A 55,441-nucleotide genomic window follows, 5' to 3' on the forward strand; every position below is an offset into this window, starting at 1 on the left:
TCAATTGATCATCGGGCATCCTGAATATTTCGAACAATCGCTTTGATGGCGCCGCGTATGGAACGTGGCGTTTTTTGCATGTCTAGCTAAGCGAAGCGTTCGCCTTGAAAGGGTGCATCAGGTATAATTAGTGAGAATCCTCACAAAGAAAAGTTTCCTTACTAATAGAAAGGATGAACGCAGTGAAACGACTGCAAGCTCTCGCTTTAGCAGAAAAACGCCATATCGTCGGACTCGTCATCGCGGCCGTGATGATTGGGTTATCGATTTTGGCTCAAGCTTATTTGATTGTCGACATTGTCGATCAAGTCTTTTTAAAAGATGCATCGTTTGAAAGCATCGTTCCAACGCTCGGCTGGCTTATCCTCGCGCTCATCACACGAGCGGGTTTCGGCTATATGTCGGGGCGGATCGGAGCGAGTCTGTCGGAGAAAGCGAAGCGGTCGCTCCGATTGCAATTGCTCGACCGCTATACGTCGAACCCGATTGAGACGTCACTATCCGGTCAATCCGGTAAAAAGGTGAGCGTGTTCATGGACGCGGTCGACGAGGTCGATGCCTACTTCAGTCAATATTGGCCACAAGTCATTCAAACGTCGATTATTCCGCTACTCATTCTCGTCGTCGTCTTCAGCCAACATTGGATTTCGGGCGTCATCATGATGGTGACGGCTCCGTTCATCCCGATTTTCTTCATCATCATCGGGATTGCGACCCAGAAGAAGTCAGAACAGCAGATGGAGAAAATGAATCAGTTTTCCGGAAAATTCTTGGACGTGTTGCAAGGATTGACGACGCTTAAACTATACGGTCGGACCGAGCGCGAGGCGCAAGCGATTGAAAAGAGCAGTCTCGACTTCCGCGACGCGACGATGGTCGTCTTGAAGACGGCGTTCCTGTCGGGTCTCATGCTCGAGTTCATTTCGATGCTCAGCACGGGCGTCGTCGCCCTCGAAGTGGCGCTCCAAATGGTCGTCTGGGAGAACTTGACGTTCTTCTCTGGCTTTTTGATTCTCGTCTTGGCCCCGGAATACTATTTGGCGATTAAAGACCTCGGAGGTGCGTTCCACACCGGACGCGGCAGCATGGGGGCGGCCGATCGTATTTTCGAAGCGCTCGACGCACCGGATGAACGTTTGACTTGGGGCGACCGGACGTTGACGAGCCGGACACCCGACCTCGAGCTCGACGCCGTCTCGTTCGCCTATGAAGGTGGACGCTTCACGCTGGACCCATTGAACGGTGTGATTCCCGCCGGCGCCCACGTGGCGCTCGTCGGGGCGAGTGGATCCGGCAAGACGACCGTTTTGAACGTGTTGTCCGGACTCGTCAAACCGGATAGTGGACGTGTCCTCGTCGACGGAGAACCACTCGAGACATACACCGATTCGTCATGGTATGACACAATCGGGTACATCTCACAAAATCCGTATTTGTTCGCCGGTACCGTCGCTGATAATATCGCCCTCGGGGAAACAGCCGACGAGATAAAAATCCTTGAAGCCGCGAATGCAGCCGGACTGAACGATGTCATCGCGCAATTGCCGAACGGCATTCATACCGAGCTCGGTGAAGGTGGTTATGGCTTGTCCGGAGGCGAACGGCAACGGCTCGCCTTGGCCCGCGCCTTCTTGAAACGTCCCGGCATCATCTTGTTCGATGAGCCGACGACAGGGCTCGATTTAGTGACCGAGCAAATCGTTCGACGCTCGATTGAGGAGTTGTCACGCGAGGCGACACTCGTCACGGTCGCGCATCGCTTGCATACGATTAAGCAGGCGGACGCGATTTGGTTCATGGACGATGGGAAGCTCCTCGCTCAAGGCACGCATGACGAATTGCTCAGCGTTCCGCAATACGCTGACTTGTTCACGCTACAGAAAGGGGTGAGAGGATGAACTCACTTTGGACGATCACGAAATGGATGATGCGCGAGAAGAAGGATATCATCCTCTCGATTTTCTTTGGGTACGTGGCCGGTATCGCGGCCGTCGCCTTGTTCGCGGCGAGCGGTTACCTCGTCTCACGTGCCGGCCTCGTGCCGCCGCTCTACGCGCTCATGGTGCCTGTCGTCTTGATTAAGTTGTTCGGTGTGATTCGGGCGAGCGCGCGTTATCAAGAGCGTCTCGCCTCGCACCGGGCGACGTTCACGATTTTAAGCGAGTTGCGGGTCCGGTTTTATCGCCAGCTCGAACCGCTCGTACCGAGCATCTTTGCCAAGTATCGGAGCGGAGATTTGCTTGCTCGCGTCGTCGGTGACGTCGAGAGCTTGCAAAACTACTTTTTACGCGTATTCTATCCGCCGATCATCTTGGTGCTCGTCTTCTTGAGCACGATTTTCTTCGTCACATACTTCTCGATGTGGGTCAGTCTCTGGATTTTGTTCGGTGTGTTCGTGACCGGCTTTTTGTTTCCGGCGTTTTTCGCCCGAATCCGTGCCAAGCACGACCGCGAGCTGCGTGCTTTACGGGGTGACCTGTCGAGCGGGATGACGGAGATGATGTACGGCTATCGCGATTTGTTGCTCCATCATCAACTCGGACGGACGCGCGGCGAGTTGCTTGAACAGAGTGACCGTTACGCCGAAGCCCAGAAGCGGGATGTGACGAACCAGTTCTTCAACTCGTCACTCGTCGTGGCGGCGTCTTTGCTCGTCTCGTGGGGCGTCCTTGCCATCGGGGCGTATCTCGTCGTCGACGGCGAGTTGAACGGCCTGTTTTTGGCCATGCTCGTCATGATGTCGCTCACCGCGTTTGAGAACGTGACACCGATGGCGGTCTTCCCAGGCCACTTTGCCGACAGCAAACAAGCGGCCGACCGATTGCTCGAAGTCGTCGAGCCGAGTGAAGCGATCGTCGCGGCCGAGACCGCCCGCACGGACATGGTACTTGAATCCGCTCCGGACGTATCGTTCGAGCGCGTGACCTATCGCTACCCGGATACGTACCGCGACATCCTGAGCGACGTGGATGTGACGTTACGAAGCGGGACGAAGACGGTCATCGTCGGGCCGAGCGGCTCGGGGAAATCGACGCTCCTGCAACTATTGCTCGCGTTCGTCAGACCCGATGCCGGTGAGATCCGATTGAATGGACAGCGGTTGGACGATGTGACCCAAGCATCGGTCTGGCGTGAAGCCAGCGTCGTCCTTCAAGAGAATCATTTCTTCTTCGGGACGATACGGGAGAACTTGGCGCTCGCCGGAGAGTTCACCGACGCTGACATGGAAGCGGCGCTCGCGAGCGTCCGGCTCGGCTTCTCGCTCGACGAACCTGTCCTCGAGAAAGGGGCGAACTTGTCGGGCGGGGAACGGCAACGGCTCGCCATCGCCCGGGCGCTCTTGAAGAATGGGGTGCTCTGGATTCTCGATGAAGCGACGTCGGCCCTCGATGCACGGACCGAGGCGGACGTGTTCGCCGAAGTCTTCCGCCGTGCCGAGTCATCGACACTCGTCATGGTCAGCCATCGCCTGATTGGGCTCGAGCGCTTCGATCACATCATTGTCATGGAAAACGGTCGCGTCGTGGAGACGGGGACGTATGATGAACTGATGCGGTCCCGCGGTGTCTTCTATGGATTGAAACAAATCGAGCAAGATATTTTCGCATGAAAAAACGAGCGGCTCCGTCGGAGAGCCGCTCGTTTTCTTAATGGCAAATTTGGGTGCAACAAATGGGGGTTGTCGCATTGCTTTCAAAAAGAGTGTCGTGGAGGGGAATCCACGTGACGTAATGGTTTGGGGAACGCTTACGTCAAGCTTTTGGGAGCTACATCTTGAGTATAGATGATAACGATTCTCATTGTCAATTAGAAAATGATATAAAAAACCCGCAACCGGTTCGGGCTGCGGTCAATCGTCAGCTTGACGTCACACCTTTACGAAGCGTGAAGCGAAGCAAGCTGAACAAGTAGCGGATATAGAAGAGCGCGAACGCATAAAAGACAGCGATGGCTACTGCGCCGAGTTCAACACCTGGAATGTTCATCAAGAACTCAAGGATGAGAATCGACAGCAAGAAGATGTAGAGGCCGGCGTCGAGATAGAGCGGCATCAATTTGCCACGCTGATGCCAAAACGTCCGCACGAGCGGTGCGACGATCATCCCGATGATGCGTTCCGCGAAACCGATACTGAGCACGGAAATCATGAACGCAGCGACGGTCTCGAACGAGACGAGCTCCGAGAAGGCAAACATGGAGATGAGCAAGAGCGGGCCGATGAAAATCGTCATCGAGAGTGACGTGCGTAAAAAGATTAACAAGTTCCGTTTCATCGTGTCGACTCCCCCGAAGAGCGACTGGCGGAACGTCTTGCCACGTTGATAGTCGAGGATGAACGATCCCACGAACATCAAACCGAATAGTGATAACAATACTGTCATGAAATGTGTTTCCCCTTTTTCTGTCCAAATCTATGATCAACTGTAAGAATCATCGAATCAAAGTCTAGCCTAGTGTACCGATTCACTAGTTGAAAGTAAAGCGGGAAAACTGTGGAAAACCGCAATCTTTTGCGAACGTTACGCCGATTACGATGCTAAGATGAAGCGATTTCGACCAGATTCCTTAGCGTGGTATAACGCTTCGTCAGCATGCTTCAACACGCTGTCGACTTCGATGTCGTTCGAATGGCAGGCGCCGAGCGAGACCGTGATATGTAACGTCCCGGCGCTCGTCTCGAACGGGAACGTCGAGACTTTTTCTCGTATAGATTCGGCCAGACAGCTCACTTCTTCTTTCTTGGCGTTCGGCATGATGATTAAAAATTCTTCTCCACCGAAGCGGCCGACGAGATGACGCTCTTCGCTCTCGGCGACGAGCAACATACCGAGCTCACGTAGGACGTCGTCGCCGACGTCATGGCCGTACGTGTCATTCACGCGCTTGAAGTGATCGATATCGACGAGAATGAGTGCGTACTCTTTCGCCTCGACGTTCAAGTTGGCCATCGCCTCGTTCAACAAGCGCCGGTTGGCGATCCCGGTCAATGCGTCCGTTCGAGCGAGCTGTTGCTGGTGCTGGACGTTCTCAAAGTGACGACGCAACTCATGCAACAGGCGATAAGACGCACAGCCGCCACCGTATGCCATGACGGTATACGTTAAGAAAACAGGATAGAACACTGTGAGCGGCAAAGCGTAATACGTCACGATGCCAAAGTCGATGACACTGACTGTCATAAAGACGAGCAGTGTCGTCCGGGTGTTATCCAGTTTGAGGCGCAACAGGCTGATGGGAAGAACGAGTCCAATCATCGAGAGGACAGCCAAATAGAAGCCGATGTACACGCCGTCGGTCACCATAAAGAAACGGCCAATCAAGAAAATGACGGCGGCGACCGTACCACTCACCCAGCCGCCGAACAGGACGGCGAGGGAGATGGGGATGGCACGTAAATCAATCAAGAAACTTTCAAGGTGAAGGGCGTTGGCCAATAAAACTAAGGCGACAATACCGGTTTGGACTCCGAGCAAAACTCTGGCCTTCAGCGGAGACCGGGGCGTCAGACGTGGACGGTTTCGGAACGGGAGAAATGAGATTGTGAATAGGGTGAATAAAATGCAGAGATCGAGAAAGAACGAGTTGATGATGGTAAGCATGGATGTTTCCCCCTACGAGATGGAAATAATTAGTTTCAGTTTAGCACATTCAAACCATATTGACGCCAGAGGAATGGGAGGAATGTGTTCACCATTCGCGCCATTCTTCCGTCACGTCTTCTGTCGTCTCATAACCGGCTAGAACGGCACCGGCTTGAATGAAGTCGTACAAGTCCTCACGCTCGACCGTCTCGATGAAATGGTCGTGCTCTTCGTCAATCTCGTTCAAGCGTAACACGACGTCGCGGACGGCCGCTAACACGGTTGCTTCCGTCCCGTCTGCCCGTGTCAGGGCTGTCACGTACCGTCGGAGTGCGGCATCGACGGCAAAGATAATCTCGACGGTATACACGTCATCACCCTCGTTCATTCGGTCTTCCCACATCAGTGTCGGGCGATTGGCCCATAATTGTTCAACTTCCATATGAGGTGCCTCCTTATAAATTGGAACATCATCTTCCACTCTATATTAGCAAATAAGTTTGGTATGATAGAGAAAAAGGGGGACTGTCCGTGCGGTATTGGGATCATTTCAAACGAGCCTTCATTCCGATCGCGCTCATCTTGATCGGATTAGCCATCTTTTATACATTATCGGCTCGAGGCAACCTGGCGTTGACTGTTCTCGGGGCGGCCATCGTCGGTGTGATCTTATTTTTAGTGATGCGCCACATGAATCGAGTCGAAGAAGACTAACGAGAACACGTTTGCGGTTCTCGTTTTTTGTTGTCGGTGAGAATTTTTGGGTACACTACATAGTAAGGAGGGATTTATTATGGCAAAAGCTACATTCGCGGGAGGCTGTTTTTGGTGCATGGTCAAACCGTTTCATAAATACGAGGGGGTCGAGCGTGTCATTTCCGGCTATACGGGCGGACATGTCGACAACCCGACGTACCAACAAGTCTGTTCGGAGACGACCGGTCACCTAGAGGCGATCGAGGTCACGTTCGACCCGGACGTGATCTCATACGAGGAATTGTTGCGCATCTACTGGCGTCAAATCGACCCGACCGATGGCGGCGGACAGTTCAACGACCGGGGTGAGTCGTATCGACCGGCCATCTTCTATCATTCAGAAGAACAGCGCGTCGCGGCCGAACGGTCGAAACAAGAAATCGAGGACTCAGGTCGCTTCGATCGACCGATCGAAGTCGAGATCCGTCCGGCCAAGACGTTCTGGGAAGCGGAAGATTACCATCAAGACTATTACAAGAAGAACCCGTTCCGCTACGAGATGTACCGTGTCGGTTCTGGCCGAGCCAAATTCGTGAAAGAGGCGTGGAGTGACAAGAAGCTCCAGAAAGAATTGAAAGATCGGCTGACGCCGATGCAATATAAAGTCACGCAAGAGAACGGTACCGAGCCTCCGTTCCAGAACGAATATTGGGATGAGGAACGGGAAGGGTTGTACGTCGATGTCATCGATGGCACGCCGCTCTTCACGTCTCGTGATAAATTCCAATCCAACTGCGGATGGCCGAGTTTCGCCCGTCCGATCGAGGAGAAGCGCATCGACATGAACATGGACACGACGCACCATATGGTCCGTACCGAGGTCCGCTCGAAACGAGCCGACAGCCACCTCGGCCACTTGTTCGATGACGGTCCGAAAGAACTCGGCGGCTTGCGCTACTGCATCAACTCGGCAGCGCTCCGTTTCATTCCAAAAGAAGAACTTGAGTCTGCAGGATATGGAGAGTACAAGCACTTATTTGATGCGTGAAGGGGAGAAGGCCATGTTCACATCCGTCAAACAACAAATCCGTCGTGAGACGCTCGCGACCGTCTTGGATTATTACGACAAATCGATTCGGAATCTATCGGAAGCCGCCAGAGATGAGAAGTATAACAAGATGAGCGCGACGCCGTTCTCGTTCTTCCGCGGGAGTTCGCACTTGTTCTATTATGATTTCGCGAAAGTGCCACTCGCGTTCGATACGGATGCGTCCCATCCGACGTTCATTCAAGGCGATCTCCATTTTGAGAATTTTGGTGTGTTCGAGGATGGCGCCGGGACGATCATTTACGATGTGAACGATTTTGATGAGGCGTATCTCGGCTCGTATTTGTTTGATGTGCTGCGCATGGCCATCTCGGTCGACTTGTTTGCCGCTGAGTCAGGTTTTGACGCGACCGGGGCCATCGAGACGTATGCCGACACGTATGCACGCGCAATCGAGCGCTACGCGAACGGGAAAGACGAGGACGTCCAGTTCACGAAAGCGAACACGTGCAAAGCCATCAAGAAAGTGATTAAGAAGGCAGAGAAGAAGAAAGACGCGTTCATGGCCGAGCGGACGGAAGTGCGGGACGAGGAGCGCTATTTTGCAACGAGCGACGACCTCGTTCCGGTCAGTCCGAAGACGGCGAAACAAATCAAGCAGGCGTGGCCGGATTATCTGTCGTCGTTATCGGAGAAGCATCACCACCACGCCGACCATTACGAGATTAAAGATATCGCCATCAAGCGCGAGAGCGGCACCGCCTCAATCGGACTCGAACGCTATTATATTTTGATTGAAGGCGCGGACGCCGAGCACGATGAGGACCTCATCCTCGAGATGAAACAAGCCCAATCGGCCGTCCCGTCGCTCTTCCTACCGACGCACCCATTGTTCGAGGACGGATTGTCCCATCAAGGGGCCCGCGTCATCGCGGCCCAACGCGCCATGGTCCATAGTCGTGACCCGTATCTCGGCTATTTGACGATTGACGGGAATGAGTATTACGTCCGCCAACGGTCACCGTACAAGCGGAAAGTGAAGGCGAAGCACATCAAGAATGAGGAATCGCTCATCGAGACGTTGAAAGTGCAGGCGGAAATTACCGCCAAAATCCATGCCCGGGCGGACGCCGATGCGAACGTGCTCGATTATGAGGCGAGTGAACGCATCGCGGCAGCCATCGGCGTGTCGCGACCGCTATTCATCCGTCAAATCACGAGGTGGTCTCAATTTTACGCCAATCAAGTCCGGTTTGATTTTGAAGCGTTCCAGACATGGCTCACGACGCGCTCGGAGACTCACGTCTAAAACGAGCATCGGACTTGCGGCCAGCCCCTCGTTTGCCTCAGAATGGAACGGTAAAGGATGTGTGCGAGATATGATTACGGAACAACAGGTCATCCTGCAGATGAAGCAAGTGATGACGCAAATCGAACAGTCGAGCGGAGAGACCCAGAAGCGCCATTTGGCCAAACTGATGGGGTATTGCGAGCTACTGCTCGCCGATTCGGCACCGATACAGCCTGCCATGGCTCCCGTTGCCCAACCGACCGAGTCGAAGCCGCCGCTCGATCGTCAAATGGCGGCGTTCCTCGGAATCCCACTTGAAGAAGAGGACAAACCCAAAACCGATTCATTGCTCGACTTTTAAGCTGTGCCCCCGAGGCACAGCTTTTTTTTGTGAGACGTCCGCGTTGACTTATATACCATAGGGGGTATAATGAGGTTAGTTAAACTAAAGCTAACGGAGGCGTGATTATGCTTGATTTCTTGTTTGTCGCAGTCGTGATCGGATTGATTTATTTTTGGTGGACGAAGCGGAACGGCACGAAAACAGTCTCGACGGATGAGTTGAAACGAAAGATTGCCGAAGAGCGGAACATTCAATTGCTCGACGTGCGGGAACCGCATGAATACAAGGGCGGACATATCAAACAAGCGAAGAACGTGCCTTTGTCAGGATTCGGCAATGCGAGCGCGCAGTATCCGAAAGATAAACAACGTCCGGTCTATGTCATCTGTCAGAGCGGGATGCGAAGCCAACGAGCCGCTGCCATGTTGAAGAGTGCAGGTTATACGGACGTCTATTCGGTCAAAGGCGGTATGAATTTCTGGCGTGAATCATGAGAACAGCTCTAGCTGAACAATGTGTTCAACTAGAGCTGTTTTTTTGGTACGCATCTACATCATTTCAGTTTAAGAGCCTGCATAATTTGCTTCGGCACGTCCGTGTTATCCAGAACGCCAGTGAAGCGATCGTGCTGAGGACCATAGGCATACAGTGGGACGTCCACACCCGTGTGTTGTGATGTCGTCCAACCAACGTAAGCGCGTTTGCTAATGATTTCATTCAGTACGAGCGCACGTTTCGACGGTTCGGCCGCTTGGATTGCTTTCACTTCTGCTTCCGTCAGCGTGAGTGACGTATATCGTTCGACGACGTCCCGAACATTCGTCAGCGACTCATCAAACGAATCGACCATGAAATCGCCCGTCGCCGTGACCGAACGAAGCACTTCTGGTTTGGCCACGTACTCATTATAGCCGCCGACCGACATGCCTCCCGTATCGTGATCGCCTGCGACGACGACAAGTGTCTGTTTGTCCTTCATGGCGAATTGGATGGCTTCTTGGAAAGCGTCATGGAACGCTTCAGAATCTTTCATCGCCCAAGCGGCATCGTGGGCATGACCGGCCCAGTCGATTTGACTGCCTTCGACCATTAGGAAGAAGCCATCTTTGTCTTGGTTGAGTGAGGTTAAAGCGGCCGTGGTCATCTCGGCAAGGCTCGGCTCCTCGGTCATCTCACGGTCAAGTTCTGGTGCCATCGCCTCTGGTGCGAACAGACCGAGCAACTTCGAAGCGTTCGCGGTTTCAAGCTCGTCTGCATTCGTTGCATACGTATACCCAGCTGCCTTCGCTCGAGCAATCAAATCTTCTTTTTGCAAGCCGCCGTCTTGTTCAGTAGTGAAATAGTTTTGACCGCCACCGAGCAAGACGTCCACCTCGAGCTCATCCATATATTGTTTGGCAATTTCGGCCTCGCTCGCGCGCGACGCGACGTGTGAGGCGAAAACGGCCGGTGTCGCATGGGTGATGGTTGACGTAGCGACGAGTCCGGTCGCTTTTCCGGTCTGATTCGCTTTTTCGAGCACTGATGTCAGCTCCTTGCCGTTCGGGTCCATGCTGATTGTGCCGTTGTTCGTCTTCACGCCGGTCGCCATCGCCGTCCCGGCTGCCGCCGAATCGGTCACTTTCGAGTTCGCGGAATACGTCCGCATCATCCCGGTCAAATGTTGATCGAGTGTGGTCTCTTCTTCGTCTGCATACCATCGATAGTTGGTGGCGTACGATGCGGAGTATCCGTCCGGAATCATAAAAATCACATTTTTCACTTGCTTCTGGTTATGTTTGGCGTTCGCGCCAGCCTCTTGTTGAATCCCACTTCCACTGACGACCGCGCCTGCCATCAAGCCTAGAGCGAGCGTCCCAATCATCCATTTTTGGTTGTTCATTTGTCTTCCTCCTGCATATGTAATCACTACAGTCCTCACTATAAAAAACAAATGTAATTGTTCCATTTCCCTTTTTTTTAGAATACGTAAAAAAAGATAGGACCACTTGTAAGCACCAGACTTTATGCCTAGTGACGTTTCCGCTTTCGGTTTTCAGGGGATTCTGCTACGGTAGGGACATAGGAAAGAGAGAGGGGACCAGACAATGGCAGTCATTTTATTTGATATCGATGGGACGCTCGTCGACACGACCGGGCCGATGACGCAAGCGATTCACGAGGCGTTGGAGCAACTTCCACATTTACCGAAACCGAGTGAGGATGCGGTCCGTTCCGGTTACGGGTTGGCCGGCAACGCGTTCTGGGAACATGTCATCCCGGAAGCGACGATTGAAGAGATTCGCCAAATCCGCAAGCTGCGCCATGAGACGCTCGAGCGGGCGATGGAAGGGCAGCACGTCTTGTTCGATGGCATCTACGAGATGCTCGAGACACTCCATACAAAAGGACATACATTGACGACGGCGAGCAACTGCGGCGTCCATTACTTGAACTTGATGCTCGATTCACAAAACATTCGCCAGTTCATGACGGCGCCGGAATGCCTCGAATCCGTGAGCGGCGAGAAGAAAGCCGACATTTTGACGGCACATCGTCTCCGTCACGGAGAGAACGACTACGTCATGGTCGGGGACCGGAAATCGGACGTCGAAGCGGCGCGGGCCCATGACTTCCCGGTCGTCTTGACCGGTTTTGGCTTCGGCAACGACGACGAGTGGGCGCTCGCGGATCATGTGATTGCGACGCCGAACGACTTGATCACGTATATCGAATCATGAAAAATCCCGGTGAACCTTTATGGTTCAACCGGGATTTTTTTAGAGCCCGAGCGAGATGTATTTTACTTCTAAAAACTCTTCGATGCCGTGGTGGCCGCCTTCGCGACCGAGACCGCTCTGCTTCCATCCGCCGAACGGGGCTTGCGGTGTTGACGGGAGACCGTCATTGACGCCGACGATGCCATATTCGAGCGCTTCGGCCAAATAGAGGGCCTCATTGATGTCTTGCGTGAACACATAGGCGGCGAGACCGAACGGGGTCGCGTTCGCCCGCTCAATCACTTCCTCAAGCGTATCGAACGACGCAATCGGGGCGACTGGGCCGAACGTCTCCTCGTTCATACATAGCATATCCTCATTCGCATAGCGGACGACGGCCGGTCGGACGAACAATCCGTCGAGCTGTTCGCCACCCGTGATTTCCCCGCCGCGGATTTGGGCGTCTTCTAAGTGTTTCATCACTTTCTCGACCGCGGCCTCGTCGATGAGCGGGCCGATATCCGTCCCTTCATCGAGTCCGTTCCCGACCTCGAGCGCCGTGACAGCTTCAATGAATTTCTCAGAGAACGCATCGACGATGGATTGCTCGACATATATCCGGTTGGCGCAGACGCACGTCTGTCCCCCGTTACGGAATTTCGTGGCGACAGCCTGAGGCACAGCCTTGTCGAGGTCTGCCTGTGCCGTGACGATGAGCGGGGCGTGACCGCCGAGCTCGAGTGAGATTTTCTTCATCGTATCGGCGGCACCGCGCATGAGCGTCTTGCCGACCTCGGTCGAACCGGTGAACGTCAGCTTGCGGACACGAGGATCGTGTTGCCACGCATTCACGATGTCAGACGCTTTCCCGGTGACGAGATTGATGACACCGGGTGGGAAACCGGCTTTCTCCGCCAGCTTGACGAGTTCGATGGCCGTCAGTGGTGTCGCCGATGCCGGTTTCAGGACGACGGTGCAGCCCGCGGCCAGAGCCGGTGCGAGCTTCCGGGTGATCATCGCGGCCGGAAAATTCCATGGGGTGATGGCAGCGACGACGCCGACCGGTTGTTTAATGGCGAAGATGCGTTTCTTGCTTGACGAGGCCGGGATGGTCTCGCCATACACGCGTCTTCCCTCGGCGGCATACCATTCGATGAAGCCGTTCGCATAGCGGACCTCGCCGATGGCTTCTTGTAGCGGCTTGCCTTGCTCTTCGACCATCGTCCGGGCGATGGCTTCCGTATGTTCATCGATCAGGCGGTTCCATTCGAGCAGGAGGGAGCCGCGCTCTTCGGCCGTCTTCTCTTGCCAATCCTTCAAGGCGTCGTGCGCGGCATCGACAGCCTGCTTTGCTTCGGCCGTGTCGCTCTTTGTCACCGTGGCCATGATGTTTCCGGTGGCAGGGTTGCGCACCTCAATCGTGTCCGATGTATCAATCCATTCTCCATTGATGAAATTGTTCTCCACTCGCATCTTGATTTCCCCTTTCGTCTAGGTGCACATTAAGAAGGTACCCGTTTTCAAAAATCATACACAATTTTACAAAGGGAGGGGTCGCTATGTGGGTCATCATCTTGGGCTATGTCGTCGGTAGCATTCTGGGCGGGCGCTTATACGGCATGTGGAGTGGACAACACTTGGCAACGACCGGATCGGGAAACACCGGTGCCCGCAATGCGCTGCGGATGGGCGGGAAGCAAGCTTTCTTGTTCGTTTACGGATTCGATGTCTTGAAGACGGTACTCGTGTTGTCGATGGGCGGTCCATACTTTTTTGAGACTGGGCTCGCCTTGACACTCGGTCACATTTATCCGATTTGGCATATTCGCTCCGGGGGGAAGGGGTATGCCGTGTTTTCTGGAATTATATTAGCGTACAGCCCGCTCTGGTTTATCGGGGGACTGCTGCTGTTGCTGCTTCTCATCAAACTGACGGGTAACTCGCGCGAGACGGGGCTCGTCATGCTCGTGCTCCTGCCGCTTGCGGCGTGGGGGGACGCAACAGATGTCGGATTGGCCAGTTTGACGATGCTACTTATCGTGTATCACCACATAAGGGGGAACCAACGTGCTTGAATTTCGAAGAGCGACGCCGGGAGATGCCCTGGCGATTCACCGACTGAACTATGAGACGTTCGTCGAAGAGATCCCGCAACACCATCCGAACGCGGAACGGCTTCTCGTCGACCGCTTTCATGACACGAATACATATTGGGTTGGATTGGCGGATCGGCAGCTCGTCGCCATGTGTGCCATCCGGAACGAGCATCCGTTCTCGCTCGAACAAAAAGGCGTGACGCTGCCGCCGGGAGAATGGATTGAAGTCCGGCTCTTGGCCGTGACGCCCGCTTACCGGAATACGAGAACATTTGCCGGACTCATGCGAGCGATGCTCCTGGAAGCAACAGAGCGGGGCGTCGAAGGGGTTGTCATCAGTGGCACCGTGCGTGAACAGAAGTTGTATCGGCGGTTCGGGTTCATCCCGTTCGCACAACCGGTCGGGACGGCGGAGGCATTATACGTGCCGATGCAGTTGACCCGCTCCGCATTTATGCAGTCGGAGACCGCGCGGACGTTACATCCGAAACTCCTATTGGCCGGCCCCGTCGAACTGTCACCACAAGTGCGCGCTGCTTTGGGCAGTCAACCGGTATCGCATCGGTCGGCCGAAGCCAGTCGTTTGTTGCATTCCGTTCAGTCGAGACTGAGTGACCTTGTCAAGTTACCTCATGTTTACACACTGCTCGGGAGCGGCACGATTGCGAACGATGCTATCGCCGCACAGTTGACCGGACGGGGCGTGATCATCGACACAGGAGAGTTCGGACGGCGGCTGATTGACCATGCCAATCGAGCCGGGCTTAAATTTGATGTCGTCCCACTGTCGAGCGGGCGTCTTGACTTAAAGCAAATTGAACAGCATGCACCCGCTTGGATTTGGACGGTTCATTGCGAGACGTCGACAGGCAAGCTGGTCGATGTTGACCAGTTGCGTCAGTACGCGCAAACATATCCAACGAAGATTGCGATTGATGCCATCAGTGCAGTCGGGACAACGACGACCGATTATTCGTTCGCACATTTCGTGACGTTCGTCTCGGGGAAGGCGCTTCGAAATGCGCCGGGTCTAGCTTTCGTCGCGATGCGAGAGCGAGCCGTACCGAATCCGTCGATTCCACGTTATTTGGATTTGGCAGGGTACGACCCAATCGCGTTCACCCAATCGGTCCCGCTCATTCAAGCGATGGACGTCGCATTGCGCGAGCTGACAGACGAGGAGATTGCAACCCATCAATCAAAACTGGATGTGTTTGTGCGAGAACTTGTACGCCACGGTGTACCGGTTGAACTGAGGGACGACCAATCCCCGGGCATTTTTTCATTCACGTTACCAGCTATCTTATCTTCGGTGGAGCTTGGTCGTCAGCTAGGATTCTATGGCTATCAAGTTCAGTATGAGAGCGTTTATTTGCGGCGCGCGAACTGTCTCCAAGTCTCGACGATGGGATGGACGACCGACCGAGATTTACAGCAAGTCGCTGCTTATATCGGGACGTGGCTCCAGAAAAAAACCGCCGCTCCAGAGAGTGACGGGTTCAGACGCGGAAATCTTGGCGGGCCAAATGACGAATCTTTCGACCGAGGCGTCTTGAGTTGAAATATGCCAATACGGAGACGACGCCACCCGACCAGAACAACCATTCATCCGGTCGGAGATAGCCGAGCAATCCGACAATCAAGCCGAGGATAATCAGGCCGGCGTTGAACGTCTGCCGATGGAGCAGTTCTTTCGATTCGAGTTCACGTTGGAACATCGCCTGTTCGGACAGACGTTTACGGGTCGGTTCTTTCAAATAGTTGTCGAGGAGCGGCGGGACGTTCAGCAACTTCTTGCCGTAATTGAGCGCTGTCATGACGTAACGGTTTTGAATCGTCGTGCCATCGGCCTCGAGCCATTGGATGACAATCGGTTTGCCGAGCGTGAATAAATCGATTTTCGAGTCGAGGATTTGTAAAATCCCGAGCAACGTCGAGGCGGCCCGACCGAAGAACGCGAACTCGGCCGGTAATTGAATCGGCTCGTTCTTGACGAGCAACTGGATGTCTTGCAACACTTTTTCAATCAACTTCGTGTCGACCGTATCGATGTCGGTCTCTAAATAGAACGTGACCGCTTTCTCGAGCGCCTGACGGATGTTGTGTTTGTTCGCCGTCGGCAACAAGAAGCGCAAGTCTTCGAGGCCGTCGACGACCCCGTCATAGTCGAGTGAGATGAACGCCTGCAGGATTTTACGGATGGTCGCCATGTCTTGCGGTGTCGTCGAGCCGACCATCCCGAAGTCGAGCAGGATGATGGTGCCATCGGCCCGGATTTGTACGTTCCCCGGGTGCGGATCGGCGTGGAACTTCCCTCCGAACAGTAGCTGTTCGGCTGCCATCGTGAACAGGCGTTCCGCGAGGGCAGAGCGATCGATGTTATTCTCTTTTAAGAACGCGAGGTCGGTGATGCGGCGGGCATCGACCCAATCCATCGTCAACACCCGGTTCGAACAAAGATGGTCGTAATAGTCCGGTATGTAGACGTCCGGATTTTCGGCATACTTCGCTTTGAAATAGAGGGCGTTCTTCAATTCGGTTTGGAAATTCAATTCATCCCCGATGACAAAAATCATTTGGCGATATAAGCTATCTAAGTCGGTCGATTTTGCCAGTGAGGTCCGCTTGAGCATCGTCGTCACGATTCGCATCGCTTTGAAGTCGGTCCGAATGATTTTTTCGATATCCGGACGCTGGATTTTCAGAGCGACGCGCTTCCCGTTTTCAAGCAGGGTTGCACCGTATACTTCGCCGATTGAGGCGGAGGCGACGGCATCGATGCCGACATCTTTTACGATTTGTGTGTACGGGACGCCCCATTCCGCCTCCAAGATGGCACGAGATTTGTCCCATCCCGAAGTCGGGACGCGGTCGACAAGCTCTGACAACTCGTTCAAGACGGAAGTCGGCAACAAGTCGGCTCGAATCGATAGGAATTGACCGAGCTTGATTAACAGTCCTTCGAGTCGGAGCGCGTTCCGCTTATACTCGCGGGCGAGATTCAACATGAGCGTCTCGTATTCCTCGGTCGAGGCGAGACCTTGCTGCTGTTTGCGTGAGAAGGCGTAAATTTTAATGATGAATCGGGCGAACATTGTGACGATAATCCATATGCGGAACAAGGCGATTCGTTTCATAAAGTACCGACATCCTTTACAAGCAGTCGCTCGACTGGTCTGATTTTTTGTACCTTAACTTTACCACAGAATGCTTTCAAGAAAGGGCAAGGGATGTTTATGGAGTGGGAATTACTTAACGTCGTCGGGACAATCGCGTTCGCGGCGAGCGGCGCCATCATCGCGATGGACGAGAAATACGATATTTTTGGGGTATGGCTGCTCGCCTTTACGACAGCCTTCGGCGGCGGAGCAATCCGAAACGTCTTGCTCGGCAACCCCGTCAGCTTGATTTGGCAACAAAACGATCTCTTCATCCTTTGTTTTCTTGTCGCGTTGCTCATCTTCCTGCTGCCGAGCGTCGTCTTGCCCCATTGGGAACGCTGGGGCGTCATCGTCGATGCCATCGGGCTCGTCGCCTTCGCATTTCAAGGCGCACAAGTCGCCATCAAGCTCGATTTACCATTATCGGCAGCGATTGCGGCTGCCGTCTTGACGGGTGTCGGTGGCGGGGTCGTCCGTGATTTGTTGGCCGGTCGCAAGCCGCTCGTCTTACAATCGGAAGTGTATGCGATTTGGGCCATCATCATCGCGGTCGTCACGTATTATTTCCGGCTCGAAGGTGGGCTTGCGGTGTATGCGCTATTAATTGTCGTGGCGACGCTTCGAGTGATATCCTACTATCGAAAGTGGAATTTACCTGCACGCAAAGTGCGATAAGGGGGAAACTAGTATGAAAGTATTGCTCATCATCGGCGCTGCCTTGATGGCACTCGGCGTCGCGTTCGGTGCGTTCGGGGCCCACGCCTTGAAAGAACGTCTGACACCGAACATGCTCGCGAACTGGCAGACAGGCGTGCTCTACCATATGATTCATGCCATCGGGATTATCGCTTTGGCGAGCATCTTGATGAAAGTGAGCATCAGCCAGTTCAGCACGGCAGGTTGGCTCATGTTCGCCGGCATCCTCTTCTTCTCGGGCAGCCTGTACGTGATGGCGCTGACCGGAATCACGAAGCTCGGAGCGGTCACACCGATTGGTGGCGTCTTGTTTATCGCAGCCTGGGTGTTCGTCATCCTCGGGGCGCTCAAACTGTAATCAAACGTTAACGCCTGATTAACAGTCCTTATGTATCATTCAAAGTGTGAGACCCCTTGTCTCCACACCAACGAACAATTGGCCCGTTTAGCCTTCTCGCCCAAAGCTGGAGACTAAACAGGCCCTTTTTACGTTTTTTGGGAATGGGTAGACTTAGAAAAATAACTGGATTATACTTTTTTAATATAAGGTCAATAATTTCCTATTTTCATCTATTGTTACAACAATGTTTCGAGAAAAGAAAAGTGAAAAAATGTTGAAATATAAAGGGGTGGGAAGCCATATAAGGTTTCCCACCCCTTCGTCGTAATAAAAGTGAAATATAACTTTAACAGGAAAACATTCGACTCTTCGATATAATTAGTCGTGTTGAAACTAAAAAAATAATCGTTCTTGTTACATAGCAAAACGACTGACCTTTAAATAGTATGTAACCCCGACCCCCGTCAATAGAAAGGATGTCCCCATTGATTAATTGGAAACGCACCGTCTCGACACTCACGCTTAGCGCGCTTCTTCTTGGGACGCACTCGGTGGCTGATGCCTCGACGTCAATCAAGGAGAAACAAGAACAGCAGAAGAAAGTGCAAGAGCAACGGAATAACGTCAAACAGAACCAATCGAATACGTCTTCGAAAATTAAGCAAAATAAGAACGAGATCTCGAAAGTTCAAGCAGAAGTCAACAAGATGGATGCTCAACTTCAAGACATCATTAACGATGTCGCGGCGAAACGCCAAGAAATCAAGCGCACCGAGTTGAAAATCGAAGACCTCGAGAAAGATATTAAAGGCTATGAGAAGAAGATGAAGGCTCAAGAAGCGATGATGAAAGAGCGTATGGCCACGATGCAAACAAATGGCGGCGGCTCAATCAACTGGGCTGAGTTCATCTTCGGTTCGAAAAACTTCTCGGACTTGATCACACGGATGATCACAGCCGGAACGATTCAACGAAGCGACCAAGAATTGTTTGAAGATTACGAAGCGACGCGTCAATCGTTACAAGAAGCACAAGCGTCATTGAAAGAAGAGCGCACATCGCTCTTGAAGCAACAAAAAGCGCTAGAAGTGCGTCAAGCTCAACTCGAGAAGACGATGAAACAGCGTGAAGCTCGCATTAAACAGCTCAAAGACAAAAACATCGAATTCGAATCGCAAATCTTTGACCTCCAAGAAATCGAAGCAACGTTAATCGCGCAAGAAGAAGCGATTGCGGCTGAGATTGAAGCGCAACGTCGTGAGGAAGAAGAAGCGCGTCGTCGTGCTGAAGAGGCGGCTCGTCAAGAAGCGGCCCGTAAGGCTGAAGAAGCTCGTCAAGCAGAAGCGGCGCAAGCAGCTGCAGCGGCACGTCAAGCAGAAGAAGCAAGAGCGGCAGCAGCTAAAGCCGAAGCAGAACGAGCGGCAGCTCAAAAACAGCAGAACAATAACAATAATACCCAGTCATCTGCATCTTCAAACCAGACGACACAAAATAGTACACCGGCACCGAAACCGGCTGCGCCAGCACCAAAACCGGCACCAGCCCCGGCGCCTAAGCCAGCACCGACGGCACCGACGACGTCAGCTCCGGCACCTTCAGGCGCGATGTTCATTCAACCGACAACAGGACGTTTCTCACAAGGTTGGGGACCGGCAAGCGGTCAATTCGGCTACACGTTCCATAACGGTGTCGATATCGCCGGACCTGTCGGGACGCCAATCCGTGCCTCGGCAACGGGAACGGTCATCCGTGCAGGCTGGGGTGGCGCATACGGGAATCACGTCATGATCGCCCACGTCATCAATGGTCAAGTTTGGACGACGGTCTATGCGCACTTGAACTCGGTCTCAGTGAGCGCCGGTCAACGTGTGACCCAAGGTTCGAACATTGGCGGACTCGGGAATACGGGCAACTCGTCAGGCCCACACCTTCACTTCGAGATTCACCAAGGTAGCTATTCATACTCAGGAACGAGCGCGGGCAGCACAGTCAACCCACGTCAGTTCTTCTGATGTTCAACGAGGACCCGTCAATCGTGACAGGTCCTCGTTTTGTGTCCCACCAAAACCAAAAATAAGCGCCTATCCGTTGCGGACAGGCGCTTGTTTCAGTTGGCTTGTTCGATGTCGTCTGATTGATCCTTTGCTTTGCGGAACCGCTCACGAACGAGATAGATAACGGTCAGTCCGACCAACCATGGAATCCCGAACTTGAGCAAAATATTGAAGTCGGTGAACCATGTCGTGATCATCAGGCTGAGCAACAGTCCGGCACCGAGTAACGGTAGGAACGGATACCCGATCATGCGGACCGGTAACTTGCGTCCTGTCCATTTCTTGCGGAAGAACAGATGCGAGACGAATACCATGAACCATGTGAAGATGGCTCCGAACATCGAGATGCCCATCAAGAACGGATACGATGTTTCCATGAACACTTGAAGCAGTGCCGCGAGAATGATCCCGCCTGTTGAGACGAGCAAGGCAGGCATTGGAATCCCGCTAGCGCTGACTTTCTTAAAGAGTCGTGGAGCATCACCGGCCTCAGCGAGTGAATACATCATTCGCGTCGACGCGTAGAGCTGGGCGTTCATCGCCGACAAGGCAGCAATCAAGATGACGAAGTTCAAAATGCCAGCAGCGCCAGGCACGTCAAACTGTTGCATGACGAGAACGAACGGGCTTTGATCGATGCCCGCTTGCTGCCATGGGATGAGCATGAGCATGATGGCGATTGTGACGAGATAAAAGAATGTCAACCGGAACACCGTCGCTCGCAACGCTTTCGGTACGGCGCGGTCCGGGTCTTTCGCTTCGCCGGCTGTGACGGCGACAAGCTCGGTCCCGAGGAAACTGAAGAGCGAGATGAAAATCGTCACCCACATCCCGTAGAATCCGAAGGCGAAGAAGCCTTCATTCCCGGTCGTAATCGATTCAATTGGTGAACCGGGTTCGCCGAACAAAGTGGCGGCCCCGAGGACGATGAAGAGAATGATTGCCGTCACTTTGATGAACGATAACCAGTACTCGGTCGTCCCGAACGTATGGACGTGACGGGCGTTGACGTAGATGAGCAACCCGCCGAATACGGCGACCCAGACGAATCCGTTCACGTCGGGGAACCAGTACCGCATATAGATGGCGATCGCGCTCACTTCGACGCCGATGGCGAGGACGTTGGCGACCCAGTACGAGTAGCGGACCAAAAATCCAGCGAGCGGATGGACATAGCGTTCGGCGATCGTGCCGAACGAGCCAGAGGTCGGATGGGCGACGGTCATCTCAGCGAGACAGCCCATCAATAACAGGACGATGAACGCCCCGATGGCGTAACTGACGAGCACACTCGGTCCTGCCGTTTGGATGGCGAGCCCGCTTCCGAGGAAGAGGCCCGTCCCGATGGCGCTACCGAGCGAAATCATCGTCAACTGCCGTGTGGACAGTTCACGTTTTAATTTGCTAGTTTCCAAAGTTAATTCTCCTTTAGTTGAGTGAAGTGTTGTTGGGGACGACTATAGCAGACAAAAAAATCAAGTGTCAACTCACGAAATCGTAAAAGACGGCATCGATTCGGTCGCACCTATAGAAGCAAAGTTTTTTTTGCACGCTTTTGTTTGACAGGAGGGAATCTGCCCTGTATAGTACGAGTTAACTTAATTGAAACGAATAAAGGCGTCGACGAAGAGAAGTAACGACGGTCCCCGCATGACAGAGAGCTGATGGTTGGTGCGAATCAGTATGTGGGACGTCGCGAATGGACTTCCGAGCTCTAAACCGAAACTTCTAGTAGGCTTTAGCGGGTCACCCACCGTTACCATGGGAAAGCGGATGTTTGTCCGTGAAGTGGGTTCTACGGAACCAACGAAGGTGGCACCACGGGGTTACTCGTCCTTCTCATAGCGCAAGCTATGAGTCGGGCGGGTAACCCTTTTTCGTTTCAACACATCAAAAATCAGTGATTGAGAAGAGTAGCGTGAACAAGTCTCGTTCAGAGAGCCGGGGGTGGTGGGATCCCGGCCGAGGCCGTCACGTGAATGGGCTCATGAGAGCATGGCTGAATCAAGTAGGCTGTGACGGTTTCCTCCGTTATCGGGATACGATGTGATAGCATCGGAAAGTGGGATCAATCGATCCAACGAGAGGTGGCACCGCGGTCCAAACCGTCCTCCATACGACAGACGTCGTATGGAGTTTTTTTATACCCAAAATGCTTGAGGAGGAACGGACATGTTAACACGACTATTGACGAACCCATTGACGACGAACGAAATGAAACTGGCGGCGGCCGAGCTGTTCCAAGCCGACGAAGCACAAATCACCGAGGTGTTACTCGCCATGAAAGCGCGCGGTGAGACGGCCGAGGAGATGGCCGGACTCGCTGACTACATCCGTGAGGCGGCGACGTTCCCTGAGACGACGCTCCCTGTGCTCGACGTCTGTGGCACGGGCGGGGACGGGGCGAACACGTTCAATATCAGCTCGACGGTCGCGTTCGTCTTAGCGGGATTAGAGATCCCGGTCGCCAAACATGGGAATCGCAGCGTGTCGAGCCGGTCAGGCAGTGCCGACGTCCTCGAGTCGTTGAATATCCCCATCGTCCAAAGTCAGGAGGCGATGCTCGCCGACCTCGAGCGGACGAACTTGAGCTTCTTGTTCGCCCAACATATCCATCCGGTCATGAAACACGTCATGCCGGTCCGGAAACGACTGGCGACGGCGACCATCTTCAATCAAATCGGTCCGTTGACGAACCCGCTCAAGCCGAAGCGTCAATTGATTGGCGTGTACCACCCATCGCTCATTGAGAAGATGGCGACGGCGATGCGCCACCTCGGTGTCGAGCGTGGCATGGTCGTCCATGGGGCAGGCGGGCTGGACGAAGCGAGCCTCGCCGGACGAAACGACGTCTTGTTCTTCAACGGTGACAAAGTGGCCCGTTACACGGTCGACCCGCGCGACGTCGGATTGATGCGAGCACCACTCTCGGCGCTGCAAGGCGGAACACCAGCTGAGAACGCTGCGACGCTCCTCGCCGTCTTGAACGGAGAGAAGGGACCGGCACGGGATGTCGTCTTATTGAACGCCGCGCTCGCCCTTTGCACGTACGGAAGCGTCCAGACGCTTCGCGAAGGTGTCGCCGTGGCAACGGCAAGCATTGATGAAGGACACGCCATCCGCGTGCTTAAACAACTACAACGAACGGAGGTCGGCGCATGAGCTACTTGACGAAAATCATCGGAACGAAAATCGAAGAGGTCAATCAACTAGAAGATATCGAGGTGACGCGGTCGACAGCCATTTCTTTACCGGATTTAATGAAGGACGGCTTCCATGTTATCGCCGAAATTAAGCGGGCATCCCCGTCAAAAGGGGTGATACGCGAGGAAGTAGATGTCGTGAGTCGGGCCCGCACGTATGAACAAGCAGGGGCGACGATGATTTCGGTTTTGACGGATGCAACGTATTTCAAAGGGTCATTCGATGATTTGCGTGATGTCGCGGCCGCTGTCGAGATCCCGGTCCTCTGCAAAGACTTCATCATCGACGAACGACAGCTTGACCGGGCCAAAGCGGCCGGGGCGAGTGCGGCACTGTTGATCGTCGCGGCGCTCCATCCGAGCAGGCTCCATACGTTAAAACAGTATGCGCGGTCCATCGGCCTCGACGTGCTCGTCGAAGTGCACGATGAGGCCGAGCTCCAGACGGCGCTCGAACTCGGCGATGTGTTGATTGGCATCAACAATCGAAACTTGAAGACGTTCGAGGTCTCGCTCGATACGTCGGTCGATTTGATGACGAAGTATCCCGATGTCGCTTTCGTCAGCGAGAGCGGCGTCAGCACGGGCGAGGCGGCCCGTCGGCTACAGACAGCCGGGGCCCGAGCGATTCTCGTTGGGGAGGCGCTCATGCGACAGGACGACCCGACAGCCTTAATCGAGGAGTTGACGTCATGTTCGTTAAAATATGTGGATTGACGACGGAGGCAAGTGTCACGACGGCGGTCGAGGCCGGAGCGGACGCCATCGGCTTCGTCTTCGCGGACAGCCCGCGCCAAATCGATTGCGTGACGGCGCAGCGGTTGCGTCAATTGATTCCTGACGAGGTCCGGGTCGTCGGTGTGTTTCTCGACCCGGACGTCGAGACGGTTCGTGCCGCCGTCGCTTGTGGATTGACCGACATTCAGTTGCACCGCCGGACACGGCCGCTTGATACGTTCCGGCAATTCGGTCTCCCGATTATTGAAGCGAGTCACCAGTCAGAGGCCGACGTCATTTTACTCGACGCGCCGACACCGGGCAGCGGGAAGACGCTCGATTGGGCGACGCTCGAACGGCCGCAGCAGACGTTTTGGCTCGCCGGTGGATTGAACGTCGACAATGTCGGTGCGGCGATTCGCGCCATGCGACCGGACGGTGTCGATGTCTCGAGCGGTGTGGAGACGAACGGACAGAAAGATCACGATAAGATTCGCGCGTTCATCCGACGCGCCAAGGAGGAAGCATCATGTATACACAACCAGTGAACGGAAAGTTTGGCCCATACGGTGGAAAATATATCCCGGAGACGCTCATGCAAGCGGTCGAAGAGCTCGAGGTGGCTTACGAGGAAGCAAAACAAGACCCTGAATTCCAGGAACGCTTCAACGATCTCCTCAGCGAGTACGTCGGTCGCGAGACGCCGCTCTATTATGCGGAGAACATGAGCCGTCGCCTCGGGACGAACGTCTATTTGAAACGAGAAGACTTGAACCATACCGGTGCCCATAAAATTAACAACACGATTGGCCAGGCGCTCCTCGCCAAACGAATGGGCAAACGAAAAGTCGTCGCCGAAACAGGGGCCGGACAGCACGGGGTTGCCACGGCGACGGTATGTGCATTGCTCAATCTCGAATGTACGATTTTCATGGGTGAGGTCGACGTCGAACGTCAAGAATTGAACGTGTTTCGGATGGAACTGCTCGGTGCGACCGTCGTCCCCGTCAAATCGGGAAGTCGGACATTGAAAGATGCCGTCAACGAGGCGCTCCGGTACTGGGTCAAACATGTCGATGACACGCACTACGTGATGGGATCGGTGCTCGGCCCGCACCCGTTCCCGACGATGGTACGTGATTTCCAAAGTGTCATCGGGACGGAGACACGCCGCCAAGTGCTCGAGAAGACCGGTCGTCTCCCTGACGCGGTCGTCGCCTGCGTCGGTGGCGGCAGCAACGCGATGGGGATGTTCTATCCGTTCTTGAATGACGAAACGGTCGCCTTATATGGTGTCGAGGCGGCAGGGAGCGGTGTCGATACGGATAAGCATGCGGCGACGCTCACGAAAGGCGAGGTCGGGGTGCTTCACGGCTCGCTCATGTACGTGCTCCAGGACGCGGCCGGGCAAATCCAGGAAGCCCACTCGATTTCGGCCGGACTCGATTATCCGGGTGTCGGGCCGGAACACAGCTTCTTGAAAGATATCGAACGGGTCCGCTACGCGGCGGTCACGGATGAGGACGCACTCGCAGCCTGCATGTCGCTCAGTCGCCAAGAAGGCATTATTCCGGCGCTTGAATCATCTCACGCGCTCGCCTATGCGGAGACGCTCGCACAAACCATGGACAAAGACGACGTGCTCGTCATCTGTCTATCTGGTCGCGGGGATAAGGATGTCCATACGATTCGAGAAAGGGTGACCCAATGATGAGATTAGATGAAGCGATTCGACAGCGTAGCGAGGGGACGGCGTTCGTCCCCTACATCATGGCCGGGGACGGCGGGCTCGATCAGTTGATTCCGACGATTGAACGGCTAGAGGCGATGGGGGCGACGGCCATCGAACTCGGTATCCCGTTCTCCGACCCGGTCGCAGACGGTCCCATCATCGAGGCGGCTGGAATGCGTGCCCTCGAACAAGGGGTGACGTTGACGGACGTGTTGAACCGTTTAATAGAAGGAACGGGTCGTTTTTCGGTACCGATTGTCCTCATGACGTACTTGAATCCGGTGTTCCGGTTCGGGGTCGAGCGCTTCTTCGAACGAGCGGCAGCTTCTGGGGTCAGCGGTGTCATCATTCCCGATTTGCCGTTTGAAGAGAGCCTCGATTTGTTCGCCGGTATCAATCGTCACGAAGTCGCGGTCGTACCGCTCGTCACGTTGACGAGCAGTCAGACTCGCATCGACACGATTCTGGCTCAGGCGGAAGGATTCGTCTATGCGGTGACGCTCAAAGGCACGACCGGGAAGACGGATGTGTTCCCGGAAGAGTTACTCGACCATTTGCGTTCGTTGTCTGAGCGGTCACCGGTGCCGGTGCTCGCCGGATTCGGGGTCCATCGCACCGATCAGGTTCGGACGCTCGGGGCGGCCTGTGACGGGGTCGTCGTCGGCAGTTTTATCGTCGAGGCGCTTCATGCGGGGCGTGAGCAGGACGTGGCCACGTTGATTGCATCAGCGCGGACGGTCAGTGCAAAAAAATAAGGATCGTGCCTCGGCACGATCCTTATTCATTCCTCGATTTCGACGGTGCGGGTACTCGACCCGTCATCGGCTTTCGGAACGGTCAAGTGGAGCACGCCGTCCGAGAGTTTTGCTTTGATGGCATCTTCTTTCACGTTCGGCAGATAAAGTGAACGTTGCATCGATGTGACGCGGCGTTCCCGATAGACATAGTCCTTGTCTTCTGCTTTCTCTTCACGTTGGTCGACCGAGAGGACGAGGTAGTCTTTATCGTAGCGGATGTGGATGTTGTCTTTTTTGATGCCGGGCATCTCCGCCTCGATGACGTATTGGCCGTCCTGGTCCCGGACGTCGAGCTTGAACGAGTCGAGGAACGACGTCGCGCCGTCTTTCGGATCGAACAGTTGATTCATCCGATCAAAGACGTCGCCGAACAAATCTTTGCGCAATCGATCGAGCTCGTTCTTCCGGAATGGCGTCAAATCAAACATACGAATCCCTCCTTACAAAAACGGACACAGTAGAAGTGTTGTCACTTCTACTGTGTCCGTTTTTCAAAGGAATTAAACTCGGAAATCGTGACAGTTCGATGAAGAAAAGAGGATTACAACTCGACGCGTTCTAACCCGTCCTCCCCGAACTTGCGGTCGAGTTGGTCATGACGATACGTCGAGGCAAGGACGTATAACAAGTCGCCCGGCTCAATTTTCGTCTGGCCCGTTGGTGGGATGAGGTAGTCTTGCCGGACAATCGCATTCACGACCGTGTTCGGTGGCAAGGTGATATCGGCGAGCGTCTTGCCAACCATCGACGAATCTTCCGTCGCCATATATGGCACGAGCTGATGTTGTGATTGTTTGCTCGAGACGAGCGCAATCGTGTAAGGCGAACGGATTTTATCCGGTCCGAGCAAATTGAGTTTCGCTGCGAGCGGTGTCAGTGTCGTTCCTTGAATCAAGGCGCTCGTCACGACGACGAAGAAGACGGCGTTGAAAATCAATTGGGCGTTGTCGATGCCCGCGATGAGCGGGAACGTGGCGAGGACGATTGGCACGGCGCCTTTCAGTCCGGCCCATGAGATGAACAGTTTCTCTTTATTGGTGAACTGCATGTTGATCGTCGATAGATAGACGGCGATCGGACGGGCGATGAACATGAGGATGAATGAAATCAACAACCCTTTCCAGATGAGCTCCGGGTCGAGCAACTGTCTCGGGAAGACGAGCAGTCCGAGGATGACGAACATGATGATTTGCATAATCCAAGCGAGTGCCTCTGAGAATTGGACGATGGTCACTTCGTGAGCCGTGTGCGCATTCCCGACGATCATCGCGGCGAGATAGACGGCAAGTAGTCCGCTGCCGGCGAAGTAGGCGGCGACACCGTACGTCATGAAGGCCATTGAGATCATGAGGACGGCGTGCAGACCGCTCGACTCGAGTCGCAAGTGATTCAACATGAGTCGGGACAAGTTTCCGAGGAAATAACCGACGAACGCACCGACGATGATTTGCAGGATGAACATCCAAACACCGTCCCAAATCGTCGTGTCGGGTTTTAACATGAAATCGAGGGCGAGAATCGTCAAGAACATCGCCATCGGGTCATTCGTGCCGGACTCGGCTTCGAGTGTCGAACCAACTTTCGGTGAGATATTCTTTCCTTTGAAGGCGGCGAAGACGGCAGCCGCGTCAGTAGAGCCGATGATGGCGCCAAATAGGAAAGATTCCACCCAGTCGAAGCCAAATACGAAACGAACGGCCACAGCGATGAGCCCGGTCGTCAACAGCACGCCAATCGTGGCGAGTGAAGCGGACGGGGCAAGTACGCTCCGGATCGACGACCATTTCGTCTGTAAACCACCTTCGAACAAGATGACGACGAGGGCCGCGACCCCAATCATTTGAGCGAGATTGGTGTCATCGAAGAAAATCAGCCCGGTAATATCGCTGCCCATCAGCATGCCGATGCCCATAAACAAAATCAAGGCAGGCAAACCGAAACGCGTCGATACGCGTGTGGCCAATACACCGGCGACGAGGAGCAACCCGAACAACAAAATTAAGACATCCGTACTTAAAATCGAACCATTCAAACACATCACTTCCTTTTAGAATTTAATCATATTCCGCTGTAATATTAAGTTCATTATACCATGAAACCGTTATGAATTAAGAAATAACGCATCGTGAATTATGCACATTGGAATAATCGGATATACTTATGGTACAGTAGGGGCATCAAAAAGGGGGATTCACATGGCTAAAATTCACGTGCTTCATGAAAACACTGAGTGGACCAATCACCTCGTGAAGCGACTCGAGGAATTATCACTGCCGTATGAGCTGTGGCATCTTGATCAAGGGACGATTGATCTCATGGCAGAGCCGCCGGAAGGTGTGTTTTATAACCGGATGAGCGCGTCGTCGCATACGCGCGGTCACCGCTACGCACCGGAATTGACGGAAGGGGTGCTCGCATGGCTCGAAGCGAACGGACGGATCGTCTTCAACGGGACGCGGGCGATTCGGCTTGAAGTGAGCAAGGTCAATCAGTACACGGCGCTTCAACGAGAAGGCATTCGTGTACCGAAGACGGTGGCAGCCGTCGGGAAGACACAAATCATCGAGGCGGCCGATAAGCTCGGGATGACACCGTTCATCACGAAACATAACCGGGCCGGCAAAGGACTCGGGGTCCAACTGTTTCATTCAATCGATGCATTGAAGGCGTACGTGGACGGGCCGACGTTCGAGGAGTCGATTGACGGGATTACGCTCATCCAACAATATATCGAGGCGCCGAAGCCGTACATCACGCGCTGTGAGTTCATCGGTGGCAAGTTCGTTTATGCGGTGCGTGTCGATACGTCAGACGGGTTCGAGCTCTGTCCGGCCGACGCCTGCTCGATTGAAGACCAGTTCTGCCCGGTCGGCGAGACACCGCCGGCGAAATTTGAGATCGTCGAAGGCTTCAATGACCCAATCATCGGACAGTTAGAGACGTTCCTTCAAAACAATGAGATTGCGGTCGCCGGGATTGAAATTATCGAAGACGCGGACGGGAACGTCTACGCGTATGACGTCAACACGAACACGAACTATAATTCAGACGCCGAAGCGAAAGCAGGGCAGTACGGCATGCTCGAACTAGCGACGTTCCTTGGGGACGCCTTGGCGGTCACAATCAAATAAAGACAGATGAAAGGGTCAGGCTTTTGCCTGACCCTTTCGCTGTGTATGTTGTAATTGTTGTTCAAATCGAAGTTGGACTAGTTCTGCCGTCGGTGCCATTCGTTCGATGAACGAATCTAAACGTTTCGCCGTGTCTCGATCTGATTCCTTGAACACGCGCATCGTTGTTCACCTCATTGATCATTGTTATGTTGCTTCTACAACAATGATTCCCGAGGGCATGATGACGTAAACCTCGTTTACCCGAGGAATGTGCCGAGTTCTTCTTTTGGCAGGATGTTCCCGACATAAAAGTCGCCGAACTCGCCATATTTGGCACTGACTTCGTCAAAGCGCATTTCATAAACGATTTTTTTGAATTGGAGCGAGTCTTCAGCGAACAACGTGACGCCCCATTCCCAACCGTCGAAACCGGTCGAGCCGCCGATGAACTGTTGAATCTTGCCGGCGTAGCTGCGGCCGATCATACTGTGGCGATACATGAGGTCTTTGCGCTCATCCATCGACAACGAGTACCAGTTGTCCCCATCGCGACGAGCCTTGCTCATCGGATAGAAGCAAATGTGGGCCGCTTTCGGGAGTGTCGGATAGAGGCGGGCCCGGATGTGCGGGTTCTCGTATGGGTCACCGTCTCCTGAACCGCGGTACATGCCGAGTTCGATGACAGACACGTATGAATAGCTTGGAATCATATAATCGTACAGTCTCGTCTTCCGAAGAGCGAGTTCAACTTGCTCGAGCTCTTTGAACGTCGGACGAAGGACCATCAAGACGATGTCCGCCTTTTGGCCAAGGATGGAATAGAAAGCATGGCTTCCTTCACCGCGTGTCTCGACCTCTTCGAGCGATCCGAGGAAGGCGACGAACTCGTCAATCATCTCTTGACGGGCGGTTGGGTCGACTGTTTTTAAACGAGTCCAATCGATTGAGCGGAAATCATGGAGCGTATACCAACCGTCTAACGTGGCGGCTGCATGTTGCGTATCGGTTGTCGGTGTTGGTGCTGGACGTTCTGACATTAAAAAAACTCCTTTCGAGACTAGGCTTCGCTGACTATTTTACCATACACGTTTGAGCGTCTGGCAAATTTGACGCTGTCGTGAGGATAGTCACACTTCAGGCCGGGTAAAGAGGTAAGGAGTAAGATGTTTGAAAACGGCTTCACAGCAGCCTGTATCAGTCAAAACTAGTAAACTGTTCTATTCATATAATGATTGATTTCAAGCGATTTATGACGAAATGGGCAGAATAGTTTATTTTAAAAAACGTACTGTGTATAATAAAACTCGCATATGGACGAGAGCGTCCGAGAGAGAAAAAATCCGATTTCTTCTAATCGAAAAGGAGTTCATTCACTATGAAACTATTTGACACGTTGAAACAAAAAGTCAGCCCGATTCGCCCGACCATCGTCTTCCCAGAAGGCATCGATGAGCGCGTCCTCGGCGCCGCTGTCCGTTTGAAAAATGACGGCATGGTCGAACCGATCGTCATCGGACCAAAAGCTGAACTCGAAGCAGTCGCTGCGAAGCACGGCTTTGACATCTCAGGTTTGACACAATACGACCCAGCGACGTATGAAGACATCGATACACTCGTCGAGTCGTTCGTCGAGCGCCGTAAAGGCAAAGCGACACCGGAACAGGCACGTGAATTGTTGTCGTCAGACGTGAACTACTTCGGTACGATGCTCGTCCACACAGGAAAAGCAGAAGGTCTCGTCTCAGGTGCGATGCACGCGACAGCCGACACGGTTCGTCCGGCTCTTCAAATCATCAAGATGCAAACAGGCATCAAAAAGACATCAGGCGTCTTCATCATGGTACGTGACGACGAGCAGTACGTCTTCTCTGACTGCGCGATCAACATCGCACCGGATGCGGCTGACCTCGCCGAGAACGCCTACTTGTCAGCGTTGACAGCGAAGACGTTCGGCATCGAGCCGCAAGTCGCCCTTCTCAGCTTCTCGACAAAAGGCTCAGCGAAGTCGCCAGAGACAGAAAAAGTCATCGAAGCGACACGTCTCGCCAAAGAGAAAGCACCGAACCTTCCAATCGACGGCGAACTTCAATTCGATGCGGCGTTCGTCCCGAGCGTTGCGGCGAAGAAAGCACCAGGCTCTGAAGTAGCCGGAAATGCGAACGTGTTCGTCTTCCCAAGCCTCGAAGCCGGAAACATCGGCTACAAAATGGTTCAACGTTTCGGTGGATTCGAAGCGATCGGACCGATCCTTCAAGGTCTCAACAAGCCGGTCAACGACTTGTCGCGCGGCTGTAACGAAGAGGACGTCTACAAATTGACGCTCATCACAGCGGCACAAGCCATCGACGAGCGCAACGAAGCGTAAGTCGCGAGCATCCTTCCTGAGCGGAGGATGCTTTTTTTGTGGTCACATTGTAAACTATTGGAAAAGGAGGCGTTTGAATGGGGGCAATCACATTACCGGAAGGACATCGTTACGCCATGTTTGGAGGCGGCGATGACTATCCGATTAAGACGTATTATGAAGGGGTATTCGAAACGATCTTCATCGTGGTCCATCCATTTCTTATTCCAATAGACGAACCTAACGCGATTGATCGCTATGCCGATATGGACAAAAACGAAGTCGAACAGCAATTTCAGGCTATCACATGGGAAGAGATGCGACAAAAGCTTGGTTTCCAAGACGTGAGTCGTATCGACCAGGCGCTCCGGACGATGATTGGGGCGCTGAAACCGCATGCGGAAGACCGAGAAGGTGCGAATCAAATCATCGAATACTGTGAGCGTGAGCATATACTCCCTCCAAGCGAAGGAGAACTGTCGAATTTACTAGAGAATCAAGTGTTGCGGGTACTTTTAGAGATGGGAGAAGGATGGATTTGGAGCGGAGATGAATTCTGTATGGAACGGCATCTCATCCATCTTCGTGAAACGCTAGCTGCCGACACGTGGGGGATGCAACATCGGACGTTCTTCGGTTACCAACATGAGTGGCTCATCGTACCGCCTTGGGATAGCCACTTCACATTGTTTTGTGGCAGTCGTGCTTGGATAGAGCAAGTGGTCGAACAGTGTGGGCTCGAAGGATTCTATTGTGATGACGACACGACAATCAATTGGAGTTTCTCTAAACGAAAACTGAGGTAAACTAGTAGGGGACAACACATTTAAGGGGGAACCAGCATGCAAAGCATCCATGCAACTGAATTACGCGAAAAGCTCGAGAACGGCGAATCGCTCCATATTATCGACGTGCGCGAACAAGACGAGTACGATGCGGGCCACATCCCGCACGTGCCGCTCTATCCGCTGTCTGAATTCCCAGAGGTGGCGGACAAGCTCGCAAAAGACAACGTCTATTACGTGATCTGTCGTGGAGGAGTCCGCAGTCAGACGGCGGGTGACTATTTGGAGTCGGAAGGCTATAAGGTCGTCAACGTCGAAGGTGGCATGCTCGCCTGGGACGGCGATATCGAGGCGTGATGCTCGACAATCCATGGGTCGTCATCCCGCTGTTGATTGCGCTCTATTTGACCGTCTATACGTTCGTCAAACGAGTCGATGGCGACAAGTGGCGGCTCGTCTGGGCGGTCTGGATCATCGTCATCGTCATGTTGTTGACGATTCGGCTCGTCCAAAGTCTATAGAAAAACGAGTGAGGCCCACAAAGGCTTCACTCGTTTTTTAGTTATCGCGCTTATCGAATGTGATCGAAGCGATCGCATCGTGTTGGTGAATCGACTCTTCGTTGCGGCATTCGACGAAGAAGTTGACGACTTGTTTCATTTCGTACAAGTCAGCCGCAATCAAACGGACCATGTCTTCCACGAAACGCGGGTTCTCGTACGCGATTTCCGTCGCACGTTTTTCATCCGGACGTTTGAGGACAGGATGAAGCGGGGCCGATGCGTTCGACTCGGCTGCCTCAAGAAGTGCGAGACGCCAGTCAAAGCCGTCAAGTGATGCTTCGTCGAGACCGGCTTCGATTGTAATGTAACCACGTTGGTTGTGGGCGCTGTACTCGCTGATTTCTTTCGAGCATGGGCAAAGTGTCGTCACGTTGATGACGAGACCGACCGTCACGCTCGCCATGCCTGTCTCGAGGTTGTACGTCACGTTGTGCATGACGTCCGCGTTCATGAGACCGCTGAGACCTGTGGCTGGTGCTTTCCGGCTGAAGAACCATGGGTAACGGACCGTCAATTGGCCTTCCGTCTGTTCCATGCGCTCGGCGAGTTCTTGTGCGAACTCGATGAGCGAGCGGTTCGATAACGTCCAACCTTGTGTATGGTACGCGTCGAGCTGTTCAGTGAGACGTGACATGTTGATGCCTTTACGGTCTTGGACGAGCGAAGTCGTCAACTCGAACGTGGCGACCGTCGCTTGGATGCCGTCTGGCGTCTCAATGTTGACAGGGTGTTTGACGTTTGAGATGCCGACGCTGTCGAGCGCGAACAAGAAGTTTTTAGGTGTATTTTGTAGATCGACCATTTGTTCTTTTTCAGTCGGCTTCGTGCCTTTGATGGGCGGGACCGAACCGAATAATTTATGTCGTTCTGCTTTAGTAGGTAAAGCGACATGGCTTGTAGACATAATCGGATTCTCCTTTTTTGAGAGGGCAAATGACTGCCACTCGTTCTTGTTAGGATTTTATCACGAAATGTACATCAACCGGGTACCATTTTGCTCTCTGAACATGCTTTGAACGTGCTCGTAAATAAAAAAACTTCAGCAATTGAAGAAAAGAAGATTGATTTCGATATGAATCGGGAATAAAATGTTCCTGTGAACTTAAAAAATAGATCACTGTTAAATATGAAGGAACACAACAAAAAAGGGGATGTTTTTAATGGATTGGCAGTTAATCCTGCAGTACGCCTGGATCATCGTCGTACTCGTCGGTCTCGAGGGGCTACTTTCTGCAGACAACGCGCTCGTCTTAGCGGTCATGGTCAAGCACTTGCCGCGGACAGAACAGAAGAAGGCACTATTTTACGGCTTACTCGGAGCGTTCGTTTTCCGCTTCATCGCATTGTTCTTGATTTCATTCTTGATTAACGTCTGGCAAGTCCAGGCGCTCGGTGCGCTTTACTTGATTGGAATGAGTGCGCGGCACCTGTATATGACCTATAAGGCACGTAAGATGGAGCCGAAACAAGATCTCGCCGCTGAGGCGAAAGAAGAGACGGCCGTAACGGAGAAGCCGGTCACGAAGAAAGAATTCTGGTGGACGGTCGCGAAAGTCGAGTTTGCTGATATCGCCTTCGCGGTCGATTCGATTCTCGCAGCGGTCGCACTCGCGGTCAGCTTGCCGCCGCTCGGTCTCGGTGAGATTGGCGGCATCGACTCTGGTCAGTTCTTCGTCGTCTTGACGGGTGGACTCATCGGTGTCATCTTGATGCGTTTCGCTGCTCGGATTTTCGTCAAACTGTTGCATCAACGTCCAACACTTGAGACAGCCGCCTTCATTATTGTCGGTTGGGTTGGTGTGAAGTTGACGGTGCTCGTGCTTGAACACCCTGGCTTCAAGGAATTGATTGCCGGCACACCGTTCGCCTTCATGGGGCTTCCAGACGGCTTCGTTCACTCGACAGCGTGGACATTGTTCTTCTGGTCGGTCATGGTCGGCATCGCGGTATGGGGTTGGTTCTCTTCAAAACCGACAGCCGCTGCCAAACATTAAAAAAATGGTCTCTCGCCTTTGGGCGAGAGACCATTTTTCATGCAGTCACGTCTTGCTTCTCGTAAATCGGCACCCAGCCCTCTGTCGTCACGAAAATGCGGACGGCGACGACTTTACGGTCGTCTTGGAGCGTGAAGTAGTGGCGCGTGTTCACCGGCACCGAGATGAGGTCGCCTGGGTTGAGCTCGATGTTGAAGTAGCCGCGCTCGGCGTCATCGATGGCGAAGATGCCATGGCCGCTGACGATGAAGCGGACCTCGTCATCCGTGTGATGGTGCTCCTTTTGGAAGTTGACGAGCAATTCGTCCAAATTCGGCGTCGCATCCGACAACGAGATGACATCTGCCGTCTCATAGCCGCGGCGCTCCGATACGTCGCGAATCTCGTCATGGAATGTCGACAAGATCGCTTGTTTGTCCTCATCCGTCAACTGATAGTTCTCTTGCAAGTTTTCCGGGAGCTTCGTGATGTCCCACTGTTCGTACAAAATCCCGCGGGACTCTAAAAAGGCGCTCACTTCAGTTTGATCGACGTAACGTTCTTCAGTTTGTTGGAAATAGACAGTTGCCATGGTTGGTTCCTCCTTATGAATGGACGCCTAAGGCGCGTAGTTTTAACGTATAGCTGAACAAGAACTCGTAAGCCTCTAAATAGCGTTTGGCCGCGGCTGGAGTCTCTCCCCACACGGTGATGCCGTGATTGCGAATCAGGATGGCACCGGCGTTTGCGTGGATATGAGGGGCGAAGGCGGCCGCGAGTGCCGGAATGTCCGCGTGGTTCTCGATAATCGGTACGCGGACGACCGCATCCTCGTCCCAGAAGCCGAGCGCCTTGATGATCTCTTGGCCGGTGAAGACGACTTCGCCGGTGGCGGCATGGAGCTCGGAGATGACATTGTTATCGATTGTGTGGACATGGAGCGAGCACGTCGCGTCCGTCCGATTGAACACTTCAACGTGGAGCAGCGTCTCGGCGGATGGTTTCCCGGACTGTTCGCCGATCAAGTGTCCGGCCGCATCGACGAGGACGAAGTCGTCCGGCGTTCGTTTCCGTTTATCGCGTCCACTCGCCGTGACGAGAAATTCGAGCGGGTCGTCGGAGACGCGAATCGCCAAATTCCCACTCGTTCCGGGGAACCAGTCGCGGGCGGCGAGTTCGTCTTTAATGTCGGCGAGTTCGAGCCAACGTGCGGCGAGGCTCATACTGCCACCTCCTTCAAGTGATGGGTGATGTCGTCAAACGTCTCGAATGGGGCATAACGGATGCCTGCGTCTTCGCAGAGCGTGATGAGTTGACCCCGGGCGTAGACGAAGTCGGCACGCTTCGCGACCTCGAAGTCGGTCACCGAGTCGCCGATGATGATTAAGCGGTCACTCGGATTGACGATACGGCGGGCAACCGTTGGCTTGCAACAGCCGCAATCGTTCGTACACTGTTCGTCACAAGCGTGCGGCCAAGCGACGCGTACCGTCTCGGCGGAGAAGTCGGCGACGTTACAGTAGATGTGCTCAGGGGCGACGTGACCGTCCAAGACCGGCTGGACGAAGAAGTCCATCCCGCCGCTGACGACGTCAAACTTCCAACCGTGCGCCCGAACATGTTCTAAAAATGATGGGAACCCTTGGCGGAGCGTGATCCGCTCCAACAAATAATTGTGGTAAGCCGGTGCGGCCTCGCTCGGCAATAGTTGAAACATTTGACCGACACCGGAGCGAATGGAAATCCGTTGTTCGAGGACCGCATCTTTCAACTCGATCCAAGCCGGCGGGGCGAACGCCTTCATCAACGCGATGATATTGTCTTCCGCCGTGATCGTCCCATCGAAGTCGCACAGGATGTGGACCGTCATCGTGACGCCCACGCCTTTAACGCGGTATCGAGTTCGTCCGTCTGTCCTTCGGTGTGACCGAGGACGTGAGTGATGGCTTGTCGGAAAGCACGGGCCCCGGCGGCTGCGCCGTCCGGGTGACCATGAATGCCACCGCCGGCATTGATGACGACATCTGTCCCGAAATCACGAATGATATCGGCGACGAGTCCCGGATGAATCCCGGCTGACGGGACCGGTAAAATTGGTTTCGACCAATGCGGTTCGGCGCTCAAGTCACGAATCGCGAACGCCTCGTCCCGTGGTGTCGCGAGCGAACCGTACGGAGACGGGAAGAGCGTCAAATCGGCCCCGGCGAGGCGTGGGAGTTTACCGAGTAAGAGCGAATGACTGATGGACCCGGTCAAGGCGCCGGCAAAGGCCGGGTGAGCTAAAATCGGCACACGGATGTCTGGGTCGTTCGCAAGTTCGCGCAGTGCGTCAAGACCGTACGTATAGACGTTGAATAGGAGCGCCGTCGCACCGGCCTCAATCAGCCGGAGCGCCTGGTCGCGCAGACCGAACACGGGGCCGCTCAGCGTGATGGCGTAGAGGACACGCTTCCCGGTCGCCTCAAAGTGCGCTTGAATGACGGCCGCTCCGATGCGGGCCCGTTCGAGCGACGGCGTGAGCGGATTGTCGTATAAAATCTCGTCGTCTTTGACGATATCGATGCCGCCGGCGAACTGATCGCGGAGTTGCTGCTCGAGAAACGCGAGGTCACGCCCGATGACGCCTTTGAAGATGCTCATGACGAGCGGACGGTCATGGACACCGAGCAACTCGCGAATCCCGTCGACGCCGAACTTGGCGCCTTTGAAATGAGGGGCGAGCGTTTCGGGCAACGTCAAATCGATTAACCGAATCGAATCGTCGAGGGATAGTTTCCCAAACGTCGTCGTCAAGATGGATGAAAAGTCAGGGCTGACATTATGTAACGGATAGCGGATCGTGAACCGGCTCGTCGTCTCCGTATGGGTGGTCGATACGACCTCACCCCGGTACGCCTGTAACTGCTCTTGCTCTAAATGAGGCAGCTCGGTCCATGTACCGACGGTCAGCTCGAGGGCGATTTTGTCGGCAATGCTTGCGACCGCGTCCGTCCGTTTGATTTCATATGTGGCAGTGATACTCATATGGTTCCTCCTTCCAGGCAAACAAAAAATGACCCCATGCCGAGGCAAGAGGTCATCATAAAAAATGAACTCTTATCTCTCAGCTTTCGCTGCAAGAATTAGCACCGTGCCATCTCTGGTCGGTTGCTGCGACATCATCGGGCTCGTCCCTCCGTCTGCTCTTGATAAGAATGTGATTTGAAGTTGTGAAATTTAATTGAATTTTTACACAGATTCGTCACGTCGTCAATTCCTTTTTTTCCAAAAAAAATATTTTGGGAAGTTGTTTCCATATATGCACAAAAAAAGACGAAGTGGCACGGAGAAAATGACGTTGACAATTGTGACGTCGAGTCCGTAATATTCATCACATAAGTTCACCGAATCGAATAAACCACTCTTATCGCGAGTTGGCAGAGGGAATTGGCCCGATGACGCCGCAGCAACCGACCATTAGGCACGGTGCTACATCCACCAGACGAATGTCTGACAGATGAGAGGAACAACCATTTTGGCTGTGCCTCTTTCTCGCGGAGAAAGGGGCTTTTTTTGTGGGCAACGTATAGGAAGGGGAAAACATCATGTCATATCAACCATTTACAGAACAGACTGTCGTCGAGCACGTCCGTCAATTAGGATACTTGCAAGAAGGGATCGCCGAGTGTGAGGAAATCGGGGACGGCAACTTGAATCTCGTGTTTCGAATTCGCCAAGGCGAACAGCGCCTAATCGTCAAACAAGCGCTCCCATACGCCAAAGTCGTCGGCGAGAGCTGGCCGCTTACGCTCGAACGGGCATGGATTGAACAGTTGGCACTCCGTGAGTTTGCGAACGTGGCGCCGCGTTTCGTCCCGGACGTCCTCGGCAGCGACCGGACGCTCGCCTACACGATTTTAGAAGATCTGTCTGATTATGAGATTGTCCGCACCGGTTATTTGAAGGGGGAGAGCTATCCGGAACTCGCGCGTCACGTCGGTGAATTTTTAGGCGAGACGCTGTTCGCGACGTCGGATTATGCGGCCGGACCAATCGCGAAGAAGCGGATTGAACGTGACTATTACAACCCGGAACTGTGTGACATCACCGAGAAGCTCATCTTCACCGACCCGTTCAAAGACGCAGAGTCGAACAACATCGAGGCGGCGCTTCGAGAAGATGTCGAACGTCTCTGGCAAGACCAGGCGCTGAAGGTCGAGGTGACGAAACTGAAAGTCGGATTTGTCACGAAACATGAGGCGCTTCTGCACGGTGACCTACATACGGGCAGCATCTTCGCGACCCAACAAGAGACGAAAATCATCGATCCAGAGTTCGCATTTTACGGACCGTTCGGCTTCGACCTGGGCCAAATCATCGCCCATTTGACGCTGTCGACGTTCCATGACCCGCTCAAACGCTTCGAACGTTTCACGGACGTCTTGACGGTGTGGGAGACGTTTGAGAAGACGTTCCGGGCCAACTTTGAGCGCGCCGTCGAACCGTTCAACACGGACGGTTTTGTCGACGAGTTGTTGCGGACGATCTTCAGCGACACGATCGGCTACGCCGGTTGCGAACTCATTCGCCGTGCCGTCGGACTCGCCGGTGTCGCCGATCTCGAGACGTTGCCGGAAGCGACGCGGCTCGAACGAAAACGTGACGCGCTCGCCCTCGGGACGGCGCTCATCAAAGAACGCCACAGCGTCGAATCGATTGACGACTTGGTGACGCTTTTGTCGGGGGTGCGCGTATGACGGTCCAAAACATCCGCTTTAATTCGCAAACGGACGAACTCATCCTATTGGATCAGACGTTGTTACCGCATGAAGAGCGTTACGTGACGATTGAGTCGCTCGAACAGGCCGAACATGCCATCGAGACGCTCCAAGTCCGCGGTGCCCCGGCCATCGCTTACTTCGGGGCGTTCGTCCTCGCCAAAGAGGCGGGCCGGTTAGTCGACGACCCGGACTTCACGCGTCGGCTCGACCTCGTCGGACGCCGTTTGATCGCGACCCGACCGACGGCGGTCAATCTGCAAAACGTGATCGAGTCGCTCCTTGATTTGAATATCGGGGACGACTTTGAGGCGATTGCCGAGGAAATCAAACGCCGCGCCATCGCTTTGTACGACCGGGACGTCGATACGTATCGGGCCATCGGCGAGCATGCGCTGACGGTGTTGCCGGCCGGGGGGAACGTATTGACGATCTGCAACGCCGGTGCCATCGCGACATCGCGATACGGCACGGCGCTCGCGCCGTTTTACGTCGGAAAAGAACAGGGCGTATCTTTCAACGTCTTCGCCTGTGAGACGCGGCCGCTCCTGCAAGGGGCACGCCTCACTGTCTGGGAACTCGACCGGGCCGATATCGACGTGACGCTCATTACGGACAATATGGCGGCTTGGACGATTCAGTCGAAACGAGTCGACGCCATCATCGTTGGAGCCGACCGTATCACACGGACGGGTCACGTCGCCAATAAAATCGGGACGTTGCAGCTCGCCGTCCTCGCCAAACATTACGGCATTCCGTTCTATGTCGCGGCGCCGCATTCGACGTTCGATTTGACGGCGGATGACACGATTGAAATCGAGGAGCGGAACCCGTCAGAAGTGACACATATCGGCGGTCAACCCACGGCACCCGTCGGCATCACCGTCTTCAATCCGGCGTTCGACGTCACCCCACCGGACCTCATCACCGGACTCATCACCGAGGCGGGTGTGTTCGAGCCGACAGAGACTGCCATCACACATCATGTAGGGGGAACGATTCATGTCTAAAAAACTATTGATCTTATTGTTCACATTTGTTTTGGCGCTCGTCGGTTGCACGAACGAGCAAGTCGCTCCGACGAAGCCGGCCGAGAAGACGGCGGAGACGAAACCCGTCTCGGTCTCGAACGGGACGTTGCCGAAAGATATCGATGTCGCCTTGATTATGCAGATGTCGATTGGGACGTTCTCGTCGCAGTATATTAACGGGGTGACGGAACAAGTCGAATCGTTCGGCGGCAACGTGAAAGTGTACAACGCCGACAACGATCTGTCGAAGATGGCGAGCTACGTCGACACGGCGACGACGCAAGGCGTCGATGTCATCTTGATTGACCATGGCCGCGCCGATGCGTTGAAAGAACCGGTCCAACGCGCACTCGACAAAGGCATCAAAGTCGTCGCGTTCGACAACGATTTGACGAACGAAGGCGTGACGGTCATCGACCAGGACGACTATTCGCTCGCCTGGCGTTCGCTCAAGGCACTCGCTGAAGATTTGGACGGCGAAGGCAACATTGTCACGATTTGGGTCGGGGGCTTCACACCGATGGAACGACGCCATACGATTTATGATGCGTTCTTGAAACGTTACCCGGGCATCACGGAAGTCGCCAAGTTCGGTTCGGCGACGAACAATACGGCGCTCGACACACAGAGCCAGATGGAAGCGATTTTGAAGAAGTATCCGGAAGGCGAGATTGATGCCGTGTTCGCGATGTGGGACGAGTTCGCTAAGGGTGCGAGCCGTGCCATCAAACAAGCCGGACGTGATGAAATCGCCGTCTATGGCATCGATTTGAGTGACGAAGACCTTCAACTCATGCAAGAGGACGGCAGCCCGTGGAAAGTGACAGCGGCGACCGATCCGGCAGAAATCGGACGGATTCAAGTTCGTTACGCGTATCAAAAATTAGCGGGTGAAGAGACGCCATCGATTCATTCGGTCGATCCATACCTCGTCGACCGTGACGTCTTGCCGGACGAGAAAGTGACGATGGACGATCTCGGTCAATACGTCCCGAACTGGGGCGTCTCGGACGCGGCCTGGTCGGACTGGATGAAAGGGACGGACTGATGTTGCGGCTTGAACGCGTCACGAAACGCTACGGCGACGTCACCGTGCTCGACGATGTCAGCTTCACGCTTCGACGTGGCGAGATTCATGGATTGCTCGGGTTGAACGGGGCCGGAAAGAGCACGCTCGTGAAGCTATTGAGCGGCGCCATCACCCCGACGTCCGGGAAGGTCGAGCTCGATGAGACGGCGGTCACACTCACACCGGCCGAGGCGATTCGCCGTGGGGTCATCACGGTGTCGCAAGAAGTCGATGACGCCCTCTACCTCGATTTACCGGTTTATGAGAACGTCGTGCCGTGGCAGGCGGTCAAACGGATTCGTCCTCGCGAACTAAAACAGCGAGCAGCTGCCTATTTGGAACGTGTCGGATTACAGATTGATGTGACCGAGCCGGTCGGGCGCTTCCCGCTCAGCGTCAAACAACGTGTCTTGATTGCCCGGGCACTCGCGAGTGATGCGGCCTACCTCTTGCTCGACGAACCGACGGCCGCCTTGTCGACGGATGATGCGGCAGCACTGCTCACGTTATTGCAGTCGCTCGCAGAAGAGGGCGTCGGCATTCTTCTCATCACTCACCGGTCAGATGAACTGTCGCGCGTCACCACGACGACGACGTTCCTCCGGGATGGGCGCATCGCTTACGAAGGACCGTTTCAGGCGTTGTCAGAACAGGATATCCATACGTATTTGAGTGGATCCGACATGGCAGAAGCGGTAGAAAAAGCCGTTCCGGAAACCGAGATCCGGATTCAAGCAGACCTCACGTTACCGACGTTCGGGACGAAGCTTTCGTTCACGGCGTATAAAGGCGAAGTCGTCGGCATCGGCGGCGTCACCGGGAGCGGGAAGACGGAGCTGGTCGAGGCGCTATTCGGTCTCTCTGGTGTCGAACAGCAAGTGACGCTGGACGGGAAACCGCTCAACATTCGCGAACCGCGTCAGGCGGTCCGCTCCGGATTTGCCCTCGTGCCGGAAGAACGCCGGAAACAGGGACTTTTCCTCGACGATTCGATTGAACGGAACGTCCTCGCGATTGAAGGGAAGGCGAACGCAATCACACGCGTATTGGCCTCGTTGCGAGTGAAATACGACCAGGTCGGGCAACCGGTCCGAGAATTGAGCGGCGGGAATCAACAAAAAGTCGTCCTCAGCAAATGGCTCCTCGAGGACCGGGACGTCTATCTGCTCGACGAACCGACGAAAGGCGTCGACGTGACGGCGAAACGGGATATTTATGAACTCGTCACCCGCCTTGCCAAAGACGGGAAGACCGTCATCTTCACATCGAGCGAACCGCATGAATTAGAATTGGTCGCCAACCGGACGCTCTGGCTCGACCGCGGCCGTTGGCAACAGAAAGGAGGTGTCTAACATGGCCCAACTCGTCATCAAACAACGCACGAAACGCTTCAGTGGCATCGGTCAATACGGGACGCTGTTCGCGATTCTCGCACTCATCGCCGTCTTCGGTGTGACGAACGACCAGTTTTTGACGTACGCGAACTTTAGCGACATCATCAAATCCGTATCGATCGTCTCCCTGCTCGCCCTCGGGGTGACGTTCTCGCTCATCGTCGGCGGATTCGACTTATCGGTCGGTTCGACGGCGAGCCTCGCGACGATCGGGGCGGCATCGAGCCTCGTGTTACATAGTCAAGAACTGGTCGTCGCCCTGCTCGTCCCGATTGCGCTCGGTGTGCTCGTCGGGCTGTTGAACGCGCTCGTGACAATCAAGTTCCGGTTACCAGATTTGCTCGCGACGCTCGCCATCATGTACGTCATCAACGGGGTCCAATTGACGTATACGAAAGGTTTTTCAATCTACGACAACATGCCGATTGAAGGAGGGACGGCACCGGGACGTTTTATCCCGTCGTTCCTCTTCATCGGCCAAGGTTCAATCGGACCTGTCCCGTTCGTCGCCATCTTGATGATTCTTTTCTTCGCCGGGGCGCATCTATTTTTGACGTATTCGAAGACGGGACGCGAATTTTATTACGTCGGCTCGAACGTCGAGGCGGCCCGCCGTTCCGGCATCGCCGTCACGCGCATCAAGTTGTACGCGTACGTGTTGAGCGGCCTGTTCGCCGCCATCGGTGGAATCATCTTGGCGTCACGCATCGGTACCGGGCAAGTATCAGCCGGGGCACCGCTCCTCATGGACGCGGTCGCGGCCGCCTATATCGGCTACGCCGTCTTCGGCACCGGACGACCGAACGTCGTCGGCACGTTAATCGGTGCCGTCTTGATTGGAATTTTGTTGAACGGACTGACGATGTGGGACGTGCCGTATTACGCACAAGACATCGTCAAAGGCGCAATTTTGATTGCGGCGCTCGGCTTGTCATACATCCAAAAGAAACAGCTCACATAGGAAAAGTCCTCAGAACGCTTGGTTCTGAGGACTTTCTTGACGTTCCATTTGGATGAAGGTGAACGTGCTCCCGTTCGTCGGTTGTTGAAATGAACCGATCCTCGTGAACCCGCACGCCTCATAGACACGGATTGCCCGCACATTGAAGGCGGCGACAGACAAGGTGATGCGATGAGGTGAGTACGTCGCTTTGACGAAGTCAAGAATCGATGTGACGAATACTCGTCCGCTCCCGTTTCCTGTCAAATCGGGCTTCATGCCGAGCCCGATGTCGACCGTCTCGGCATCCGGTTGCGCAACGCTCACGAAACCGACCAATTCACCAGCAGACGTGATGACGAACATCGACTGTCCACGCTGTTCGGCGTCTAAAAATTCGGTTAAATCGTCTTCGTCAGCCTCCATATTGTAAAAGGCATAATCGCCTTCGTAGTGCCACGTATAGGTAATCGTTTCCGCCTGCGTCTGGTTCAGGACAGCGAATTGATGGGTCATGTGAATTTCCTCGTTTCACGAGCAGGATGTAGTGCTACACTCATCATAGTACCACCAACTCGGAAAATGGGGTGACCAAATGGGAATCAAGTTAGACATGATTGGAATCGTCGTCGAGGACATGACGAGGGCACTCGACTTTTATCGGATGCTCGGTCTGTCAATCCCGAAAGCGATGGATGGGGAAGCGCACGTCGAGGTCGACGACGGCGGTGTCCGGCTCGCCTTCGACACGGTCGAAGTGGCCGAATCGGTGTACGGGGAATGGAAACCGGCGACGGGGCACCGGGTCGAACTCGCCTTCTTATGTGACAGTCGAGATGAGCTGGATGCGCGTTATGAGGCAATCGTCGAGCACGGCTATGCCTCGCATCGGGAACCGTGGGATGCGTTCTGGGGGCAACGTTACGCCATCGTCATCGACCCGGACGGGAACCTCATCAGTCTATTCGCAGCATGACAAAACCCTCGCCGGATTCGGCGAGGGTTTATTCGTCTCGTGTCTCGCCCCACGAGCAGAGCGCCTTCATCGCCGGTTGCAGGCTGAGCGCTTCCTCGGTGAGTGAGTATTCGACATGCAGCTGTTTCTCGGTCGAATAGTCGATGCGGCGGACCATGCCGAGCTGTTCAAGCTCACGGAGTTGGTCGGTCAACACTTTACGGCTGACGTCAGGGATGGCACGTTGAATCTCTGAGAAACGGCGCGGACCGTTCTCTAGCGTACAGTATACTTGAGGCCGCCATTTACCGCCGATGATGTCGAGCGCCTTATTGACGGGGAACGGGGTCGTCATGTTCAATTCGCCTCGCTTTCGGGTAGTTACTTGAATGTGCGTACTTTTTTTCTTGCTTCGATGAAGGTATCTTATCGTTATCAACTAAAATGAGCAAACAAAAAGGAGCGGATTACTTTGACATATCCACGTACATTCTCACATATCGGACTATCGGTCCCGAGTGTGGCGGAAGCAGTGAAATTTTATGAGGACGTGATGGGCTGGTACACGATCATGCAGCCGTCAGACGTCGTCGAGGACGACTCGCCGATTGGCGTCATGTGTACGGACGTATTCGGACCGGGCTGGGGCAGCTTCAGAATCGCCCACATGTCGACCGGTGACAAAATCGGGATCGAGTTGTTCGAGTTTCCGAACAATGAGAAGCCGGAGAACAATTTCGAGTTTTGGAAGACAGGCATCTTCCACTACTGCGTCCAAGACCCGGACATCGAAGGACTCGTCGAGAAAATCGTAGCCCATGGCGGGAAACAACGGATGCCGATTCGGGAATATTACCCGGGCGATAAGCCGTATCGGATGGTGTACTGTGAAGACCCGTTCGGCAATCTTGTCGAAATCTATTCACATTCGTATGAACTGACGTATTCGGAAGGAGCGTATTGAGCATGAAAGCGTGGTTACTCGATCAACCTGGATTAGAACATCTTCATATCGGTGAGATAGAGCGTCCGACACCAGGTACGGGCGAACTGCTGATCAAAGTCGAAGCGGTCGCATTGAACCCGGTCGACTATAAAGTCGGTACGAACGGAAACCCGAACTGGTCGTACCCACACATTCTCGGGGTCGACCTCGTCGGGGAAGTCGTCGAAGTCGGTTCAAGTATCGCCAATATCATTACCGGTTCACGTGTCGCCGTCCATACGAGCCTCGGGAACAACGGCGGCTTCGCCGAGTATGCAGTCGTCGATGCGCGCGCTTGTGCCGTCGTGCCACCGGAAGTGAGTGATGAGGCTGCTGCGGCTTTCCTCTGTGCCGGTATGACGGCGTATGAGGCTATCATGCAGAAATTGAACACACGCGATAAAGAGACGATTCTCGTTCATGCTGGTGCGGGCGGAGTCGGTGGCTATGCGATTCAACTTGCGAAGAAGCTCGGTCTCAAAGTGTTCACGACGGCGTCGCCGGATAATTTTGACTGGGTGCAAGCACTTGGTGCCGACGTAGTGATCGACTATAATACGGAAGACGTGACTGCACGGATTTTGGAAGAGACGGACGGCCGCGGGGTCGACCTCATCTTGAATACGGTTGGACGTGACGTGGCGACGGCGGACCTCGATCGTCTCGCGTTCAGCGGACAACTCGCCTATATCGCCGGTCCACCGGATACGTCAAACGTGAAAGGCTTTACGTTGTCGCCATCCATTCATGAGGTCGCCCTCGGCGCGGCCCATGCGAGTAAGGATGAGCGTGCCATCCGCAATTTGGCGTATATGGCCGAAGAATTAATGAAGTTGCTCGAGGCGGGCGAGTTGGACGATCTCGTCACGGACGTCTTGCCGTTTGAACGGTTGAAAGACGGTCTCGAACAGCTCCAAACACGAAAAGTACGCGGCAAATTAATCGTCCGCATGCGCGACTAATTGATGGCCTCCTGTCTATGGACAGGGGGCTTGTTGTGGAGGGAATGACATGGAGTTACGGACATCATATCAACAGACGTCGCATCAATTGAGCGGTCACGGTCGACGGAACGTCGGCGTCTTGCAGCAAGCGTTCGCCGAGGTCGACCCGAATCAGGCGAGCGACCATTACGGGACGGGTGAGGTCATCGCGCGCTTCGAGCAAAAACTGGCGCAAGAACTCGGTATGGAAGACGCAATTTTCTTTCCGAGCGGCACGATGGCGCAGCAGATTGCGTTACGGATTTGGGCGGACGAGACCGGAAATCGAAACGTCGCCTATCATCCGCTCTGTCACTTGGAGATTCATGAGCAGGACGGATTGAAGGAGCTGCATCACCTTGAGCCAATCTTGATTGGAGATGACAAGCGGTTGATGACGCTCGAGGAAGTGCAGGCGTTGCCCGATATCGCCTGCCTGTTGATCGAGTTGCCGCAACGGGAACTCGGGGGCTATTTGCCACCGTTCGATGAACTGGAGGCAATCAGTCACTTGTGCCGGGAGCGGGGGATTCGTCTGCATCTCGACGGGGCACGATTATTCGAGACGCTCCCGTATTACGAGAAGACGGCAGCAGAAGTATGTGCACTGTTCGACAGCGTCTACGTCTCATTCTACAAAGGCATCGGCGGGATTGCCGGAGCCATCTTGGCCGGACCGAAAGCGTTCTGCGCCGAGGCGAGAGTGTGGAAACGTCGCTATGGCGGGGATTTGATTGGACTGTATCCGTACATTATCCCGGCCGACTATTACTATGAGCTTCGGAAAAGGCGGATGGCAAGCTACTACGAACAGGCGAAGGAACTGGCGCGCCGCTTCAATGCGATCGATAGGGTGTGGACGACACCGGACGTCCCGGTGACGAATATGTTCCACCTTCATGTTGAGGGGGACGTGGAGGCAGTCTCGGCCTGGATTCAATCCGTTCAAGACGCGACCGGAATCGGCATAACGGGCTATCTCGTACCCCATGACGGCTATTGTTCGACCGAAATCAGTGTCGGGGATGCGTTTGAGGCGATTGATGCACCTCAACTCGATCGACTATTCGAACAACTAGAGCGATGAGGAATTCGAAAAAGCACCGCGCCTCAATCGAGGAGCGGTGCTTGCTGTTATCTGGAGACGATGGCGTCGAGACGATCGAGCTGCGAGGCGAAACCTTCGACGGCTCCCATGTCGACGACTTGTTGGAGCGACTCGGCGTCCGTGAATTCGGAGCGGCTGATGAACAGCGTGCCGTCCGGGATGTCGACAAATTCGTTCGTGATGGTCATGACGGGAAGTTCAGGATTGACGTGGCCGTCCGCGTCCGAGAAGGCGTCCGTATAGACGATTTTACGATGCGGGTCAATCTCGAGGAACGTCGATTTGCCCCATGATTCCATGCCGTAATAGTCGCCTTGCTCTTTGTCGACGCACGTCATGCAATAATGCCACGTGCCGCCGGGTTCGAACTCGAACGTGCGAACCTCCGTTTTCCATCCAGCGGGTCCCCACCATGCTTCAAGATGGGCCGGTGTCGAAAATGCCTCGAACACGAGCGCGCGCGGCGCGTTAAAACTCCGTTCCACGACTAACGTGTTGCCTTCGACGTACGATTTGAGCGTTTCCATTAGGATTTCCCCTCTCGTTTTGACTGTTGCAAAAACTCTTCCAACCGATCGAGCCGAGCCGTCTCTGCCTCGAGCCGTGAACGCCAAATATCTATCGGGGCAAGTGCCTGAAGATTCAGGGCGTAGCGCCGCCGATTGGCTTCGATGGTCACCGAAACGAGTCCGGCATCATAGAGCACACGCAGTTGCTTGGACGTCTGTGGTTGACTGATGTCGAGTCGTTCGGCGATGGCACCGACCGTTAAAGCTTCTTGCCTCAACAACTCGATGATTCGTAAGCGATTCGGGTCGGCCAACGCGTGAAACAACGGACTCAAATTTTCTTCCATCCTCGTCACCGTCCTCTTACTTAAAATATTCCCATTTTAGAATATTCCAAACTAGGAATATTGGTTAATCGAACAGTAAATCGAGCACGGTCTCGCCGATTGGCCGTTCCTTTCCTTCGTACGGGAAGGCGTGAATATGGATGGCCGGATTGAAGTTCAGTTCAATGATACCGTAGTCATTTTCACGCTCGAGCGACGGAATCATCATGTCGACCCCGCAAATTGTGGCGCCAATCGCTCGGGCGGACTCGACCGCAATCCGTTTGTATGAATCGGCGATCCGGTCCGTATAGTCGATACTGTCACCCCCGGTGCTGATGTTCGAGTTCTCACGAAGGAAGACGAGTTCTCCATCTGCAAGGACACTGTCCGGCGTCTTACCTTGTGGACGAAGGAATGCCACGACGATGTCATCAATTTCAATTTTTTCGAGCGGCGTCTTATAGCCTTTTCCGCGGAGCGGATCCTCATTCTTTTTGGCGACGAGCTCACGAATCGTCGATACACCGTCCCCGGTCACGTTTGCCGGGACGCGGTGCAAAATGCCCGCGACCTCATCACCGATGACGAGGAAACGATATTCTTTTCCGGGCAGGAATGTCTCGAGCAGGACGACGTCGTCAAACGTAAGAGCGTGATGGAACGCCTCAAGCGCTTCCTCGAACGTCGTCCCGTCCTTGAAGATGTGGATACCGATGCCGAAGTTCGTCGATTTCGGTTTCAAGACAATCGGCTCGTCCCCAAACGTATACCAGGCGTCCCGTAAATCAGATTCAGTGCGGAGCTCGACCCCTCCGGGAACGCGGATGCAATGTTCGGCGAGTACGTGTTTTGTCACGGTCTTGTTCTCCATCATGAGAACCGATACGTAGTTATCTTTTGACGTCTTCGTCGCTTGTTTGACGTACTCGGTCTGGTTGCCGTGCCGGATGCGGATGAATTGGTCGTCGCGGTCAATGACATCGACCGCATAACCGCGTTTCAAGGCTGCTTGCATCAAAATCTGTGTTGATAGTTCCATATCCGTGTAGCCGTGCACCCGGAACCGATTGGCGTACGCGTCTTGATAAAACAGTTCCGCTTGTCGGAGCGACCAGGACGTGTAGCCTTCGGTTGTCATGATTTTCGTCAATCGAGCCGCATACGTCGCCTCGACATGGTCGATTCGTTCACGGACGGAGGCGAAAATCGCGTCGAACTCGAGGTCGTGATGTTTATTGAACGCTTCAATCTCGTCGAGCAAATCGCGAGCGTACGTTTGGAGCGCCACTGCCTCCCCGTCTCGCATGAGCGTGAGCGTCGGGGATAACCCTTCTTTCGCCACGCGTTGTTGGTTGTGAAACGCCTCGGCCTGCCAGTCCGCGAACCGTGTCTCGTCTTTCAGCGTCAAGTAGAGCAGGAAGACGTGCAAGAAACGTAAATCATCGAGGGCGATACCGGTCTTCTCGAACGGGTTCAAATCGATATTGCGAATCTCGATGTAATCAATGCCGTTCGTTTCGAGTCGCTCTAAGTCATTGCCTCCACGTGACGTCTTCAACCGAATCGGAGAGTAGAGCTCGTTCGGGTTGGCGATGTCACCTTGGGCGATGAAGCGGCGCACGCTCGCGGTGTAGTCTGAGAGCGTTGAATAGTCCGGATAGAGCGGCTCGACATTCGTGTAGCCGCAGTCACTATTCCGGTACGATAACGCCGTCGTATTCGAATACACATCTTCGCTGAGCGCCTGCATTTGACTGACGCAGCGTTCTTCATAGCTCGTGTGGACGGCCGGAGTCCCGCCTAACAGATAGACGACGAGCCAGCGTGTCCGTAAATAGTTGCGGACGAGTTTTAAATACAGGTCGTTCTTGAAACGGTCGTATCGTTCGGGTGACCCCTCATAGAGGGAGGCAATCAACTCGTCTGCGAACGAGAAGTTGAAATGGATGCCCGAGATGAGCTGTTTTTTCGCTCCGTATTTTTGGAGCAGATGCTCCCGATAGCGACCGGCCTCAAGCCCTGAACTTCCAAAATCTGCGAGCGGGATGACCCCGCCGTCCGGAAGAGCGCACGGCATCGATTGCGGCCAAAGTCGTTCGTCACCGATATTCATTGCTGTGATATCGTATAGCGTCTGTAAGAAGTCGTGCGCCGCCTCGACGGTCGGGAACGTCGGCGTGATCAGCTCAACCTGACTTTCCGAGAAGTCGGTCGTGATGTATGAATGCGTCGCCTTGTCTCCGAGTGCTGTCGGGTGTTTCGTGACGGCAAGCGTCCCATCAGGGGTCACGCGGAGCATTTCACGTTCGATGGCGAAGCGCCCGTGCAACAATTGTTTGGCTAGTTGATTAAATCGCTTCTGCAAGGGAGGTCACTTCCTTTTTCGTTAGTCGGACATAGAGGGCTGAGACGAGCCCTTTGACGATGCTCGAGAGAGCGATGCTCCACCAGATGGCATCGAGACCGAGATAAGGCTCGAGGGCAAGCGCGAGCGGGATACGGGCGACGGTAAAGACGATGGAGATCGTCGCCGGAATTTTTGGTAGCCCGAGGCCTGAGAAGTAGCCGTTCCCAATCATCTCAAGTGAGGCGAAGATAAGCGAAATCCCGATGATTCGTAAATAGGTCGCACCGATTTCAATCGTTGTCGGGTCATCGACGAACAGCCCAATCAGGACGTCTGGGACGAAGAGGAAGACGAGTGTGATTAACCCGGTATACAAGATGCCGAGCCGCGTCGTCACCCGGTAGCCTTCATAGACCCGATCGACTTTGCGGGCGCCGAGATTTTGCCCAGTGTAACTCGCGATGGCACCGTTCAAGCCTCCAATCATCATATAGGCGATTGATTCGATTTGAAGCCCGATGCGTTGGGCCGCGATTGCCTCGGTCCCGTATGAACCGATCATGCGGGCGAGGAAAATGCTGATGACGGTGAACAAAACGCGTTGGGTCGCCATCGGGAAGCCGAGGCGAAGAATTTCTCTATAGTCTGTGCGATTAGCTTTGACCGTCTCTTCCCAATCGAACAAGGCGCGGGTCCGATGCCAGAAGAAGCCGAACATGACGACGTTCGCGACGAGCGTCGCGAGACCGGCACCGACGACGCCGAGTCCAAGTGGATAGATGAAGAGCGGCGACAGGATCATATTAAGTGTGACCCCGGTCGCATTGATGCGCATGGCCGTCGTCGTATTCCCATAAGCGCTGAACAGGCGGGCGAACAGTAAGTTGAAGAACGAGAAGACGAGCATCGGTGCACTGACGAGCAAATAACCGTAGGCCAACCGTTCGACGTCAGAGTCGTTCATATTCAAAAAGCCGATCAACGTCTGACCGAACAGAATCAGGAGAAAGACGAACGACAGTCCGAGGCCCAGGTTCATCCGCCTTCCGGCACGAACGTAGCGCTGAATCAACGCTTGGTCGCGTCGTCCAACGGCTTGCGACACTTTGATGCCGGTGCCGACCACAATCAATGATTGGATGGCCTGACCGAGCATGATATAAAAGCTGGCCGCGCCGATGCTGGCGACGGCGTCGCTACCGAGCGCACCGACCCAAAACATATCGACAAGACTATAAGTGAACTGTAAAAGCGAACTGCCGACGAGCGGGAGGGCAAGCGTCACGATGACACGTTGCACCGGTCCGGTCGTCAAATCGATGGTTTTCACGATGAAAGACCCCTTCAACACATTTAGTATATAACCGTTTAGTTATATATAAACACGACGTGACTGAATTCGCAATCGTAGGGAACGACTCGACGAAAAATCGACACAAAAAAAGGAATTCGCTGTGAATTCCTTAATGGGTATAGGCGCGGATCCAAGTCGTCATATAAACGAGCGTCGAGATGATGAGTGTCGAGGCGAGTGCGTAAATCGGATAGGCTGGGAGCGCGTTCTCGAACAGCGGATAAAACATGAATGACGCCATGAGGAGCGGCACAGTAATCCCGAACGAGACGTAGGCGGCTTTCGTCGCTTTCGCCGTGATGATTTGTTCACGTTCATCGACTTCGCTAAATTCCGTCATCCGGACTGACCATTGGCCAAAGCTTAAGTTTTGGTTCGGGCGTGTCTTGAACGAATAGATCGTCCAAACGATGAAGAAGCCGACCAATAGCACAAAAGGTAAGAGATTTATTTCAATCTCGAAGCGTTCGGTCTCGATGACGGTCGACACGTCAGACAAGAACGAACTGAACAGAAAAGCCATCAGGATGTACAAGATGATACTAGAGATGGATTGAATGACGACGTGTTTCAATTTGTTTCCTCCTCGATTGTGAAAATAGATTCGACCGGTTCCTCGAATACGCGCGCGATTTGCATCGCCAGCAGAAGCGATGGCGTGTAGCTCCCTTTTTCGAGCGAGATGATCGTCTGTCTCGTCACACCGACTTTGGCCGCCAAGTCCCCTTGGGTCAGTTGATGCCGGGCCCGCAACTCTTTGACGCGATTGATTAATGGCATGCCGCCACCTCATTTCTTATTTCTACCCTCAGTGTAAAGTAAACTTGACTTAATGTAAAGCTGACTTTACTTATTTGTGGATGGTACAATATAATCAAAGTTGAAAGGGGAGAAGTCGGATGAAGGCGATTTTAGGGCAGCATCACGTGTCGGCGATGACAGGGGACGCGTTGAAGAACTTACGATTCTATACGGAGGTACTCGGGATGCGACTCGTCAAAAAGACGGTCAACCAAGACGACCCGTCGATGTATCACTTGTTTTACGCGGACGAGTCGGGGACACCGGGGACGGATTTGACGTTCTTCGAGCTACCTTTTCTCGGGCAAACGTATAAAGGGTCGAGCAGCATCTCGCGGACGGCGCTTCGGGTGCCAGAAGGATCGTTATCGTACTGGTTGGAACGATTTTCCGAATTCGGTGTACTCCATGATCCGTTAGAGGATGTGCTCGGTCGTCCGACGCTTTACTTCGAGGACGAGGAAGGGCAACGGCTCTGTCTCGTCGAGGGCGGGTCAGGGACGCCGTGGCAAAACGGACCGGTACCGGCAAACGTCGCCGTCTTCGGCCTCGGATTTAGCGAGTGGACAGTGCGGCGAATTGAGAAGACGGAGCGGGTGCTGACGGACGTGCTCGGTTATCGCTTCGCGTCTGAGTTCGAACGGAACGGGCAATCGGTTCGTGTGTTCGAGACGGGCGACGGGGGTGTGGCGACAGAAATTCATCTCGTCGACCGTCCTGATTTACCGTCGGAGCGGCCAGGACGAGGCAGTGTCCATCACGTCGCGATTCGCGTCGAGGATGAAGACGAGATGACGCGTTGGGTCGAGCGGCTCGATGCGTTCGGTATCAGTCATTCAGGCCTGATTGACCGTTATTATTTCAAATCGATTTATTTCCGCGAACCGAGCGGGATTTTGGTGGAACTCGCGACGGACGGACCTGGGTTCGCGACGGACGAACCAGTCGAGACGCTCGGGGAACGATTGGCGCTACCACCGTTTCTTGAGTCACGACGAGCCGAGATTGAAGCCAAATTAAAACCGCTATAACAGACAAACCCGACGGACTATTTCAGTCCGTCGGGTTTTGTATGCCTAGCAACATAGCCAGTTCGTTCGTCCGGTTGGCGACGAGATCGGCAATCGTATAGCGGTCGAGCACGTGCAGGAACGCGAGCATCGCCTCGTTCAAGACGCTCCGCAAGTCGCACGCGGGGGCGATGACACACCGTCCTTCGCCGAAACATTCGACGAGCTCGAGCGGTTCCATCGTCCGGACGACGTCGCCGACGTTGATGTCCTCCATCGGGCGAGCGAGCCGGAAGCCGCCGCCACGGCCGCGCACCGATTCGAGATATCCGTGCTTCCCGAGCTCATAGACGACTTTCATGACGTGGTTCTTTGAAATCTGATATTGGTCCGCCACTTCTTGAATCGTCACGAGACGGTGGGAGAACGTGGCGCTATACATGAGTGTTCGGAGTGCGTAGTCGCACGTTTGCGTGAGCCGCATGATGATTCACCTCTTCATTCGTTCATTGTACAAGACATCTCGCGAAAGCGCGACGATGGAAGATGTGAAAAAAGCGTGGCGGATTCAAGGCGGAAATTTGAACTTGTATTTAAACAAGTATTTTATATATTGCTTTCGAAGTGACTTACCTC

The 55,441-nt window shown here is 54.1% G+C and carries 60 protein-coding genes, 2 riboswitches and 2 other annotated features (1 of these 64 running past the window's edge); of the genes, 35 read left to right on the plus strand and 25 right to left on the minus strand.

Annotated elements, in window-relative coordinates:
• From KNO58_RS12695 to cydC, 3 genes are all read left to right on the plus strand, one after another.
• Nucleotides 1-46 carry the 3' portion of a Crp/Fnr family transcriptional regulator gene (locus KNO58_RS12695; protein ID WP_214754436.1) on the plus strand. It extends 641 nt beyond the left edge of the window, so only the last 46 of its 687 coding nucleotides appear in the window; its start codon lies off the left edge, out of view; the stop codon is at nucleotides 44-46.
• Nucleotides 47-173: 127 nt separating this feature from the next.
• Nucleotides 174-1,898: a thiol reductant ABC exporter subunit CydD gene (cydD, locus tag KNO58_RS12700; RefSeq protein ID WP_214754438.1), complete on the plus strand. Its 1,725-nt coding sequence runs from the start codon at nucleotides 174-176 to the stop codon at nucleotides 1,896-1,898.
• Entirely contained in the window at nucleotides 1,895-3,610 is a 1,716-nt protein-coding gene (cydC, locus tag KNO58_RS12705; protein WP_214754440.1) for a thiol reductant ABC exporter subunit CydC, read from the plus strand. The genes cydD and cydC overlap by 4 nt, the downstream gene beginning before the upstream one ends.
• Before the next feature lie 247 nt (nucleotides 3,611-3,857).
• Here cydC and KNO58_RS12710 read toward each other — a convergent pair whose 3' ends face one another.
• The 3 genes from KNO58_RS12710 to KNO58_RS12720 form a co-directional block, all read right to left on the minus strand.
• Entirely contained in the window at nucleotides 3,858-4,382 is a 525-nt protein-coding gene (locus tag KNO58_RS12710) for a hypothetical protein (RefSeq protein ID WP_214754442.1), read from the minus strand.
• A gap of 147 nt (nucleotides 4,383-4,529) precedes the next feature.
• Nucleotides 4,530-5,600 (minus strand): diguanylate cyclase, encoded by a 1,071-nt coding sequence (locus KNO58_RS12715; RefSeq protein ID WP_214754444.1) that lies wholly within the window; start codon nucleotides 5,598-5,600, stop codon nucleotides 4,530-4,532.
• 88 nt (nucleotides 5,601-5,688) lie between these two features.
• Nucleotides 5,689-6,024, minus strand: coding sequence for a hypothetical protein (locus tag KNO58_RS12720; RefSeq protein WP_214754573.1), 336 nt, complete (start codon nucleotides 6,022-6,024; stop codon nucleotides 5,689-5,691).
• Nucleotides 6,025-6,113: 89 nt separating this feature from the next.
• Here KNO58_RS12720 and KNO58_RS12725 point away from each other — a divergent pair, with 89 nt between their 5' ends.
• From KNO58_RS12725 to KNO58_RS12745, 5 genes are all read left to right on the plus strand, one after another.
• Nucleotides 6,114-6,296: a hypothetical protein gene (locus KNO58_RS12725; RefSeq protein WP_021065984.1), complete on the plus strand. Its 183-nt coding sequence runs from the start codon at nucleotides 6,114-6,116 to the stop codon at nucleotides 6,294-6,296.
• A 79-nt stretch (nucleotides 6,297-6,375) separates the two neighbouring features.
• Nucleotides 6,376-7,326 (plus strand): peptide-methionine (S)-S-oxide reductase MsrA, encoded by a 951-nt coding sequence (gene msrA, locus KNO58_RS12730; protein ID WP_214754446.1) that lies wholly within the window; start codon nucleotides 6,376-6,378, stop codon nucleotides 7,324-7,326.
• 13 nt (nucleotides 7,327-7,339) lie between these two features.
• Nucleotides 7,340-8,635, plus strand: coding sequence for a DUF2252 domain-containing protein (locus tag KNO58_RS12735; protein ID WP_214754448.1), 1,296 nt, complete (start codon nucleotides 7,340-7,342; stop codon nucleotides 8,633-8,635).
• Nucleotides 8,636-8,705: 70 nt separating this feature from the next.
• Entirely contained in the window at nucleotides 8,706-8,978 is a 273-nt protein-coding gene (locus tag KNO58_RS12740; RefSeq protein WP_214754450.1) for a DUF5327 family protein, read from the plus strand.
• Between the two features lie 107 nt (nucleotides 8,979-9,085).
• A complete protein-coding gene (locus KNO58_RS12745) occupies nucleotides 9,086-9,454 on the plus strand; it encodes a rhodanese-like domain-containing protein (protein ID WP_214754452.1) in 369 nt (122 codons plus the stop codon).
• Nucleotides 9,455-9,513: 59 nt separating this feature from the next.
• Here the strand turns inward: KNO58_RS12745 and KNO58_RS12750 are convergent, their stop codons facing one another.
• Entirely contained in the window at nucleotides 9,514-10,842 is a 1,329-nt protein-coding gene (locus tag KNO58_RS12750) for an alkaline phosphatase (protein WP_251026242.1), read from the minus strand.
• Nucleotides 10,843-11,047: 205 nt separating this feature from the next.
• Here KNO58_RS12750 and KNO58_RS12755 point away from each other — a divergent pair, with 205 nt between their 5' ends.
• A complete protein-coding gene (locus tag KNO58_RS12755) occupies nucleotides 11,048-11,680 on the plus strand; it encodes an HAD family hydrolase (protein ID WP_214754453.1) in 633 nt (210 codons plus the stop codon).
• 39 nt (nucleotides 11,681-11,719) lie between these two features.
• Here the strand turns inward: KNO58_RS12755 and KNO58_RS12760 are convergent, their stop codons facing one another.
• On the minus strand, nucleotides 11,720-13,132 hold the full coding sequence (locus KNO58_RS12760; RefSeq protein ID WP_214754455.1) for an NAD-dependent succinate-semialdehyde dehydrogenase: 1,413 nt from the start codon (nucleotides 13,130-13,132) through the stop codon (nucleotides 11,720-11,722).
• Between the two features lie 86 nt (nucleotides 13,133-13,218).
• On the opposite strand from KNO58_RS12760, the gene KNO58_RS12765 reads away from it, so the two are divergent.
• A complete protein-coding gene (locus KNO58_RS12765) occupies nucleotides 13,219-13,734 on the plus strand; it encodes a glycerol-3-phosphate acyltransferase (RefSeq protein WP_214754457.1) in 516 nt (171 codons plus the stop codon).
• Nucleotides 13,727-15,316: a GNAT family N-acetyltransferase gene (locus KNO58_RS12770; protein WP_214754459.1), complete on the plus strand. Its 1,590-nt coding sequence runs from the start codon at nucleotides 13,727-13,729 to the stop codon at nucleotides 15,314-15,316. Before KNO58_RS12765 ends, KNO58_RS12770 begins: the two co-directional genes overlap by 8 nt.
• On the opposite strand, the gene KNO58_RS12775 is transcribed toward KNO58_RS12770, so the two are convergent.
• Nucleotides 15,255-16,892: an ABC1 kinase family protein gene (locus KNO58_RS12775; RefSeq protein ID WP_214754461.1), complete on the minus strand. Its 1,638-nt coding sequence runs from the start codon at nucleotides 16,890-16,892 to the stop codon at nucleotides 15,255-15,257. The genes KNO58_RS12770 and KNO58_RS12775 overlap by 62 nt on opposite strands.
• A 93-nt stretch (nucleotides 16,893-16,985) precedes the next feature.
• Between KNO58_RS12775 and KNO58_RS12780 the strand changes: the two genes are divergently transcribed.
• The 3 genes from KNO58_RS12780 (at nucleotide 16,986) to KNO58_RS12790 (ending at nucleotide 19,964) form a co-directional block, all read left to right on the plus strand.
• Nucleotides 16,986-17,591 (plus strand): trimeric intracellular cation channel family protein, encoded by a 606-nt coding sequence (locus KNO58_RS12780; RefSeq protein WP_128123600.1) that lies wholly within the window; start codon nucleotides 16,986-16,988, stop codon nucleotides 17,589-17,591.
• Nucleotides 17,592-17,604: 13 nt separating this feature from the next.
• Nucleotides 17,605-17,970, plus strand: a complete 366-nt coding sequence (locus KNO58_RS12785) for a DUF423 domain-containing protein (RefSeq protein ID WP_214754463.1) — start codon at nucleotides 17,605-17,607, stop codon at nucleotides 17,968-17,970.
• Nucleotides 17,971-18,428: 458 nt separating this feature from the next.
• Nucleotides 18,429-19,964 (plus strand): murein hydrolase activator EnvC family protein, encoded by a 1,536-nt coding sequence (locus KNO58_RS12790; RefSeq protein ID WP_214754465.1) that lies wholly within the window; start codon nucleotides 18,429-18,431, stop codon nucleotides 19,962-19,964.
• Between the two features lie 95 nt (nucleotides 19,965-20,059).
• Here KNO58_RS12790 and KNO58_RS12795 read toward each other — a convergent pair whose 3' ends face one another.
• On the minus strand, nucleotides 20,060-21,421 hold the full coding sequence (locus tag KNO58_RS12795; RefSeq protein WP_214754467.1) for an amino acid permease: 1,362 nt from the start codon (nucleotides 21,419-21,421) through the stop codon (nucleotides 20,060-20,062).
• A gap of 196 nt (nucleotides 21,422-21,617) precedes the next feature.
• Nucleotides 21,618-21,847, plus strand: a binding site (T-box leader).
• 50 nt (nucleotides 21,848-21,897) lie between these two features.
• Nucleotides 21,898-22,122 (plus strand) — a binding site (T-box leader).
• A 56-nt stretch (nucleotides 22,123-22,178) separates the two neighbouring features.
• Between KNO58_RS12795 and trpD the strand changes: the two genes are divergently transcribed.
• From trpD to trpA, 5 genes are read left to right on the plus strand one after another with little or no spacing between them, the layout of a single operon-like run.
• A complete protein-coding gene (gene trpD / locus KNO58_RS12800; protein WP_214754469.1) occupies nucleotides 22,179-23,168 on the plus strand; it encodes an anthranilate phosphoribosyltransferase in 990 nt (329 codons plus the stop codon).
• On the plus strand, nucleotides 23,165-23,926 hold the full coding sequence (trpC, locus tag KNO58_RS12805; RefSeq protein WP_214754471.1) for an indole-3-glycerol phosphate synthase TrpC: 762 nt from the start codon (nucleotides 23,165-23,167) through the stop codon (nucleotides 23,924-23,926). The genes trpD and trpC overlap by 4 nt, the downstream gene beginning before the upstream one ends.
• A complete protein-coding gene (locus KNO58_RS12810) occupies nucleotides 23,902-24,474 on the plus strand; it encodes a phosphoribosylanthranilate isomerase (RefSeq protein WP_214754473.1) in 573 nt (190 codons plus the stop codon). Before trpC ends, KNO58_RS12810 begins: the two co-directional genes overlap by 25 nt.
• Nucleotides 24,456-25,637 carry a tryptophan synthase subunit beta gene (gene trpB / locus KNO58_RS12815; RefSeq protein ID WP_214754475.1) on the plus strand — a complete coding sequence of 394 codons (1,182 nt, stop codon included), beginning with the start codon at nucleotides 24,456-24,458 and terminating at the stop codon, nucleotides 25,635-25,637. The genes KNO58_RS12810 and trpB overlap by 19 nt, the downstream gene beginning before the upstream one ends.
• Nucleotides 25,637-26,413 (plus strand): tryptophan synthase subunit alpha, encoded by a 777-nt coding sequence (gene trpA / locus KNO58_RS12820; protein WP_214754477.1) that lies wholly within the window; start codon nucleotides 25,637-25,639, stop codon nucleotides 26,411-26,413. The genes trpB and trpA overlap by 1 nt, the downstream gene beginning before the upstream one ends.
• A 26-nt stretch (nucleotides 26,414-26,439) precedes the next feature.
• Here the strand turns inward: trpA and KNO58_RS12825 are convergent, their stop codons facing one another.
• The gene (locus KNO58_RS12825) at nucleotides 26,440-26,883 is read right to left on the minus strand and encodes an Hsp20/alpha crystallin family protein (RefSeq protein ID WP_214754479.1); all 444 of its coding nucleotides are present in this window, start codon (nucleotides 26,881-26,883) and stop codon (nucleotides 26,440-26,442) included.
• 113 nt (nucleotides 26,884-26,996) lie between these two features.
• Nucleotides 26,997-28,493, minus strand: a complete 1,497-nt coding sequence (locus KNO58_RS12830) for a potassium/proton antiporter (RefSeq protein WP_214754481.1) — start codon at nucleotides 28,491-28,493, stop codon at nucleotides 26,997-26,999.
• 157 nt (nucleotides 28,494-28,650) lie between these two features.
• On the opposite strand from KNO58_RS12830, the gene KNO58_RS12835 reads away from it, so the two are divergent.
• On the plus strand, nucleotides 28,651-29,586 hold the full coding sequence (locus KNO58_RS12835) for an ATP-grasp domain-containing protein (protein ID WP_214754483.1): 936 nt from the start codon (nucleotides 28,651-28,653) through the stop codon (nucleotides 29,584-29,586).
• A gap of 15 nt (nucleotides 29,587-29,601) precedes the next feature.
• Here the strand turns inward: KNO58_RS12835 and KNO58_RS12840 are convergent, their stop codons facing one another.
• Nucleotides 29,602-29,748, minus strand: coding sequence for a hypothetical protein (locus KNO58_RS12840; protein WP_021066006.1), 147 nt, complete (start codon nucleotides 29,746-29,748; stop codon nucleotides 29,602-29,604).
• 77 nt (nucleotides 29,749-29,825) lie between these two features.
• On the minus strand, nucleotides 29,826-30,605 hold the full coding sequence (gene hemQ / locus KNO58_RS12845) for a hydrogen peroxide-dependent heme synthase (RefSeq protein WP_214754485.1): 780 nt from the start codon (nucleotides 30,603-30,605) through the stop codon (nucleotides 29,826-29,828).
• Between the two features lie 338 nt (nucleotides 30,606-30,943).
• On the opposite strand from hemQ, the gene pta reads away from it, so the two are divergent.
• The 4 genes from pta to KNO58_RS12865 all read left to right on the plus strand — a co-directional run bounded on the left by pta (nucleotide 30,944) and on the right by KNO58_RS12865 (nucleotide 33,218).
• Nucleotides 30,944-31,933, plus strand: a complete 990-nt coding sequence (pta, locus tag KNO58_RS12850; protein ID WP_214754487.1) for a phosphate acetyltransferase — start codon at nucleotides 30,944-30,946, stop codon at nucleotides 31,931-31,933.
• 77 nt (nucleotides 31,934-32,010) lie between these two features.
• On the plus strand, nucleotides 32,011-32,718 hold the full coding sequence (locus tag KNO58_RS12855; RefSeq protein WP_214754489.1) for a DUF2711 family protein: 708 nt from the start codon (nucleotides 32,011-32,013) through the stop codon (nucleotides 32,716-32,718).
• A 36-nt stretch (nucleotides 32,719-32,754) separates the two neighbouring features.
• The gene (locus KNO58_RS12860) at nucleotides 32,755-33,054 is read left to right on the plus strand and encodes a rhodanese-like domain-containing protein (protein WP_214754491.1); all 300 of its coding nucleotides are present in this window, start codon (nucleotides 32,755-32,757) and stop codon (nucleotides 33,052-33,054) included.
• Nucleotides 33,054-33,218 (plus strand): hypothetical protein, encoded by a 165-nt coding sequence (locus KNO58_RS12865; RefSeq protein WP_214754493.1) that lies wholly within the window; start codon nucleotides 33,054-33,056, stop codon nucleotides 33,216-33,218. Before KNO58_RS12860 ends, KNO58_RS12865 begins: the two co-directional genes overlap by 1 nt.
• 37 nt (nucleotides 33,219-33,255) lie before the next feature.
• Here the strand turns inward: KNO58_RS12865 and folE2 are convergent, their stop codons facing one another.
• Complete coding sequence (gene folE2 / locus KNO58_RS12870; protein WP_214754495.1) at nucleotides 33,256-34,164, minus strand: GTP cyclohydrolase FolE2; 909 nt, start codon at nucleotides 34,162-34,164, stop codon at nucleotides 33,256-33,258.
• A 256-nt stretch (nucleotides 34,165-34,420) separates the two neighbouring features.
• On the opposite strand from folE2, the gene KNO58_RS12875 reads away from it, so the two are divergent.
• Nucleotides 34,421-35,254: a TerC family protein gene (locus KNO58_RS12875; protein WP_214754497.1), complete on the plus strand. Its 834-nt coding sequence runs from the start codon at nucleotides 34,421-34,423 to the stop codon at nucleotides 35,252-35,254.
• A 37-nt stretch (nucleotides 35,255-35,291) separates the two neighbouring features.
• Here KNO58_RS12875 and KNO58_RS12880 read toward each other — a convergent pair whose 3' ends face one another.
• From KNO58_RS12880 to KNO58_RS12895, 4 genes are read right to left on the minus strand one after another with little or no spacing between them, the layout of a single operon-like run.
• Nucleotides 35,292-35,825: a cupin domain-containing protein gene (locus tag KNO58_RS12880; protein ID WP_214754499.1), complete on the minus strand. Its 534-nt coding sequence runs from the start codon at nucleotides 35,823-35,825 to the stop codon at nucleotides 35,292-35,294.
• A 13-nt stretch (nucleotides 35,826-35,838) separates the two neighbouring features.
• A complete protein-coding gene (locus KNO58_RS12885) occupies nucleotides 35,839-36,456 on the minus strand; it encodes a methylthioribulose 1-phosphate dehydratase (protein ID WP_214754501.1) in 618 nt (205 codons plus the stop codon).
• Nucleotides 36,453-37,103 carry a 2-hydroxy-3-keto-5-methylthiopentenyl-1-phosphate phosphatase gene (locus tag KNO58_RS12890; protein ID WP_214754503.1) on the minus strand — a complete coding sequence of 217 codons (651 nt, stop codon included), beginning with the start codon at nucleotides 37,101-37,103 and terminating at the stop codon, nucleotides 36,453-36,455. Before KNO58_RS12890 ends, KNO58_RS12885 begins: the two co-directional genes overlap by 4 nt.
• On the minus strand, nucleotides 37,100-38,257 hold the full coding sequence (locus KNO58_RS12895) for a 2,3-diketo-5-methylthiopentyl-1-phosphate enolase (protein WP_214754505.1): 1,158 nt from the start codon (nucleotides 38,255-38,257) through the stop codon (nucleotides 37,100-37,102). Before KNO58_RS12895 ends, KNO58_RS12890 begins: the two co-directional genes overlap by 4 nt.
• A 69-nt stretch (nucleotides 38,258-38,326) precedes the next feature.
• Nucleotides 38,327-38,428: riboswitch (SAM riboswitch) on the minus strand.
• Nucleotides 38,429-38,633: 205 nt separating this feature from the next.
• Nucleotides 38,634-38,736: riboswitch (SAM riboswitch) on the plus strand.
• An 81-nt stretch (nucleotides 38,737-38,817) separates the two neighbouring features.
• Here KNO58_RS12895 and mtnK point away from each other — a divergent pair.
• From mtnK to KNO58_RS12920, 5 genes are read left to right on the plus strand one after another with little or no spacing between them, the layout of a single operon-like run.
• Nucleotides 38,818-39,969: an S-methyl-5-thioribose kinase gene (gene mtnK, locus KNO58_RS12900; RefSeq protein WP_214754507.1), complete on the plus strand. Its 1,152-nt coding sequence runs from the start codon at nucleotides 38,818-38,820 to the stop codon at nucleotides 39,967-39,969.
• Nucleotides 39,966-41,000: an S-methyl-5-thioribose-1-phosphate isomerase gene (gene mtnA / locus KNO58_RS12905; RefSeq protein WP_214754509.1), complete on the plus strand. Its 1,035-nt coding sequence runs from the start codon at nucleotides 39,966-39,968 to the stop codon at nucleotides 40,998-41,000. Before mtnK ends, mtnA begins: the two co-directional genes overlap by 4 nt.
• A complete protein-coding gene (locus KNO58_RS12910) occupies nucleotides 40,993-42,069 on the plus strand; it encodes a sugar ABC transporter substrate-binding protein (RefSeq protein WP_214754511.1) in 1,077 nt (358 codons plus the stop codon). Before mtnA ends, KNO58_RS12910 begins: the two co-directional genes overlap by 8 nt.
• Nucleotides 42,069-43,442: a sugar ABC transporter ATP-binding protein gene (locus KNO58_RS12915; RefSeq protein ID WP_214754513.1), complete on the plus strand. Its 1,374-nt coding sequence runs from the start codon at nucleotides 42,069-42,071 to the stop codon at nucleotides 43,440-43,442. The genes KNO58_RS12910 and KNO58_RS12915 overlap by 1 nt, the downstream gene beginning before the upstream one ends.
• Nucleotide 43,443: 1 nt before the next feature.
• A complete protein-coding gene (locus KNO58_RS12920; RefSeq protein WP_214754515.1) occupies nucleotides 43,444-44,445 on the plus strand; it encodes an ABC transporter permease in 1,002 nt (333 codons plus the stop codon).
• A gap of 9 nt (nucleotides 44,446-44,454) precedes the next feature.
• On the opposite strand, the gene KNO58_RS12925 is transcribed toward KNO58_RS12920, so the two are convergent.
• Entirely contained in the window at nucleotides 44,455-44,940 is a 486-nt protein-coding gene (locus KNO58_RS12925; protein WP_214754517.1) for a GNAT family N-acetyltransferase, read from the minus strand.
• Nucleotides 44,941-45,019: 79 nt separating this feature from the next.
• Between KNO58_RS12925 and KNO58_RS12930 the strand changes: the two genes are divergently transcribed.
• Complete coding sequence (locus KNO58_RS12930) at nucleotides 45,020-45,400, plus strand: VOC family protein (RefSeq protein WP_214754519.1); 381 nt, start codon at nucleotides 45,020-45,022, stop codon at nucleotides 45,398-45,400.
• A 28-nt stretch (nucleotides 45,401-45,428) separates the two neighbouring features.
• On the opposite strand, the gene KNO58_RS12935 is transcribed toward KNO58_RS12930, so the two are convergent.
• A complete protein-coding gene (locus tag KNO58_RS12935; RefSeq protein ID WP_214754521.1) occupies nucleotides 45,429-45,734 on the minus strand; it encodes a winged helix-turn-helix transcriptional regulator in 306 nt (101 codons plus the stop codon).
• Nucleotides 45,735-45,851: 117 nt separating this feature from the next.
• On the opposite strand from KNO58_RS12935, the gene KNO58_RS12940 reads away from it, so the two are divergent.
• The 3 genes from KNO58_RS12940 to KNO58_RS12950 are packed head-to-tail and all read left to right on the plus strand — an operon-like array spanning nucleotide 45,852 to nucleotide 48,434.
• Nucleotides 45,852-46,343, plus strand: coding sequence for a lactoylglutathione lyase family protein (locus KNO58_RS12940; protein WP_214754523.1), 492 nt, complete (start codon nucleotides 45,852-45,854; stop codon nucleotides 46,341-46,343).
• Between the two features lie 2 nt (nucleotides 46,344-46,345).
• Nucleotides 46,346-47,326, plus strand: a complete 981-nt coding sequence (locus KNO58_RS12945) for a zinc-binding dehydrogenase (protein WP_214754525.1) — start codon at nucleotides 46,346-46,348, stop codon at nucleotides 47,324-47,326.
• A gap of 49 nt (nucleotides 47,327-47,375) precedes the next feature.
• Complete coding sequence (locus tag KNO58_RS12950) at nucleotides 47,376-48,434, plus strand: threonine aldolase family protein (RefSeq protein WP_214754527.1); 1,059 nt, start codon at nucleotides 47,376-47,378, stop codon at nucleotides 48,432-48,434.
• Between the two features lie 47 nt (nucleotides 48,435-48,481).
• On the opposite strand, the gene KNO58_RS12955 is transcribed toward KNO58_RS12950, so the two are convergent.
• The 6 genes from KNO58_RS12955 to KNO58_RS12980 all read right to left on the minus strand — a co-directional run bounded on the left by KNO58_RS12955 (nucleotide 48,482) and on the right by KNO58_RS12980 (nucleotide 53,774).
• On the minus strand, nucleotides 48,482-48,982 hold the full coding sequence (locus KNO58_RS12955) for an SRPBCC family protein (protein WP_214754528.1): 501 nt from the start codon (nucleotides 48,980-48,982) through the stop codon (nucleotides 48,482-48,484).
• Entirely contained in the window at nucleotides 48,982-49,311 is a 330-nt protein-coding gene (locus tag KNO58_RS12960; RefSeq protein ID WP_214719202.1) for an ArsR/SmtB family transcription factor, read from the minus strand. Before KNO58_RS12960 ends, KNO58_RS12955 begins: the two co-directional genes overlap by 1 nt.
• Nucleotides 49,312-49,375: 64 nt before the next feature.
• The gene (gene gshAB, locus KNO58_RS12965; RefSeq protein WP_214754530.1) at nucleotides 49,376-51,658 is read right to left on the minus strand and encodes a bifunctional glutamate--cysteine ligase GshA/glutathione synthetase GshB; all 2,283 of its coding nucleotides are present in this window, start codon (nucleotides 51,656-51,658) and stop codon (nucleotides 49,376-49,378) included.
• Nucleotides 51,642-52,970: an MATE family efflux transporter gene (locus tag KNO58_RS12970; protein WP_214754532.1), complete on the minus strand. Its 1,329-nt coding sequence runs from the start codon at nucleotides 52,968-52,970 to the stop codon at nucleotides 51,642-51,644. Before KNO58_RS12970 ends, gshAB begins: the two co-directional genes overlap by 17 nt.
• A gap of 133 nt (nucleotides 52,971-53,103) precedes the next feature.
• Nucleotides 53,104-53,568, minus strand: a complete 465-nt coding sequence (locus KNO58_RS12975) for a hypothetical protein (RefSeq protein WP_214754534.1) — start codon at nucleotides 53,566-53,568, stop codon at nucleotides 53,104-53,106.
• Complete coding sequence (locus tag KNO58_RS12980; protein ID WP_021066034.1) at nucleotides 53,565-53,774, minus strand: helix-turn-helix transcriptional regulator; 210 nt, start codon at nucleotides 53,772-53,774, stop codon at nucleotides 53,565-53,567. The genes KNO58_RS12975 and KNO58_RS12980 overlap by 4 nt, the downstream gene beginning before the upstream one ends.
• A gap of 119 nt (nucleotides 53,775-53,893) precedes the next feature.
• Between KNO58_RS12980 and KNO58_RS12985 the strand changes: the two genes are divergently transcribed.
• The gene (locus tag KNO58_RS12985; protein WP_214754536.1) at nucleotides 53,894-54,826 is read left to right on the plus strand and encodes a ring-cleaving dioxygenase; all 933 of its coding nucleotides are present in this window, start codon (nucleotides 53,894-53,896) and stop codon (nucleotides 54,824-54,826) included.
• 22 nt (nucleotides 54,827-54,848) lie between these two features.
• On the opposite strand, the gene KNO58_RS12990 is transcribed toward KNO58_RS12985, so the two are convergent.
• A complete protein-coding gene (locus KNO58_RS12990; protein WP_214754539.1) occupies nucleotides 54,849-55,289 on the minus strand; it encodes an RrF2 family transcriptional regulator in 441 nt (146 codons plus the stop codon).
• Nucleotides 55,290-55,441 lie beyond the last annotated feature (152 nt).

The sequence above is a fragment of the Exiguobacterium sp. J17977 genome (assembly GCF_018616375.1).
Classification (GTDB): Bacteria; Bacillota; Bacilli; order Exiguobacteriales; family Exiguobacteriaceae; genus Exiguobacterium; species Exiguobacterium mexicanum.

Bases quoted from the DNA above. Each gene is read 5' to 3' on its own strand.
- KNO58_RS12810 (WP_214754473.1), top strand. From the start codon at position 23,902: ATGTTCGTTAAAATATGTGGATTGACGACGGAGGCAAGTGTCACGACG.
- KNO58_RS12915 (WP_214754513.1), top strand. From the start codon at position 42,069: ATGTTGCGGCTTGAACGCGTCACGAAACGCTACGGCGACGTCACCGTG.
- KNO58_RS12945 (WP_214754525.1), top strand. From the start codon at position 46,346: ATGAAAGCGTGGTTACTCGATCAACCTGGATTAGAACATCTTCATATC.
- msrA (WP_214754446.1), top strand. From the start codon at position 6,376: ATGGCAAAAGCTACATTCGCGGGAGGCTGTTTTTGGTGCATGGTCAAA.
- KNO58_RS12775 (WP_214754461.1), bottom strand. From the start codon at position 16,892: ATGAAACGAATCGCCTTGTTCCGCATATGGATTATCGTCACAATGTTC.
- KNO58_RS12840 (WP_021066006.1), bottom strand. From the start codon at position 29,748: ATGCGCGTGTTCAAGGAATCAGATCGAGACACGGCGAAACGTTTAGAT.
- trpD (WP_214754469.1), top strand. From the start codon at position 22,179: ATGTTAACACGACTATTGACGAACCCATTGACGACGAACGAAATGAAA.
- KNO58_RS12740 (WP_214754450.1), top strand. From the start codon at position 8,706: ATGATTACGGAACAACAGGTCATCCTGCAGATGAAGCAAGTGATGACG.
- KNO58_RS12980 (WP_021066034.1), bottom strand. From the start codon at position 53,774: ATGCCATTAATCAATCGCGTCAAAGAGTTGCGGGCCCGGCATCAACTG.
- KNO58_RS12855 (WP_214754489.1), top strand. From the start codon at position 32,011: ATGGGGGCAATCACATTACCGGAAGGACATCGTTACGCCATGTTTGGA.
- KNO58_RS12825 (WP_214754479.1), bottom strand. From the start codon at position 26,883: ATGTTTGATTTGACGCCATTCCGGAAGAACGAGCTCGATCGATTGCGC.
- trpC (WP_214754471.1), top strand. From the start codon at position 23,165: ATGAGCTACTTGACGAAAATCATCGGAACGAAAATCGAAGAGGTCAAT.
- cydC (WP_214754440.1), top strand. From the start codon at position 1,895: ATGAACTCACTTTGGACGATCACGAAATGGATGATGCGCGAGAAGAAG.
- KNO58_RS12860 (WP_214754491.1), top strand. From the start codon at position 32,755: ATGCAAAGCATCCATGCAACTGAATTACGCGAAAAGCTCGAGAACGGC.
- KNO58_RS12830 (WP_214754481.1), bottom strand. From the start codon at position 28,493: ATGTGTTTGAATGGTTCGATTTTAAGTACGGATGTCTTAATTTTGTTG.
- KNO58_RS12765 (WP_214754457.1), top strand. From the start codon at position 13,219: ATGTGGGTCATCATCTTGGGCTATGTCGTCGGTAGCATTCTGGGCGGG.
- KNO58_RS12790 (WP_214754465.1), top strand. From the start codon at position 18,429: ATGTCCCCATTGATTAATTGGAAACGCACCGTCTCGACACTCACGCTT.
- KNO58_RS12930 (WP_214754519.1), top strand. From the start codon at position 45,020: ATGGGAATCAAGTTAGACATGATTGGAATCGTCGTCGAGGACATGACG.
- KNO58_RS12920 (WP_214754515.1), top strand. From the start codon at position 43,444: ATGGCCCAACTCGTCATCAAACAACGCACGAAACGCTTCAGTGGCATC.
- trpB (WP_214754475.1), top strand. From the start codon at position 24,456: ATGTATACACAACCAGTGAACGGAAAGTTTGGCCCATACGGTGGAAAA.
- KNO58_RS12895 (WP_214754505.1), bottom strand. From the start codon at position 38,257: ATGAGTATCACTGCCACATATGAAATCAAACGGACGGACGCGGTCGCA.
- KNO58_RS12785 (WP_214754463.1), top strand. From the start codon at position 17,605: ATGAAAGTATTGCTCATCATCGGCGCTGCCTTGATGGCACTCGGCGTC.
- KNO58_RS12990 (WP_214754539.1), bottom strand. From the start codon at position 55,289: ATGCGGCTCACGCAAACGTGCGACTACGCACTCCGAACACTCATGTAT.
- KNO58_RS12755 (WP_214754453.1), top strand. From the start codon at position 11,048: ATGGCAGTCATTTTATTTGATATCGATGGGACGCTCGTCGACACGACC.
- KNO58_RS12925 (WP_214754517.1), bottom strand. From the start codon at position 44,940: ATGACCCATCAATTCGCTGTCCTGAACCAGACGCAGGCGGAAACGATT.
- cydD (WP_214754438.1), top strand. From the start codon at position 174: ATGAACGCAGTGAAACGACTGCAAGCTCTCGCTTTAGCAGAAAAACGC.
- KNO58_RS12715 (WP_214754444.1), bottom strand. From the start codon at position 5,600: ATGCTTACCATCATCAACTCGTTCTTTCTCGATCTCTGCATTTTATTC.
- KNO58_RS12745 (WP_214754452.1), top strand. From the start codon at position 9,086: ATGCTTGATTTCTTGTTTGTCGCAGTCGTGATCGGATTGATTTATTTT.
- KNO58_RS12750 (WP_251026242.1), bottom strand. From the start codon at position 10,842: ATGAACAACCAAAAATGGATGATTGGGACGCTCGCTCTAGGCTTGATG.
- KNO58_RS12780 (WP_128123600.1), top strand. From the start codon at position 16,986: ATGTTTATGGAGTGGGAATTACTTAACGTCGTCGGGACAATCGCGTTC.
- KNO58_RS12710 (WP_214754442.1), bottom strand. From the start codon at position 4,382: ATGACAGTATTGTTATCACTATTCGGTTTGATGTTCGTGGGATCGTTC.
- hemQ (WP_214754485.1), bottom strand. From the start codon at position 30,605: ATGTCAGAACGTCCAGCACCAACACCGACAACCGATACGCAACATGCA.
- KNO58_RS12885 (WP_214754501.1), bottom strand. From the start codon at position 36,456: ATGAGCCTCGCCGCACGTTGGCTCGAACTCGCCGACATTAAAGACGAA.
- KNO58_RS12720 (WP_214754573.1), bottom strand. From the start codon at position 6,024: ATGGAAGTTGAACAATTATGGGCCAATCGCCCGACACTGATGTGGGAA.
- pta (WP_214754487.1), top strand. From the start codon at position 30,944: ATGAAACTATTTGACACGTTGAAACAAAAAGTCAGCCCGATTCGCCCG.
- mtnA (WP_214754509.1), top strand. From the start codon at position 39,966: ATGACGGTCCAAAACATCCGCTTTAATTCGCAAACGGACGAACTCATC.
- KNO58_RS12935 (WP_214754521.1), bottom strand. From the start codon at position 45,734: ATGACGACCCCGTTCCCCGTCAATAAGGCGCTCGACATCATCGGCGGT.
- KNO58_RS12950 (WP_214754527.1), top strand. From the start codon at position 47,376: ATGGAGTTACGGACATCATATCAACAGACGTCGCATCAATTGAGCGGT.
- KNO58_RS12865 (WP_214754493.1), top strand. From the start codon at position 33,054: ATGCTCGACAATCCATGGGTCGTCATCCCGCTGTTGATTGCGCTCTAT.
- KNO58_RS12875 (WP_214754497.1), top strand. From the start codon at position 34,421: ATGGATTGGCAGTTAATCCTGCAGTACGCCTGGATCATCGTCGTACTC.
- KNO58_RS12760 (WP_214754455.1), bottom strand. From the start codon at position 13,132: ATGCGAGTGGAGAACAATTTCATCAATGGAGAATGGATTGATACATCG.
- KNO58_RS12735 (WP_214754448.1), top strand. From the start codon at position 7,340: ATGTTCACATCCGTCAAACAACAAATCCGTCGTGAGACGCTCGCGACC.
- KNO58_RS12910 (WP_214754511.1), top strand. From the start codon at position 40,993: ATGTCTAAAAAACTATTGATCTTATTGTTCACATTTGTTTTGGCGCTC.
- KNO58_RS12890 (WP_214754503.1), bottom strand. From the start codon at position 37,103: ATGACGGTCCACATCCTGTGCGACTTCGATGGGACGATCACGGCGGAA.
- KNO58_RS12835 (WP_214754483.1), top strand. From the start codon at position 28,651: ATGGCTAAAATTCACGTGCTTCATGAAAACACTGAGTGGACCAATCAC.
- KNO58_RS12960 (WP_214719202.1), bottom strand. From the start codon at position 49,311: ATGGAAGAAAATTTGAGTCCGTTGTTTCACGCGTTGGCCGACCCGAAT.
- folE2 (WP_214754495.1), bottom strand. From the start codon at position 34,164: ATGTCTACAAGCCATGTCGCTTTACCTACTAAAGCAGAACGACATAAA.
- KNO58_RS12985 (WP_214754536.1), top strand. From the start codon at position 53,894: ATGAAGGCGATTTTAGGGCAGCATCACGTGTCGGCGATGACAGGGGAC.
- KNO58_RS12880 (WP_214754499.1), bottom strand. From the start codon at position 35,825: ATGGCAACTGTCTATTTCCAACAAACTGAAGAACGTTACGTCGATCAA.
- KNO58_RS12955 (WP_214754528.1), bottom strand. From the start codon at position 48,982: ATGGAAACGCTCAAATCGTACGTCGAAGGCAACACGTTAGTCGTGGAA.
- mtnK (WP_214754507.1), top strand. From the start codon at position 38,818: ATGTCATATCAACCATTTACAGAACAGACTGTCGTCGAGCACGTCCGT.
- trpA (WP_214754477.1), top strand. From the start codon at position 25,637: ATGAGATTAGATGAAGCGATTCGACAGCGTAGCGAGGGGACGGCGTTC.